Here is a 57,061-nt window from a genome sequence, read left to right as displayed (position 1 = left end):
ATCGGGTCCAGTTCGTCACATTGACGATCGAGCCCTTGGTTGATCGCGGCAGCGGCGAGCCGCTGTTTCTCGTCCTGTTCGAACCGGTGGGCCAGCCGCAGCCGCGGCTGGAGGCTCTAAAGGTTCGTCAGCCATCCGGGATTGCTGATTTCGAGCGCGAACTCCGCGATACGCGCGAGCGCCTGCAATCGACGATCGAAGAATATGAGACCGCATTGGAGGAGTTGAAATCTTCCAATGAGGAACTCGTCTCGGTCAACGAAGAAGCCCAGTCCTCCAATGAGGAGCTTGAGGCCTCCAAGGAAGAAATGCAGTCCCTCAATGAGGAATTGAACACCATCAATGCCGAACTGGTTTCCAAGATCGAGGATCTCGATCGTGCCAACAGCGATCTGAAGAACCTGTTCGAGAGCACACAGATCGCGACTGTTTTTCTCGATACCAAGCTGGTTATCCGCAGCTTCACGCCGGCGGCGTCTTCGTTCTTCAATTTGCTGCCGACCGACATCGGAAGACCGCTTACCGATCTTGCCAGCCGGCTCGATTATCCGCACCTGCGCGACCATATCGCGCAGGTTTTCAGGGCCGGCGAGATGATCGAGCACCAGCTACCGCGCGATAGCGACGGCATCCACTATCTCGTGCGGCTGATCCCCTACCGCGACAGCGTGCGGAAAATCCAAGGTGTGGTGGTGACCTTTGTCGATGTGACGACCATGGCTGAAGCCGAAGCCCACCAGCGGGTATTGATCTCGGAACTCAATCATCGGGTCAAGAACATGCTGGCCGTTACGGTCAGCATTGCCAGTCAGACCCTGAAAAATGCTCCCTCTTCGGAGGCTTTCGCCGAAGCGCTCATCGGTCGCCTGCGCGCCATGGCGCGGGCCTACGGAGTGCTCTCGCGCGAAAGCTGGAAAGAGGTCTCGGTAGAGGAAATCGTGCGGCAGGAAGTCGAGCCGTTCGGGCTGGAACGCATCAACACCACAGGCGAGGACATTCGGCTCAAGCCTCAGCAGGGCCTGTCGCTTGGCATGGTGATCCATGAACTTGCCACGAATGCTGGAAAATATGGCGCCTTGTCCGTGCCAAACGGCGTGGTGTCCGTGACTTGGTCGGCGTCGGATCACGGTTTTCAGCTCGAATGGTTAGAAAGCGGCGGTCCCGCTGTCACTCCACCTGAGAAGACGGGATTTGGTCTTTCGCTGGTAAAAGGCGAAATTGAGTATCGGCTTGGCGGAAATTTTGAAACATCTTTCGGTTCCGATGGTTTGAGCTTGCGGATTGAGTTTCCGTTTGATCATCGGGAGAGCGAAACGTGACTGCATCTCGTATCCTTATCGTCGAAGATGAATGGCTGGTCGCGGAGGAGCACCGCGCAATTCTGGAAGAGGCCGGCTTCGCCATCGCCGGGCCAGTGCCGTCCGTTGCTCGCGCGAAAAAGCTGATCGAGAGTGAAGTCATATCTGCCGCGGTCCTGGACATTGGTCTCGGCGGCGAGACCAGCGCTGCCCTTGTCCCTCTTCTAGCGCAACGCGGAATTCCGTTTGTTTTCGTCAGTGGGTACACGGCATCCGACATCCCGCAAGATTTGCGTCATCACAAGATGCTGTCAAAACCCGTGTGGGCTGCTGCGCTGGTCGAGGCCGTGCGAAATATGCTCGGTGTTCAACCGACGTCTTTGGCAAGACACCAGGACAGCGGAACGGTGCCAACCCAACGAGAAGCCCGGTAACGCACTTCTCGTGGGACAAAGACACTGGTTTTTCACCAGATATGCGACGACATTCGGGTCCAGGCCCGAGACGGCGTCGCCGGCAGGTGCCTGCGATCCGGCCGGCACGATTGACATGCTCGCGGTCTGGCGTATTCCAGCGCTGGGCGAAAGTTCGCCACCGCGCGACGATTGGTCAGCCGTGTGAGCCTATCAAACAACGGGCAGTTCGCCCTCGGTTTTCCTCGCGTCGAATAGGACGCCAAGGCCGTAAGTGACGGCGCCAGCGGCAATCATCTCTGCCAACGCTGCGCTCGACACCGGGCAATGCGGCATGACCGCCTTGATCGCGAGTTCGGCATTCGCGATCGACACGAAATCGTGCCGTCGCTTACGGGTCTCCAGATATTGTTCGATCAACATCTGCAGTCGCCTTCTTTCTATTTCATCGCCAGCCATTGGTTCCTCCTGTAGACAGTCTGAAAGCCCACCACGCCTAAGGAGCGGTGGCCTTGGCGGCCCTTTTTGAGGACCGTGGACTCGAGTGAGGCGGGCAGCGTTGCTGACCAGGATGTCGAGACCGCCGAGGGGCGTTGCTGCTTCATCGACCAGCTTTCTGCAAAAGGCCTCATTGCGGATATGCCGGCAAGCCTTTTGACCTGCCGCTTTTATTAGGTCCACCAGTTCGTCGGCGTCTTCCTGTTCTTCGGGGAGGTAGCCGAAAGCAACGTCCGCACGCTCGCGCGCGAATGCAATCGCCGCCGCACGACCAATACCGGAATCGCCGCCGGTTATCAGCGCTTTGCGGCCGGCAAGCCTGCCTGATCCTTTGTAGGTTGTTTCGCCGTGATCCGGGCGCGGCACCATCTTGCTGGCCAAACCCGGCCACTTCTGTTCCTGTGGCTTGAAAGGCGGCTGGTGATATTGCGTTACCAGATTCTGTTTGAGCATCGGGCTCGCAGGGCCTGCTTTAGCAGGCACTGTTCCCGTATCGGCTGACGCCGTGGAAGCATAAGCGGCGAGAATTCCTCCCGCCATGCTTCCGACGACAAGTCTACGCGCTGCGTCTGGTACATTGTCATGCTGGTCATGGTTCATCATGGGCTCGCTTTGACGGCAGGTGACCGTTACGGAAGTGGCACCTAACCGGCCGTCGACGCGAATGTTCCCTTGTGATTGCAGTGAGGTGTCGCTCGCCTTGCCCGTCTCGGCCGTGAGGCCGCATCACCACTTTGACACAACCTCCTGATTGTAGCGGAACGTCTTGTACAGACCGGCCCTGCTTCCAGATCGGCCGGTGGGTAATCAGAAAGAGGGATCGATTTCGCCGTTCTGGACCATCGCCAATAAAGGTTCCAGGTAGCGTTGCGTATGCGTCTGGCCCATCCGGAAAGCCGGTCCCCCATTCATCGCCGCCAAACGGGATGTGATCGACCAGGCCAACACAGACGCCGGGAACCGAGATGGTGCCGCCTTGCGGCAGCGATAGATTGCCTCCCGCAGCACATGCGGTCTCTGCGAATGCCAGCCCGTTTGATGACGCGAAATATCAGCTCAGTCGCTGGACGCCGACCCCGGCTCGGCCATCCTACGGTGCTGTTCGGCCAAGGTGCCTGCCGGCGTGACATGCGCGGCGGCGACCTGCAGCTTGTTTTTCCAACCGCTGACGACCTGTTCATCACCGGCCATCATCGCCTCGTAACCCGTTTTGGCGACATCGGCCGGATTGTCCTTTTCATCGGAGCCGACCTTGGTATCCATCATTTCAGCGCGCTCGAAGAATCGCGTCTGCGTGGGGCCGGGCATCAGCACGGTGACCGTCACGCCGCTATCTTTCAGCTCATGGCGGAGCGCGATCGAGAAGGAATCGATGAACGCCTTCGTGCCGTTGTAGACGGCCTGGAATGTGCCGGGCATGAAGCCGGCGATCGACCCGGTGAACAGGATGCGCCCGCGGCCTCGCCGGGCCATCTTGGCGCCGAGCTCATGCGCCAGATAGACCGTTCCGGTGACATTGGTGTCGATGATCCGGCGGACTTTTCGCCAGTCCTGGTCGACGAAGCCGTTGCCGAGCCCGCGTCCCGCATTGAGAAACAACAGGTCGATATCGCGATCGCCGATTTGGGAGATCAACCGATCGGCGCCCTCGACGGTCGCCAGATCGGCCTCAATGGCTTCGACCGTTACATTGTGGGTCTCAAGTGCCTCTGCCGCCTGCCGGATAGCCGGCTCGTCGGCGGCGATGATCAGGTCGTAGCCGTCTTTAGCGCACAGCTTTGCGAGTTCCCTTCCGATGCCACTCGAGGCGCCGGTCACCACAGCGAGTTTGGCGTCCGTCATCATATCCTCCATTTTCGTGCCATCGGAACCACGAGTGGGCACAATTGTTCCCCGGCGTTTGGGCTGGATTGATCGTGCGCTGTCATGACGGTCAGGCGACGGTCGTCATCGCGGTCGTCGCGCGCATTCATGGATGGCCGTTGCGACAAAAACCGTTCTACGCCATGAGAACTCGCCATGGCCTACCTTCAAAAAGGCCCCCCGAACGCATGGATTGAGTACTCAGAACGGATCAGTTGAAGTTGGAACAAGTGGCCCGGTTGGAAGTTCGAACCGTGCAGCGTTGTTGCCCTCCCATGTTGATGCTGCGCGATCGGGTCATCCCCTCAGCCCGATCTGCCCGCGCTTCTCCGCGCCAAAGAGAAGCGCGGGCCCCCCTCTTTTAACGGCTGTCCGGGATGGAGCGTTTTGTTACGTTGGACTAGCCGACCTCACAGGCTCGTCGTCGGTTTCGTTTGACGAGCTCTCCGAGCGCTCTAGATCATTGATGCCGGACGCAGTTGGTTCGGGCCGGGGAGGAAATCCGCGTGGCGCATCCAACGCGCGCTGTACCCCATAACGACCGTCATTTTCCGGTTGGCTGGCTGTGCTTGCTTCTGATGCTAGCCGGGTTGGCCGGATGCTCGTCTTCCAATCAGGTGGCGCAGCAATCACGAACAGCGGCCTCCGCGGCACAGACCGTATCGATGGTACTGGATGCCTGGGTGGAGGGAGCGGCACCGTCCGCCTATGCCACGGCCGCACTGCACTCGGTCGGAAAAACGCTGGCCGATGTCGAGGCGCAAATTCGATCGGCCGAGACCGCTGAACCAGCCGGGCGAGCAGGACTGACGGCAGCAGTCAACAGTTTGTCGGTGGCGGTGGCGCATGCCGAGGCGGGATTGCGGGTGAACAATCGCACTGAGGTGAAAAGCGCACAACAGGATCTTCGGGCGGCCATGCGCTCGCTCGCCGCCGCTTACACCAACGCTTTCGGACCAAAGCCGTGAAGAAGCTTCTGGAAATATCGCTTGGCGTCGTCACCAGTGTCGGAGGTTTCCTCGAAGTCGGGTCGATGGCTACGGCGACGCAGGCGGGTGCCGCCTTCGGATTCCAGCTAATCTGGGCCATAGTTCTCGGCACCATATGCATCATCTTTTTGGTTGAAATGGCCGGTCGGTTCGCCGCGATGAGCCATCACACGATCTCAGAGGGCATTCGTGAAAGATTTGGGTTCAACGTCTTCCTATGGCCGTTGCTCGTCGTCCTTCTCGTCAATTTCATGGTGCTGTCCGCTGAGATCGGCGGTGTGGCCATCGCACTCGAACTTGCCACCGGCATAGGCTTCCAGTGGTGGGCACTGCCGGTGGCGTTGCTGGCATGGCTGCTGCTGTGGAAAGGCACGTTTGGCTTTATCGAGAAAGGCGTTTCGGTCCTCGGCCTCGTGACGCTGTGCTTCGTGGTTGGTGCGGTGATGTTAAAGCCCGACTGGACAGCGGTCGCTGGCAGCGCCGTGCCTTCGCTGCCGGTTCACGATGGCATCAATTACTGGTTCATGGCGGCCAGCATTCTCGGCGCGTCGATATCGCCTTATCTTTTCATGTTCTATTCCTCGGGAGCTATCGAGGACAAATGGGATGAAAGCCACCTGGGGGCCAATCGTGCCATCGCCGGGCTGGGCATGACCTTCGGTGGGACCATTTCGATCGGCGTGTTGATCGTCGCTGCTCTCGTTCTCGCGACGCGCGGCATCGACCAGGTGGACGACTATCACCAACTGCCGTTGATGCTGATCCCTATATTCGGCTTCTGGGGGTTCGTTCTATTCGTTGCCTCGCTCGCCATTGCCTGTTTCGGCGCCGCACTCGAAGTCGGGTTGCAACAGGCATATCTGGTGGCACAGGGCTTTGGCTGGACCTGGGGCGAGGATCGCAAGCCGCGCGATGATCCGGGCTTCAGTGCCGTCTATACGGCATCATTGTTTTTGGCCGCCATTCCGATCATGCTTGGCCTCGACCCACTGAGGCTGACCATCTTTTCCATGGCGGTAACGGCGGCGAGCCTTCCGCTGACGGTAGTTCCATTTCTCTTCCTGCTGAATGACGAACGCTATGTCGGCGAACATCGCAACGGCATCATTTCGAATGCCGCCGTTGTCTTCATTATCGCGCTTGCCTTCGTGCTCGCCGTGGTGACGATTCCGCTGCAGATATTCGGAGGCACATGATGGAATTGATGCGTGATCTCCTGGACAAGCAGGTGTTCGACCGCCGGCGGGTCAAGATCGGCAAGGTCGACGGAGTGGTGGCCGAGTTGCGGCGGGGCAAACCACCAAGGATTGTCGCGATAGAACTCGGCTCCATCACTTTGGCGCGCCGCCTTGGCGCGCGGCCCGGGGAATGGATGGCGCAACTGGCGACGAGGGTGGGTGGCAAACGCCACGCCGAGCCACACAGGATTGCGTGGAAAAAGGTGCAGGACAACGGGCTCGACATCGAATGTGACATCGAGGTGGGCGAGACGTCGATTTTCGCCTGGCAGGACTGGTTGCGCGATCATGTCATCGGGCGCATCCCAGGAGCGTGATGATGAGGACAGTCAACCTCGAACATCTTGCCGGGCGACGCGTGCTCTCGCAGCGTGGAAAGAGCATCGGTCACATCGAAGAGATTCTCGCCGAACAGCGTGGCGACGAGCTCGTCGTTACTGAATTCCACGTTGGCATCTACGCCGCGTTCGAGCGTCTGTCGGCTTCGACCATCGGCATCGCGATGCTCGACCTGTTTCGGCTGCGCCGTCGCGACGGCCTGTACCGCATTCCCTGGGATAAACTCGATATCTCCGATCCGGCGCGACCGCGGCTGCTATGCCCGATGACCGAGCTTCCCGGATGGAAAGGGCAAAAGGACCTTCGGGAGTAGATGGCTACGGCTGGGAGGGCTAAGGCGCCGGCGTTTTGCCGGCGAACAGCCGTTCGTGCAGATGGCGCCTCCGCAAAGATTACTGCAGGTTCTTGCGAAGGAAGATGCGGGCGTGTCCTGGAATAACGAATTCGACCTTGCCGAATTCCTCAAACCCATGAAGCCGGTAAAATTGAGGCGCCTGGAAACTGCTCGTCTCGACGACGGCTCTCTTGCATCCACGCCTAACGGCTTCCTCCTCAATCGCCATAAGAAGCTGTGATCCATAGGATCGGCCACGCAATTTTTCAGGCAAGAAGAACATGTCGAGAAACAGGAGGCCCAGTTCCGTTCTGCCCCAAATTCCACCCCAGATCTTTCCCGAGGGGTCGGTAAGCTCCGCGCCGATCACTGCCCGGTCATCGATTCCGGTTTGTTCGATGTTGTGTCGATAGAGCGCAGCGGCCGCCTGCGTTCGTGCATCCCCGTTGTGAGCCAGAGCGATTGTAAATCCTTCGGATCGAGCCGGCATGCGTTCTGCTCCTGCGTCGGAATGGTCTTGAGATTCAACCGTCAGATTAACATCAAGGCGGCCGGTTCGCTCGCAGCTCTGATCGCCGCTTCTGTTGTAACCCGTCTTGCCCACATTCCGCATCGCGATCCGCGTCGGATGCATGCAGCCGCGCCCAACATATCGCTTTGGTGTTGAACAAAGCCCATCCTGCCCTTGTCAGGTCTCATCACAATTCGTGCGCCGTCAAGAGTGTCCACCTCGACGAAGGCTGCTGCGGATCACAATCCATTACGCCGGGAACAATGAGAAAAACCTGTCGTTGGGAAAGCGATCGCAATTCGGCGATTCAAACACGGAGACTCCAATGTTGAAGAAAATTCTAGCCGCGTCGGTGCTAACTATTGCCTTGGCCGGTTCCGCCTTGGCGCAGACAAATGGAACGGGTGCTGGCGGCACGGCTGGCACGGGTAATGGAACTGGTACTGGAACTGTTGGCAGCGGCGGCGCCGCTGGCAATGCCACTGGCAGCGGGAATGCGGCCGTGCCAACCGATCCGAATTCCACAAACTCGACTACAAAATCGAACGGCATGACCGACCGTTGCAAGGACGCCGCAGGCAATGACATCGATAACAACACTGCAAGTGGCGCAACGACCTCGACCGTGCAAAATTGCAACAAGTAGCCGATGGACCTAGCGGCTTCGGCCGTCCGAAGGCCCGCCATCAAGACAATGGCGGGCCTCCGAGTACGTGCCTCGCATGGCTGGATACATAGGAGCACATGTGTCCAAAGAGACCCGGCGGGCCAAACTCGATCGCTTAGCAGCCTCGATTCCGAAGCACGAATTCGAATTCCTAATGAAGATTGCAAAGCTAAGCCGTCATGACCTACTTGGCCTGATCGCTAAACACGATGGCGGCAGGGACAAGGTCTATAGGGACCTTGCGGCCCACTTGGCAGCAACTGAGGCCGCCCCGGAGCCCGTACATGAGGCGGCAGCTGACGACGGCCAAACAGCTGGAGCATCTCCAGCCACGAACTCGCCCGCCGGCAAGTAGCGGCGAAGATCATTTCGGTGCCAGCCCTGACGCTCAACGGAAGCGACGACCGTGTCGTCCTTCCAAAGTCTTCGAATGGGTTGGACGAGCATTTCACCGCGCCTTACCAACGAGAACTGCTGGATACGGCAAGCGGTAGGCGCTTTAAGTCCGGCCCGCCATTCAGCTTCATCGGACATGCCGGAACCTGAAGCGCCGCCGCGCATTTCGTCTCCAGGCATCTTGCGGTAATCGCCAGGGAGAAATTCAGATGCAAACTTCAGGCGCAACTTCACAACACCACCTTGGCCGATTGGCCATAGAACCGTTTTCCGGCACGGTGACGGTGCGGTTTTCCGACGCCATCGTCGCAGCTACGGAGCGGGCGAAGGTCCTGCGTGAAGACGGGCACGAGCCCGTTTTCTATATCCCCTTCGAGGACATCTATTTCGATCTTTTCGAAAAGACCGACACCACCAGCTGGTGCCCGCTTAAAGGCACCGCAAGCTACTGGCGTGTCCACGCCGTCGGCAGTTCTTCCGACGATTTCATGTGGGCCTACGAAACGCCCGATGCGGCTGCTCTGGCTATTGCAGGTCACGGCGCTTTCGATCCGGAAAAGGCCCGTATCGATGTCGACCCTGCCGAGGACAAGCGACACACGCCACATATCGTCGAATAGGTTTCATCAGGCAGAGACAATCACGGTAACGACAGGCGCGATGAGCATTTTCTACCAGGCGGCAAAGATTGCGGAGGAGGTTCACGCGTCGCAGCGCGATAAGACCGGGCGGCCCTACATCGAGCATTGCCGCCGTGTCGTCGACGCCGTCGAGACAATCGATCAGAAGACTGTTGCCTACCTTCATGACGTTCTTGAGAAAGGCGAAGGCTGGACCCGCGCCAAGCTCGAAGAAGCAGGCTTCGGACCGACAATTACCGCGGCGGTCGATGCCATGTCGCGCAGGCCGGATGAGGAGTATTTCGCCTTTGTCCGGCGGGCTGCGTCGAACCCAGTGGCGCTCCCCGTAAAACGCGCCGATCTGGAGGACAACATCTGGCAGTCGAGGCAGGTCGGAGCGTCGGCGGCCAAATATGAAGAGGGCCTTCGCATACTTGACCAAGAGTTCTCCCGACAATAGTGCGCGCCCGACGCTGGCATTGCATCTGCCGAAGCAGCCATCGCCTGCGAGAGCTTGCGGCGCACAGCACGTTTCGGCTCTCCTGGCCGTCAGTTTTTCCGCGCCGGCGTGCGCCTGAGGGTCCTCGCTGGACCATGGAACGTGTGATCGGGTCAAAGCTCCTCCGGAGATGGACCGCAGCGTCTCGAAAAGGAGTAACGGCCGGCTCGGAATCAGGAACTCCTCCAGCACCGGTGCGTTGACCAGCAAGCCGGGACGAGTTCCCGGCCTCCGCGGGTGGCGGGCAAGCCGCCGCCGAACCCGAACTTCTGCACAATGAAAGGTAAGGCCATGGGCTTCTTTTCGAAGGACATCAAGACACTCGACGATCTCTTCGTGCACACGCTGCGCGACATCTATTACGCCGAAAAGCAGATCGAGAAAGCGCTGCCGAAGATGATCGGCAAGGCAACCGATCCGCAATTGAAGGCCGGATTCGAAAAACACCTCGAGCAGACCAAAGGCCATATCGAGCGCGTCGAACAGGTGTTCGAATTGCATGGCGTCAAGGCCAAGGAGGTCAACTGCCCGGCGATAGACGGCATTCTGGAGGAAGCCGACGATGTGAGCGGCGACGTCGACGACAAGGAGGTTCTAGACGCGGCGCTGATAGCGTCGGCGCAGGCGGTCGAACACTATGAGATGACCAGATATGGCACGCTCATCGCCTGGGCCAAGCAGCTTGGCCGCAGTGACTGCGCCAACGTATTGGCCAAGAATCTGAAAGAAGAGCAGGCGACCGATCGCAAGCTCACCGAAATGGCGGAAAGCAAGATCAACATGCAGGCTGCCGAGTAGACCGTCCCAGGTCATGATGAGATTGGTTGAAATCTCATCATGACCTAACCCTGTTGGAGCATGATTTTTTCCAAAGCCGGCACCAGTGCTGCGTTGAGTCGATTTCCATCGTTGTCCACGGAACTTTCATGACGGGTGAATCTGCCATCTCTCGCGATCTGCCGACGAGTGTAAAATCGTCTTTCGGCGTGGCGTTGAGCACGGCGCCGATGGAAGCAAAGGCTGCCGACACGTTGCCGGCCGATGCTGGCCGATGGCAATACGAACCCAAATGGGACGGGTTCCGCTGCCTGGCCTTTAAATCCGGCGCGGCCGTGGAGTTGCGTGCAAAATCCGGCAAGCCGTTAGGGCGGTATTTCCCGGAAGTCGTCGCGATGTTGCATGAACTGAAAACAAAAGAGTTCGTGGTCGATGGTGAGATCGTCATCGAAATTGCAGGCTCTCTTTCTTTCGACGCCTTGCAGATGCGGCTGCATCCGGCGGAAAGCAGGATCCGGAAACTGTCGGTCGCGACGCCGGCAAAGCTGATCCTCTTTGACATGTTGGCGACCTCCGAGGGCGCCTTGATGCAGCAGCCGCTCTCGGTTCGGCGCGCTGCACTCGAACTGTTCGTAAAGTCGGCCGGGCGAAAGGATCTCGAACTGTCTCGGGCAACGCTTGATTTGGCGGCGGCAGGCAGATGGCTAGGCCAATCCGGACAAGGTTCGACCGACGGGGTTGTTGCCAAGCTTCTCGATGACGAATATCGACCCGGCGAGCGCGCCATGATCAAAGTCAAGCGCCTGCGCACGGCCGATTGTGTCGTCGGAGGGTTCCGCTACCTGGCGAATTCGCGTGAAGTCGGCTCCCTGTTGCTCGGCCTGTACAATGACCAGGGGCAACTCGACCACGTCGGGTTCACTTCTACGATCGCCCGGGAGGACAGGGCCAAGCTTACGCGACAACTTGAAGCTTTGCGATCGGCTCCTGGCTTCACGGGAAAAGCGCCGGGCGGTCCCAGTCGGTGGAGCACGGAAAGAAGCGGACAATGGGAGCCATTGCGGCCCGAACTGGTGGCGGAGGTGCGGTTCGATCATGTCACCGGCGATCGTTTCCGTCATGGCACCAAATTTCTGCGATGGCGTCCTGACAAAAGCCCGAAGCAATGCACGTTCGAACAGATACTTGGAAAATGAGGCTTGGCGAAGCGTCGATAGTTCCACACCATCGAGACCAAATCCGTCAAGCATTCGGCGCAGCCAAATCCAGTCGCTTTTCACTGGCGATCTTGAACCCGGCGGCGAGATAAACGCCTTTGCAGGAGGATGCCGGACCAAACCGTTGTTCAGTCTGTCACCACGCCTCGCTTTGGCGGCTCACGGTTCTCGTCCGGATTAGGAACTGGCACTTCGTCGGGAAGAAGATCCGGCTCAGGCTCGCGTATGTCCGGGGTCCACGTCGGCGCATCCACTGGCGGCTCTTCGGTTGGCTCTGGTTTGGGGGGCACATCTATTCTCCGGGTTTCGCTTGGGCGTGGGGTTCGGCCCGCCACCGGTCGCGCGTCGCCGCGTCTGGAGGCGAAAGGGTCTTTTCACACCCCATGTATTTTTACCGATGGCCAGCGGTCCTGGGGCTTGTCGGCGCCCGATCAAAGTCCTGCGTTCCGGCTCCTTGAGCGCAATGTTGGTATCCGCTGCCTCTGGCTCTTTGAGGACTGCCCCGTCGACGTTCTTGATCTCGGCCATAAGGCATCGTCCTTGGTGGCCAACGGGCAACCGCGAGAATTGTTCCGAGCGATTAAGGGCGGCTGGAGCTGCTGTGCGGACCTTCTGGCTGGGCAGTTATCAACTATGCTGTCTTGCGTTTCGGTGAGGCTCTCTTTGTGGATCTCGCCAGCCCTTCCTGTTTGAGGCTCTTCTTCAGCACCTCAGCGAGGTTGATGACATTCTCCTGTGGCCTTGGTGCGGGCTTCGGCAGCTTCTTGCCTTTGCGCTTTGCATCGATCATGGCGATCAGTGCGTCTTCATAGGTGTCTTCAAATTTCGAGGGATCGAAGGTCGTCACTTTTTTATCAATAAGCATGCCGGCGATTTCGAGCAGATCGGGGTCGTATTTCTGCTTGGCCAATCCATCGAACACAGTGCTTTCCGAAACCATTTCGTTGTGGTTGCGAAGCTCGGTCATCACCATCCCCTTGCCATAGGGCTGAATCAGCACTTCGCGGCCGCGCTGGTAGAGCACCACGCAGGATCGAGCGGCCACGCCCTTGTTCTTCATGGCATCGCGGATCACTCCGTATGCTTCGATTGCGGCGCCGTCGGCCGGGATCAGATAGTAGGGCTTCTCGAGATAGCGCGTATCGATATCGTCAATCGATACGAATTCGCCGACTTCGAGCGTGTGCTTCGACGTCAGCTTCAACGCCTTTATGTCGTCAGGTTCGATCTGGAGAAATTCGTCCTTTTCGATCTCGAAACCCTTCACCTGATCCGCTGCATCCACCAGCTTTCCGGTCTCCTCGTCGGCGTAGACGCTCCTGACCGGCAGACCGTCCTTGCGGTTCAAAATCTTGAAATGGATCTTGGATGCTTCGCTGGTTGCGCCGACAATCTTCACGCCGCAAGTAACCGAACCAACCTTCAAGAAGCCCTTCCAGGCAGCACGTGGCGCGGCCATTTTGCGCTTATCCCGTTTCCAGCTAGGGCAACGCGTTTCCGTTCGAATTGTTCCTGCGGCGGGGGCTCGGTGCACCGTGAATGTCCGGTGGGCGAAATCCTGTCGGTCTCGACAGCCGGGCCGGCGCCTGCATCCGCAGGAACCGAAAGCGCACCATGAACATTGTCAGACACAAGCAGGAGAGTGTCATGCAAGTCGTTCGGACCGAAGTGGTGAATGCCAGGGCGCCAGACGGGCAGTCGGTTCGCCGGGTGATATTTTGCGGCGAGGGCGGCGACTGCGTTACGGTGGACATGGCAAACGTCGGGATACAAGCTGAAGATGACGTGCTTGCCCGCGCAAAGGCAATCCTGGTCCAGACAGCGACCTTTGATCTCGCAGCCAATGAATATGACGCGACCAGCAACGGCAATTTCGACCAGGTCGAGATAACCTCTGCAAGCGACGGCGCCGGCGACGTATATGTCTTTGAGTATCGCGATGGCGAAACCAGCCGACGCATACCGCCGTCGAGGATGGCGAGCCTTGAGGCGGCCCGGTCCGAAGCTATCCGCTGCGCAATTGATCTTCTCGCCGACCTGCAGCCTGGCACGGACGCTCTGTCCGGCTGGCTTGTGAGGGTATCCAACGAAAACGGTGAATTGCTTTACACTGTTGATGTGGCTGAGGCCGATGCAGCGCGGCAGGCAGGCCAGTAACCCAAACCCGACGGAATCCACCAGTGGCCGCCCAAGGATTGATTCACGGACCAATAGGCGACGATGGCCTGCATCTGTGCGTCGACATGCAGCGCCTGTTTGCGCCGGGTGGACCTTGGCCCGTGCCGTGGGCTGAAAAGGTGGTCCCGGCGATCGAAGAACTGGTCGCCAGACATGCCAGCCGTACCCTGTTCACGCGCTTCATTCCTGCCGCCCGCCCGGGCGAGGCGCCGGGAATGTGGGCAAACTACTATCGTCGGTGGGCGGAGGTAACCCTTTCCAACATCGATCCGCGCCTGATCGAGCTGATGCCTCAACTTGCACGATTTGTACCGCCGGCGACGGTGGTCGACAAACACGTCTATTCGCCCTGGACCGAGGGGCGGCTCGACGCGCTGCTGAGTGGCTCCGGCGTGCGTGCGCTCGTGATCACCGGTGGCGAAACCGACGTTTGCGTTCTCGCGACCGTGCTTGGCGCCATCGATCGTGGCTTTCGCGTCATTCTCGTCACCGATGCCATCTGCAGCTCTGCCGACCAGACCCATGACGCACTGATGGAAGTCTACCATTCCCGCTTCAGTGAGCAGATTGAGGCGGCCAGCATGGCGGAGGTGTTGGAGTGTTGGCCACAACTCACTCGCTGATCTGGGGGGCTTCAAGTGAAAGGGCCGACAATCGTCATTCTGGTCGGGCGGACTGTTTCAGTTGGCGGACGGCACTACAGTGAACCGGAAAACGTATATGAACGGCACGATTGCCTGATCTGGTCGCTCGCGTGAATCAGTGTCTGGAAGCGTACAAAGCCTTGCAGAGCTATCGACAGCGCGGCCAACCGTCATAGAATGAACAGGATACAGCGCCGAAGACTCGATGCCGGCATCTAGCAATCTTTGCGAGACATCCGGCGCCTCTGCCGTCGGCCTTCCGCAGGGAGGATGATGTGCTGAAAACCGAAGTCATTGACCTTGAAACCTATAGCGCAGTCTACGCGGTGATCTCTGGCTATCGCGCTGACGACATTATCTCGACGGCGTTTGCGGTCGATGAAATCCGCGCAAGGTTTCCTGAGTGTCGCTGCGACGACGAGGAATTGGTCGGGCTTATGGTCCATGCCATGTCCGGCAAGAAAATTGCCGTGAGCTTCGACCACCGGGTGGAACCGGTCAGGCGGCGTGCTGCGCTGCCGATCGCTTCGGAGAGCAAAGGACTGCGATAATTGGACCACCATAGGTCCGTTGCGATTTTGGAAGACGAGGCGTTTATCGCGCTCGAACTTGAAGACATGTTGCGCGAGGCGGGGTTCGACATCGCTGGGGTCTTTTCGTCCTGCGTCGACGCGCTGGAATGGTTCAGGGGCAGTTCTCCCGACATTGTTGTCATGGATATCGGCCTGACGGACGGGGATTGCGTACGAATAGCTACATTGCTTGACGCCCGAAAGATCCCCTTTGTCGTCCATTCGGCAAGCTACGCCAATTCGGGTTTTCACGATCCGATTTTCCTTCAAGGGACATGGGTCGCAAAGCCTGCCTCGCCTTCCGAGTTGCGCAACGCAATTGATGCCTCTCTGGCAATGGCAAACGGCGATTACGTGTCGTGGTCGGCTGAAGCCCGATAAATCGCAACCGCATCATGAAATCCGGCGTTCAAACCAAGGCGCAATCGTCGGCCTGGAATTCACGGCACGATGGAACAAAATTGAAAATGCCGCGTTTGGGGTCTTGCGGCGTGATCCACCATTAGCCGCGGGGGCAACTTTATCCGTATAAATCCATAGGCTGGGAGTGGCGCTGTGACCGTGCAGGCATCCAAGAAGCAATTGGACCGTCGAAGCATCCTGAATTCTCTGAAAGCCTTCCGGCGCGGCGATTTCTCCGTCCGCATCGACAATGTTTATGAAGGCCTCGATTCCGAGATAGCTGAGACTTTCAATGAGATCGCTGATCTCAACGACCAAGTGACGCGCGAGTTCGAGCGCTTGAGCCGGGTCGTCGGCAAGGAAGGGCGGATAGGCGAGCGCGGCCGGGTTCGCAATGCCACCGGCAGTTGGGAATCCAGTGTCCGTTCAGTCAATGATCTCATCGAAGACATGGTTCAGCCGACGGCTGAGGTTGCGCGCGTTATCGGCGCCGTCGCCAAGGGTGACCTGTCGCAGACCATGATGGTCGAAATTGACGGCCGACCGCTGCGCGGCGAATTCCTGCGCATCGGCAAGATCGTCAACACCATGGTCGGCCAGTTGGCCTCCTTCGCCTCCGAGGTGACGCGCGTCGCGCGCGAGGTCGGTACGGAAGGCAAGCTCGGCGGCCAAGCCCGGGTCAAGGGCGTCGCCGGCACGTGGAAAGATCTGACCGACAACGTCAACGCGATGGCCACGAACCTGACCGGGCAAGTGCGCAACATCGCGGAGGTTACGACCGCAGTCGCGTCGGGCGACCTGTCGAAGAAGATCACAGTCGATGTCAAGGGCGAAATCCTAGAACTGAAGAACACCATCAACACGATGGTGGACCAGCTCAATTCCTTCGCTTCGGAAGTGACGCGCGTGGCGCGCGAGGTCGGCACTGAAGGCAAGCTTGGCGGCCAGGCGCGCGTTGAGGGTGTTGGCGGTACGTGGAAGGATCTGACCGACAATGTGAATTCCATGGCCGAGAACCTGACTGGCCAGGTGCGCAACATTGCCGAAGTGACGACCGCGGTGGCTTTGGGCGACCTGTCGAAGAAGATTACGGTCGACGTGAAGGGCGAGATTCTCGAGCTGAAATCCACGATAAACACAATGGTGGACCAGCTGAATTCATTCGCGGGCGAGGTCACGCGCGTGGCACGCGAGGTTGGCACCGAAGGCAAGCTTGGCGGCCAGGCGCAGGTGCGCGGCGTCGCCGGCACCTGGAAGGACCTCACCGACAACGTCAACTCGATGGCCGAGAACCTGACCGGTCAGGTGCGCAATATCGCCGAGGTGACGACGGCGGTCGCGTCGGGCGATCTGTCCAAGAAGATCACGGTCGCCGTGCAAGGCGAAATCCTGGAACTCAAGGACACCATCAACACGATGGTCGACCAACTGAACTCCTTTGCCTCGGAAGTGACGCGCGTGGCACGCGAGGTCGGCACCGAAGGCAAGCTGGGCGGCCAGGCAGAGGTGAGGGGCGTCGGCGGCACATGGAAGGATTTGACCGACAACGTCAATCTCATGGCCGCCAACCTGACTGGCCAGGTTCGAAACATCGCAGAAGTCACCACCGCCGTGGCGCGCGGCGACCTGTCGAAGAAGATCACCGTCGACGTCAAAGGCGAGATCCTGGAGCTCAAGGACACCGTCAACACGATGGTCGACCAACTGAACTCCTTCGCCTCTGAGGTCACGCGTGTGGCCCGCGAAGTGGGATCGGAAGGCAAGCTTGGTGGCCAGGCGCATGTCGAAGGCGTCGGTGGCACCTGGAAGGATCTGACCGACAACGTCAACGCCATGGCCGGCAATTTGACGGTGCAATTGCGCGACGTGTCCAAGGTGGCAACGGCCATTGCGACCGGCGACTTGACCCAGAAGATCACCGTCGACGCGCTGGGCGAGATCTTGCAGATCAAGGACGTCATCAACACGATGGTCGACCAGCTCAATTCCTTCGCTTCGGAAGTGACACGTGTGGCGCGCGAGGTCGGCTCCGATGGCAAGCTCGGCGGCCAGGCCCAGGTGCGCGGCATCGGCGGCACGTGGAAGGATCTGACCGAAAACGTCAACGCCATGGCGGCCAACCTGACCGGCCAGGTGCGCAACATCGCCGAGGTGACCACCGCCGTGGCGCTCGGGGACCTTTCGAAGAAGATCACCGTCGATGTCCGCGGCGAGATCCTGGAGCTGAAGGACACCATCAACACAATGGTGGACCAGCTTAATTCCTTCGCTTCGGAAGTCACGCGCGTGGCACGCGAGGTCGGCACGGAAGGCAAGTTGGGAGGCCAGGCGCAGGTGCGCGGCGTTGCGGGCACGTGGAAGGATCTCACAGACAATGTGAACTCGATGGCCGAGAATCTGACCGGCCAGGTGCGCAACATCGCCGAAGTCACGACCGCCGTGGCGCGCGGCGACCTGTCGAAGAAGATCACCGTCGATGTGAAGGGCGAAATCCTGGAGCTCAAGTCGACCATCAACACCATGGTGGACCAGTTGAACTCCTTCGCCGGCGAGGTCACCCGAGTCGCGCGTGAGGTTGGCACCGAGGGCAAGCTTGGTGGCCAGGCGCGCGTCGAAGGTGTTGCCGGGACCTGGAAGGACCTGACCGACAACGTCAACCTGATGGCGACGAACTTGACCAATCAGGTGCGCGGCATCGCCGATGTCGTGACGGCGGTCGCGCAAGGCAATCTCAGGCGCAAACTGACGGTCGACGCGAAGGGAGAGATCGCCCTGCTGGCCGACACCATCAACGGCATGATCGAGACGCTTGCCACCTTTGCCGACCAGGTGACCAACGTCGCCCGTGAGGTGGGCATCGAGGGCAAGCTCGGTGGTCAGGCGCGTGTGCCAGGTGCCGCCGGCCTCTGGCGCGACCTCACCGACAATGTCAATCAACTCGCTGCCAATCTGACCACCCAGGTGCGTGCCATCGCCGAGGTTTCGACGGCGGTGACCAAGGGCGATCTTACCCGTTCGATCAGCGTCGAAGCCTCCGGCGAGGTCGCCGCGCTGAAAGACAACATCAACGAAATGATCCGCAATCTGAAGGATCAGACGCTGAAGAATGCCGAGCAGGACTGGTTGAAGACCAATCTCGCCCGGTTTTCGCGCATGCTGCAAGGCGAGCGCGACCTTGCCACCGTCTCGCGGCTCATCATGTCCGAACTCGCTCCTCTGGTGAACGCCCAGTATGGGGTGTTCTACGTCACCAATCGCGACGAGGAGGAATCCTATCTTGAGCTGGCGGCTTCCTATGGCGCCGAGAGCAAAGCTGCCATCAAGCAGCGGCTTGATCTGCGAGAGGGCCTGGTTGGGCAAAGTGCCGCCGACAAGCGCGCCATCATGCTGGACAATGTGCCGCCAGAATTCCTTCGGGTCACATCGGGTCTTGGCAGCGCCTCGCCAGCCAATGTCATCATCCTGCCTGCCCTGTTCGAGGATGAAGTCAAAGCCGTCATCGAGCTCGCCTCGTTCGGCGAGTTTCGTGACACACACCAGTCGTTCCTCAACCAGCTCATGGAATCCGTCGGCATCGTTCTCAACACCATCGCTGCGACGATGCGCACGGAGGGCCTGCTCAAGCAGTCGCAACTGCTGACGTCGGAATTGCAAGCGCGTCAAACCGAGCTGACAAAAAAGCAGGAAGAGCTGCATGCGACGAACGAGGAGCTGCAGGAAAAGGCGCAGCTGCTCGAGAACGAAAAGAAGCAGGTCGAAAACAAGAATCTCGAAATCGAGATGGCGCGACGCGCGCTGGAGGAAAAAGCCGAGCAACTGGCGCTCACGTCGAAATACAAATCCGAATTCCTGGCCAATATGAGCCACGAACTGCGCACGCCGCTCAATTCGCTGCTCATTTTGTCAAACCTGCTGGCGACCAATCAGCACGGCAACCTCAACGAAAAACAGGTAGAGTTCGCCCGCACCATCAATTCGGCAGGAACCGATCTTCTCAGCCTCATCAACGATATCCTCGATCTGTCGAAGATCGAGTCGGGCACTGTTTCCATCGACATCAACGATATGCCGGTGACGCATCTTCGCCAGCATATGGAACGAACTTTTCGTCAGCTGGCAGCCGACAAGGGACTTGGCTTCACCATCAAGGTCGATCCGGCGCTTCCCGACACGGTCCGCACAGATGAGAAACGCTTGCAGCAGATTGTCCTCAACCTGCTTTCCAACGCATTCAAATTCACCTCGGAAGGCGAGGTCAGCCTGAACTTCCGGGTTGAAAAGGCCGGCCGCCGCAATGGCGCGACGCAGCCGGTGAAGGCTCTCGCGATCGCCGTCACCGACACCGGCATTGGCATTCCAGAAGACAAACAGAAGCTGATTTTCGAGGCCTTCCAGCAGGCCGACGGCACCACCAGCCGCAAGTATGGCGGCACCGGCCTTGGGCTCTCGATCAGCCGCGAGATCGCTCGCTTGCTTGGCGGCGAATTGCGGGTCGAAAGCACGCCGGGTAAGGGGTCGACATTTACCCTCATCATCCCGTTCGACGGCCCCCGCGTGACGACAGTACAGTCGACCTTGGCTCCGGCGGCGGAGGCAGTTGCTGCGACAGCTCTGCTCAGCAGTCCGCCCTCGGCAGAGCTGATCGACGACCGCGATTCAATCCTACCCACCGATCGGATCGTGTTGATCGTCGAAGACGATCCGACCTTTGGCGGGTTGCTGCTTGGCCTCGCCCGGTCGGCCGGGCTGAAAGGCGTTCTGTCGACTGCAGGTTCCGGCACGCTGGCATTGGCCCGCAAGCTCGTTCCCGACGCAATCACACTTGATCTCGGACTTTCGGATATCGATGGCTGGGTGCTTTTCGATCTGCTGCGGCATGACCAGAAGACGAGGGGAATTCCCATCCATGTCATCTCGGGTGCCGAAGACATCGACAGTCTCGCACGCAAGGGGGCGTCCAGCATTTCCACCAAGCCCGTTTCCTCGGACGAGCTGATGAAGGTGTTTCAGGATATCCACTCGAAGAAGCTCCGCGTTCAGCGCCGCGTTCTGGTCGTGGACCCTGACCCGGAGCGGCGTCTGGCGCTGGTCGAGGCAATCCGCGACGGCGTAACGTCGGTCACCGCGATCGGTCGTGTTGCGGCAAATGCAGAAGACGTTGGCCTCGCCTCCTATGATGCCGTCGTGCTCGGCTTTGGACGCTCCGCCAAGGACAACGCAAAGGCGCTGGACGAGATCACCGGCCAATTCGGCGAAGCCTTGCCGCAGCTGCTGTTCTTTACGCCTCACCCGGACGCGCTTGAACAGGTACTGGCATTGAACCCGGCCTTGGCGGAAGCACCGCGGGCGGAGAACTTCGCTCAATTGGCGCTGCATATTTCGGCAACGCTGCCGGGAGAAGGTCGTCAAGAGGCCTGGGCAGGAACTGAACATAACGGCAAGTCCGATCTCGCCGGGGCGAAAGTTCTCATCGTCGACGACGACATTCGCAACATCTATTCGCTCACCAGTGTTCTGGAGACCTATGACATACAGGTTCTGCATGCCGAGCGGGGCCGTGATGGCATCGCGCTTCTTGAACAGGCGCCCGATGTCGACGTGGCATTGATCGATATCATGATGCCGGAGATGGACGGCTACGAGACGATGCGGCGGATTCGCGGCACACCGGCGATTGCTCATATCCCGCTGATTTCCGTCACCGCAAAGGCGATGAAGGGGGATCGGCAAAAGTGTCTGGATGCCGGGGCTTCCGACTACATCGCCAAACCCGTCGACCTGGATCTCCTGCTGGCGCTGCTTCGTGTCTGGATCGGGCGTGCCCGATCCCGTGTCGAGAGCCCGGAAAAAATTCTCCTGGCAGCGAACTGACGGCCGTTCGATGCAAAAGCTGGCAAGAAACAGGGTAAGGAAACTTGAGGTGGCAGCTCTTGCCGAAGGGCCGGCAAGAGCCCGCATCCTGGCGGTGGACGACGATGAGCGCAATCTGCTGGCGATCAGCGAAGTGCTCGCGACTATCGGAGAGGTCATCTGCGCCCAATCGGGCGAAGAGGCTCTGCGCTTTCTGCTGAAAGAGGAGTTCGCCGTCATTCTCCTGGATGTCCTCATGCCAGGGTTGGACGGGTATGAAACGGCCGCACTTATCCGCCAGCGCGAGCAATCCAAGCGCACCCCAATCATCTTCTTGACCGCCATCAACAAGGAGGATGCGCATATGCTGCGCGGCTATGATGCCGGCGCGGTCGACTATGTGTTCAAGCCATTCGATCCGATCATGCTGCGTTCGAAAGTCGCGGTTTTCGTCGAACTCCACGAGAAGACGCTCGAGATCCAGCGCAAGGCGGAGGTCGAGCAGGGACTATTGGCGCAGGCGTTGCAGGCGCACAAGGACAAGCTTCAGGCCGAACGCGCGCTGCGCAGCGCCGAGCAACGGCAGGACGCCATCCTGAATTCGTTGCCGGTCTGCTTTCATGCTCGGGCAGCCGAGCCGCCCTTTGCGGCGCGCTTTGTTACGGAGGGCGTCGAGCGCTTGACCGGCTTTGCGCCTGAATACCTGACATCGGATCCGGAGTTCGGTCTCAGCCGCGTTCATCCGGACGACCTGCCGCGATTGAGGGAAGCGCTGCTGGCGGCAAAAACCACCGGCTCCTATACGTGCGAGTTCCGCTGGCAATGCGCCAATGGCGAGTATCGCATTTTTCTCGACCAGGGGGTGATGTCGGACGGCTTAGATGGCCGTGAACCGGAAATCATCGGCACATTGCTTGACATCACCGAGCGGCGCGGTCTTGAGGATCAGCTGCTTCAATCCCAGCGCATCGACGCTATCGGCAAGCTAACCGGCGGCCTGGCGCATGATTTCAACAACCTGCTCGCCGCAATTCTCAGTGGGTTAGGGCTGCTTGAACGCCGAGCCACGTTGGATGATCAGGCGCAACAGGTACTCGACCTGACGCGGCGTTCTGCAAAACAAGGCGCTGACCTTGTGGCGCGAATGCTGGCATTCTCGCGGCGCCAGACCCTGAAGCCGGAAGCGGTGCGCCTTGCTGCGCTGAACGACACGATGAACGGATTGGTGGCGCCCGTGCTGGGGGGGTTGATCCGTTTCGACTGGCAGATCGATGACACGATCTGGCCGGTGCATGTCGATGCAGGCCAACTTGAATTGGCCTTGATGAATCTGGTTTTCAACGCGCGTGACGCCATGCCCTCTGGCGGGACAATAACCGTGCATGCGCAGAATCGATCGATCGGGACGCCAACAGAGGATATTCCGCCGGGCGACTATGTCATGATCGCCGTCAAGGACACCGGATCCGGCATACCCCCCGATCTTGTCGCCAAGGTCGTCGAACCGTTCTTCACCACCAAGCCGGTCGGTAAGGGAACGGGCCTCGGCCTCAGCACGGTCTACGGCTTCATGAAGCAGTCAGGTGGGACACTTCGCATAGAAAGCGTCGTCAACCGCGGAACTACCATGCAACTCTGGCTGCCACGATCGACCGAACAGCCGGTCGATCCTGTGGTGGAACCCGACATTGAACGAGCGTTCGCCGATGCCGGGATGGAGCACCCATCAATCCTCCTGATCGACGACAGCCATGTTTTGCGGCAATTGACCGCCGAGTCCCTTCGCCAACGTGGTTTCGAGGTGACCTGCGCGGGAGGAGGGGCGGAGGCGCTGGCCATGATGGAGCGCACTCCCGACGAGTTCGACGTCATTATCACCGATTTCGCCATGCCACTCGTATCCGGCGTCGACGTGATCCGCTTCGCGCGCAATTTGCGCTCGGACTGGCCAGCGGTCATGATCACGGGCTATGCCGATGCCCGGGAGATTGCCGATCGGCCAGCCGACGTGCCCTTGCTCGGCAAGCCCTTCCGGGACGAGGATCTGTTCGAAGCGATTTTCCTCGCGATAGAGAATGCGGCCCCCCAAAGGATCAAAACCGGCTAGCGCTTAGGGGTTGTCAACGGTCTGGCCACGTCGCAAAGGGCCGCATTCCTGATCGGCAATCTTGGTCATTCGCAACAGGCGGCGCTACCAGCGTTCCTCGGTGTCGCGGTCCGGTAGGTCTATTCCGCAGCACACCCAACCAAGGCGCTGCGCTGAACCATAGTTGTACCGAGGCTCCAGATGAGCCGGATCATCGAAGGTACCGACGTGCAGCGCGATCTCGGTTGGCGACGCGTCATAGCAAAGGCTGAGCGGCGACCCGCATTCTGGGCAGAAGCCTCTTTGCGCGATCGGCGAAGACCTTCGATATGTTGGCGTTCCGGAATTCCAGGTCAGGCTTTGGCAGGGCATCCAGGCAAGAACTGCAAACGCGCTGCCGGTCGCTCGTCTGCACATATCGCAGTGGCAGTAGTGAACCCTCGGTTCGATCCCGGCGCTGAATCGGATCCTGCCACAGAGACATCCGCCCTTGATGGCCAAGGAGCCGGGTAGGCGCTTGCCAACCTCACGCATTAAGATCGATCAAGGCGGCGCCGAACGCTCCGATCGCAGTCAAAGAGGCACTGCCGAGGTTTTGGTCGGTTGCGAAGGCTGTCAGCGCACCGAAGCCTTCGTCGCCGAGGTCGAGCACGACGACGAAAGTCCTTTGCCCGCTGACCTGATTGACGAGCTTGGGTTTCATGGCGTTCCGAACCTGTTGCGGGGCAGTTAATGGGCATGGTGCTCGGCATTCCGCTTGCGGGTTGCCGCTGCCTTCTTTGCCGATTCCGATCGGCTTTCGGCTGACCGTGAAGCCGATGCCTTGCCGCCGCTTTTCCCACCCTTGTGGGCCGCGGGGTGTCCGGTGTGTTTACCACGACCCGAGCCGCCTTCTTTCTTGCCGCCGCCATCGTCCTTGTTGACGGTCGCCCATGCCCGGCGCTCGGATTCCTTCTCGGAAACACCGCGCTTCTCATAGCCTGCGGCAATGTGGTCGGCTTTGCGTTCCTGTTTGTCGCTGTATTTCGATTTGTCGCCTCGTGGCATGGTCGTTCTCCTGGCTCAATGATGTTTGAACGGTATGCCGGCGGGAGAGTTCCAAGCGGAAATTCAGAAAATTGAAAACGCGAGCGAGGATTTCGACCAACACGGAGCGCTATTGCTCCGGAGCCGTGGCGGGTGCCGTGTAGCGGCGGCGCACGGCACCGATCACGCGTTTCTTGAAGCGATCGAGCGCGGCAAGCGTCTCCCTGGAGACGACGTCGTCGCGTGCCGTCTACTCGGTAGCCCAATGCAACGAAATACGTTCCGCGACCTCAGTAGCCACCGACCACCGGCAGGATCTCTCCCGTGATGTAACTCGAGCAATGCGACGAGGCGAGGAACACGTAAGCCGGGGCAAGTTCTTCTGGTTGCGCTGGCCGTTTCATCGGCGTATCCGCGCCGAATTTCGAGACGTCGTCGGCTTCCTTGTCCGAAGGGTTGAGCGGCGTCCACACCGGACCTGGCGCGACCGCGTTTACCCGGATGCCCTTGCCGATCAGATTGCCCGAAAGCGCTCGCGTGAAGGCATGAATGCCGCCCTTGGTCATCGAATAGTCAACCAGTTGCTTGGAACCGTCGATGCCGGTCACCGAACCGGTATTGATGATCGCGGAGCCCGGCTCCATGTGCGGCACGCTCTCCTGCGCCATATGAAAATAGCCGTAAAGATTGGTCTTCAGCGTCGTGTCGAAATGTTCCTCGGTCAGGTCGTTGAAGTCACTGGAATGGATTTGGAAAGCGGCGTTGTTGACCAGCACGTCGATCCTGCCGAATTTTTCGACCGTCAGCGCCACGGCGTTGCGGCAATGCTCGCGTTCACTGACATCGGCTTTTATCAGTATGCAACGCCGGCCTTCCTTTTCGACGGCGTTTTTGGTCGCTTCGGCGTCCCTGTCTTCACTCAAGTATACGATCGCAATGTCGGCGCCCTCGCGGGCGAACAAGACTGCCACCGAACGGCCGATGCCGGAATCACCACCCGTGATAAGCGCTACCTTGTCGTCGAGTTTTTTCGATCCGAGGTAGTAAGGCGCATCGTAGAGCGGAGCGGGCTCGATCGCCCATTCATGCCCCGGTTTGGGTTGATGCTGCTCGGGAAAAGGCGGCTCGGGATATTTGCGGGCGCCGGCTTGCATCGCTTGTTGCATTTTGCCATTGCTCTTCGTCTCGTCTTTGGCGTCGATACCACGCTGGATATGGCGTTGCTTGGCGGCTTCAGCTGAAGTCTGCGACTTAGTCTGCATGGCTTTCTCCTGTGCTCGGAGAACGAACAACGCATGCCGGGCAAAAAAGTTTGCGCAAATATCTCGATCCCGAAAGGGCTCGCCATTGCGAACAGCCTGCGAGGAGCGTGGAGCATTGGTCGTCAATGAGACCGGAATTGCCATGCCGGTGGCGTTCAGACAAACACCACATTCGTTACCCGCTCAAAGCACGCTCTTTTCAGAACCATAGGGTTTGGCAATGCGGACCATGCCTTTCGTCCGAAGGCGCTGGTATAAATAGAAAATCGTCATCAAGCCGATTGCTGTTCCGGCACCAAGACACAGCGCGAGCAATAGTTCTGCACCGACACGAAACGCAAGCAGAGTAACGCCGGCCGCAGCGACGAGGGCATTTATGAATGCGATCATAGTCGCTGCAGTGGTCAGGTACGCCAGGAGAGGCCCAGTACGAAGAGAAGGTTCGGCGTCATTTTCGGGCCAGCGACCGAATTCCTTGGAAAACTGGAAGGCAGCCTCGTCGCCCAAAGTTCGATAGTAGGCTCTGATCCGGGCAATGCCGATATGGGCCTGCATGTTCTCAGCGGCGATGTCGACCAACCTCAAGACGGTAAAGGCACCCAGTAAAAAGACCGATGGCAGCACAACCGCGACAAACGGCAGGAAGAACTCGGAGGACTGCGTAACAAAGCCCGTTGCCACCAGAGCGCTCGACAGAGCCATAATGTAGATGGTCGTCCGCGACGCCATTTCACTTATGGACGTGCTGATCGCTGTCTGCTGCACGAAATGCTCTGTCGTCAGGGCCGCGAGAAACGAAGCATCGGGTGTCGGCGTGTCAGCCATGGAGTATGCTCCTGTCGGGTCGACCTGAGTTTTTCTTCGATATAGCGCTTGCGAGGCTGGCCGCCACTGGATGCTCCCGACGTCTGACCCATGCCGGTTTTATTGTGCCATATCCAGCGAGCCCGCATCACCGATCAGAAAGGGCCGATCATGTGGTCAGCAGACGCTGGCCATATCGCAGGCGAAATGTCTGCCGTGGTCAATCTGTATGGCCTCCTGTTGGGGATCCGGGTCGAAGCGCATTCGCGGCGCGGTTGCAGTTGGGAGCGGTTCCGCGGCGGCGCTGATGCGAGTTCGCGCATTCGTGGCAGCGGCCTCGAAACGAATTCGGTCCCTAGGCCGGCAACGCAAATTCACCGGCAAGTTCAATGGTGCGGGCTTGCGGGCCGACTTTTCGGTGGCGAAGCCCATGACCACGGTCCACCAGACTCATAAATCAGCAGCCCGGATCCTGCCTACTGCGGTATCTCCAGGCCCTGCCGCAATCCTGTCGCGACGACTGAGACCCTGAATTTTCCGGCGAGTGCCCGGTCGAATATGGCGCCGACGATGATGTCGGCGTCGGCGTCGACCTCCTCGCGGATGCGGGTGGCGGCCTCATCGACTTCGAACAGCGTCATGTCCATGCCGCCCGAGATCGAGACCAGGACGCCCTTGGCGCCGATCATCGAGGCTTCGTCGAGAAGCGGGTTGGCTATCGCCGCTTCGGCGGCCTTCCTGGCGCGGTCCTCGCCCGTGGCTTCCCCGGTACCCATCATTGCGCGGCCCATGTCGCGCATCACCGACTTCACGTCAGCGAAGTCGAGATTGATCAGCCCCTCCTTGACGATGAGATCGGTTATGCAGCCGACGCCGGAATAAAGGACGCGATCAGCCATGGCGAAGGCGTCCGCGAAAGTCGTCTTTGCGTCAGCGATCCTGAAGAGGTTCTGGTTCGGAATAACGATTACGGTATCGGCGCATTCGCGAAGCTGCTCGATGCCCTCTTCGGCGGCTTGCATACGGCGCTTCCCTTCGAAGGTGAACGGCTTGGTGACGACCGCCACCGTCAGGATGCCGGCTGCCCGTGCAGCGTTCGCTATGACGGGCGCGGCACCGGTTCCAGTTCCGCCTCCCATGCCGGCGGTCACGAAGCACATATGGGTTCCCGCAAGGTGGTCCCTGATCTCGTCGATCGATTCCTCGGCTGCCGCGCGGCCGATCGCCGGCAGGGACCCGGCGCCCAGGCCTTCCGTGACATGGGCACCCAGTTGGATCAGCCGCGATGCTTTCGACATGGTCAGTGCCTGGGCATCGGTGTTGGCGACGATGAACTCCGCACCCTGCAGATTTTCGGCAATCATGTTGTTGACCGCGTTGCCGCCGCCACCGCCGACACCGATGACGGTTATCTTCGGCCGCATTTCCGAGATGACGGGCCTTGCCGCGGTGCTCATCGTCTTGTCTCCTTGGAATTGATCGATAAAAAAGTTCTCGGAACGCGCCGCTTGAACACGCCAGGTGCAAGAATCAGGTTCTATCGCCTTGGCACAGGGAATCAGAGGGTGAACTTTGCGGCAAGACAAGATGTGGGACTTGTATCATATACGCCTGAATGAGCCGACCTTTTGAATGGGTCTAGTCCAATGTTCCGGAATTCGCTCGGCTTCTGGCCAGCGAAAATCCACAATCCGGGATCCAACCCCTTCAAGCTTCACGCGCCCGCCTCACGCGCGAGAACCTTGAGAATCTGGCGGCCGATCGACGCCTGACGCTTAGCGGATCGGCATCTTGCCGCGAAACAACGGCTGATGGGCCCGCATCAGAGCGGCAATCCGGTCGGCAATCTTTCGTACTGGCGGGGAGTGGCGTTCCTCATGATGGGTGACGATCCACTGGTCGGTTTCGAGTTCGGGGATAGGCTGAGCGACGCGAACCAGCCGCGGATCGCTGTCGCCGACGAAACACGGAAACACGGAAAGGCCGGCGCCCGCGGCCACAAGTTCTCGCACCGAATGGGTGTTGTTGCCTCGCACGGCGATGCGGTCGCCGTGATGGGCTTGCAGCCAGCGCGCCGAGGCGACGTTTGCTCCTTCGCCGGTGACGCCGACGAACAAGCCGGCAGCGATGCCGTTGATCAGGTGGCATCCGGAATAAATGGCATACGCGACCTTGCCGCTCTGGCGGCCGGCCAGCCACTGTTCGGTTGGACGCTCGCTGCGGATGCCGATATCGGCGGCGCGGCGACCGATGTCGACCCGGTCGGTGGTGGTGACGAGTTCCACCCTGATGCCGTCATCGACCGTCCAGATTTCGCCGATATGGGCCGAAACGAAGGCCGAGGTCCAAGGCCCGGCCGAGACGCGGACAATGCGGTCGGGCAGGTTTCCCTCGCGCCAGCGGGTCAGCGACTGCATTGCTGCTTCGACGTCTTCGGCGCGCCGCAGCAGTTCTTCACCGACCGGGGTTAGCCGGTAGCCGGTCTGCTGCCGTACGAACAGCGCTTCGCCGATCTGCTTTTCGAGCGCGGTGACGCGTCGTCCGAGTGTGGCTGCGCTGAGGCGCGTGGTTGCCGTAGCCGCGCTCAGGCCACCCAGCCGCGCAACGTCGAGAAACAACCTCAGATCGTCCCAGCCAATATCCATTTTGCAGAAATGAAAAACTCCTTGCGACCGTGGCTGTAGCGCGAAGCGGCCATCACGCGCAAGTATATAGGCATTGGAAGCGCTTGATAATTCTGCCCTGGCGGGAAAATGACAGGCACCTCGGTTGGCCAGGCAGTCAGCGCAATCCGTTCGATCGTGCATACGCTTTGCGCGATTGCTTTGCGTTTTCGACCAATCCAAGAGCGTGGGTATCCCGCTCGCCAAGGAGACGATCATGTTGCATGAACTTCGACACCGTTTCGCCCGCTGGCTTGCCTATCGCCAGACGCTTGCGAGCTTGAGGCGGCTTCCAGACAGCATATTGGCGGATGCGGGCCTTTCTCGCGAAGAGCTCCGCGAGCGAGCCCGCGACGCCAGCCTGCGTCGCTGAGATTGGAGGCGGGCATGCAGAAAATGGAGCCGGCGGCGAGAAGCAATCAGGCGTCGTCTCCTCACTGCTGAGCTGCGGCTGAATGCGCCAATACGGTTGCCACGCTTGATGCCGCCGCAGTTTCGCTCCACATCGTGAGGGATGAAGACCGAGACATCCGAGCGGCGGCGGACTTTGCTGTGGGCCTTGCCCGCATCGCTGGTCCTGCATGCGCTCATCACCGCGTTCCTGGTCTATGGCCTGCCCGTTCCTGCCCAGCAGCCGCAGGAGGAGCAAGCGGTGAACGTCGCGCTCGTGCCGCCGCCCGAACAGCCAAAACCGAAACCCGCTCCCGCGCCGCCGCCACCGCCACCCGGAAATCCTTCGGAGCAGAAGGTTGAAAAGCAGGCACCGGAAAAGCTGCCGCCAATCGAGGTCCTGAGGCCTGTTTTTCAGTTCGGCGACAAAGACACTGGCCCCAAAAAATCCTTGGATGGAGGCAGCGCTCAAGACAATGCGCCATCGCCGCCCAAGGATAACGAGCCACAGTCGGCTGTCGCGCCAAAGAATGCGGAGAGTAAACCCGCCTCAGCGCCAGACGCCGGAGAGCCGGCAGAGTCAGCCAAGATTAATGAGAAGCCGGAAGCGGACAAACAGGAGGCTGCGACCCCACCCGCTGACAAAGAGGCATCCGCGGCCGCAATGCCTTTGGCTGCCCATGGGGACGACGGTGAGATCGAGCTTCCCGCGTCGGCTCAGGCGCCTCGGACCAGACCCGAAAACGTGCCGAAACGCCGCCCCGCAAAGGCTACGAAGTCAGGACGCGGAATCACCGAAGAGCCAAACTCCATCGACGTGGCCTCGGCTACACCGCGGCCATATTCGGGCCTTCCGGGCGTTCGCAAACTCTTTTCGCAAGGCGCTACCGGTGATGTGTTCGCAACGAACTCGATGGCCGACGTGCCTCGCGATCAACGGGCCGCCAGACTTTGCGCCAGCGTTCTTGAGCAAGAGTTGAACGACGCCTCTTATTCTCCCCAACTGATCCCAAGCATTCCGCTCAAGGCCGGCAATGTTCTTGACGCCCCAGACACCGCTTTCCGCACGGCAACGACATGGTACCATCTGAGCTTTCGGTGCGGTATCGACATCAATGCGACGCGGGTCACGTCGTTCGCCTTCCGTGTCGGAGCCGCCGCCTCGCCAGACGAAAGCGCCTTTCTTGATCGGGACGTTCGTCGGCGGCGCGGTCCCGGCTGAGACGGCCCCCCAGTAGTCTGCCGGGGGGCACATCGAATTTCACCGCACATATGGATCGTCTTGAATGCCTGCGTCAATCCGCCGGACGACTGGCCTTGCGCCACTCCTCATATTCGCCGCGGGCATCGTCATGCAGCGGATAGTAGCGCTGCAGCGGTGCGCCCTGCATCAGCTTCTCTCGCGAGAACTCTTCCCAATCGTGATGCTTCTGGGATTCCTCGATCACCTTTGCGGCCATTGCGACGGGAAGCACAACCGCCCCGTCGTCGTCCGCCACTATGATGTCGCCGGGGATCACCGTGACACCGCCGCAGGCGATCGGAACGTTGACGGCGTTCGGATAGATGCTGGTTTGCACATGGTAGTTGGGCGTCCAGCCGCGCAGCCATAGCGGCAGATCGAGCTTTTCGACATTCGGCCGGTCGCGCATGCATCCATCGATGACGATGCCCGCGCCGCCTCTGCCCTTGAAGTAGGTCGACATCATATCGCCGAAGACGCCCGAGCTCATGTCACCGCGCGCGTCGACGACGACCACATCGCCTTCCTGCGCGTGATAGAGCACGTGCCGGTGCAGTTGCGTTTCCGGGTCGGCGTATTCTCCCTCGCTGAAGAGGTCCGGCCGCTGCGGCAGGAACTGCAGCGTCAGCGCCGGCCCGACGATCGACTTTCCATGGTTCTGCGCCACCGGACCGACCATGTGCGGATTGCGGAAACCCATGTGGCCTAGCGTGCCGGCAACCGTCGCGGCGCCGATTTCCCTCAGGGCGTCAATGAGGTCTTTGGGCGGTCGCGTGATGTCAGGGATATGCGTCATTGTGGACTCCGGTTGAGATGGAACTACCAGTTCGTAACAGACCCGTCCCGGCGCCTGAGGTGAGGCGCTTCCCAGAAACGAAAAGCCTCCGCCTGGACCGCCGCTTCGTTGACCTCGACGCCGAGGCCCGGCAGGTCGCTGACCGGATAGTCGGGACCGTCGAGCCGTGGTTGCACGGGGAAGAAGTCGGAATTGTCGAAGCCCAGCTTCGTCTCGGGTTCCCTGGTCTCGAGCCACGCGAAGTTGGGTACGGCGGCGGCGAGATGCAGGGTCGCGGCCGTGCACACCGGACCAAGCGGATTGTGCGGCATCAGGTCGACATAGTGCGCCTCGCTCCAGCCAGCGACCTTCATCGCCTCGGTAAGCCCGCCGACATTGCAGACATCGAGCCGGTTGAACTGATGGATGCCGCGCTCGATGTAGGGCAGGAACTGCCACTTGCTGGCAAATTCCTCGCCGATGGCAAACGGGATGTCGGTCATCCTGCGCAGGGATTCGTAGGCTTCAGGTGTCTCGTCTCGTATCGGCTCCTCGAGGAAATCCAGCACGCCGCGGCCGAGTTTGTTGCAGAAGCTCGCCGCCTCTGCCACCGACAGCCGATGATGATAGTCGATGCCGAGAACGACGTCGTCGCCAAGCGCCTCGCGCGCCTTGTTCAGCATGCTCGCGGTAGCGCCGATCGACTCGCGGGGTTCGAAGATGTCCCTGCTGCTTTGCCCTGCGGGGAAGAAGCGGATCGCCTGCCACCCCCGTGCGCGCAGCTCCCGGGCTCGTTCGATGGCGAGGTCGCCCTCGGCCTCGTCTCCGGTCGAGGCGAAGGTGGGGATGCGGTCGCGCTGCTTGCCGCCCAGCAGTTCGTAGACCGGCACCCCCAGCGCCTTGCCCTTGATGTCGTGAAGGGCGATGTCGATGGCGGAGATAGCCGCCTGCAGAACGCGCCCGCCTTCGAAGTACTGGCTGCGATAGGCCTCCTGCCAGATTCGCCCGATCTGCATCGGGTCACGGCCGATGAGAAACTCGCGAAAATGCTCGACCGCGCCCGCAACGGCCTTTTCGCGCCCGCTCAAGCCGCTCTCGCCCCAGCCGAAGACGCCCTGGTCGGTCTCGATCTTGACGAGCATCTGATTGCGCGTTCCAACCCATACAGGATAGGGATTGATCGCGGTGATCTTAAGCTTTTCAGTCATCCCCAACGTTCCCAATGAACCCCGTCTTGTCTCAGCCGGCCTTGAGGGCCAGTTCAGTTTCGCCATCGAACAGATGCAGCCGCTCCTGGTCGAACTCGAGCCAGATCTGCTCGTCAGGTGCGACGGCGATGTTGGGGGACACGCTGATGTTGACGATGGCGCCTGACAGCAACGCCTGCACGAAGGTGACGTCTCCGGTCGGCTCCACTGTATAGGCCGTGGCCGGGACGCTGCCTGGCACCGCGCTCTTGTGGAGCCTGATGGTCGAGTGACGTGCGCCGAGCACGACTTTCCTTGACGTTGCCTTCGCAACCTTCCGGGCGTTGAGCGGCGAGAGCTCAAGGCTCCAGCCCTCCGCGCCGGTCAACGCAGTGTTGCCGTTTGCTGTCGATGCCTCCAGTGGAACAAGGCTCATCGCCGGGCTGCCGATGAAGCTGGCGACGAACATGTTCACCGGATGGGCAAAGACCTGCGCCGGAGAATCGTATTGCAACAGGTAGCCGCCGTTCATCACCGCCATCTTGTCGGCCATGGTCACGGCTTCGAGCTGGTCGTGCGTGACATAGATGATGGTCGCCTTGAGGTCCTGGTGGAAGCGCTTGATCTCCGAGCGCATCTGGACGCGCAGTTTGGCGTCGAGGTTGGAGAGCGGCTCGTCCATGAGGAAAACGGCAGGGTCGCGGACGAGGGCGCGCCCCAAGGCGACACGTTGCTGCTGCCCGCCTGAAAGTTCGCGCGGCTTGCGCTCGAGCAGGTGCGTCATGTCGAGCACGCGCGCCGCTTCCTTGACCTTCCTGTCGATCTCGTCCCTGGGCAGCTTGCGCATCTGCAGCGGGAACGCCAGGTTCTTGTAGACCGATTTCTGCGGGTAGAGCGCGTAGTTCTGGAACACCATCGCGATGTCCCGGTCCTTGGGGTCGAGGTCGTTGACCACGCGGTCGCCGATGACGATGTCGCCCGATGTGACCGGGATCAATCCCGCGACAAGATTGAGCGTGGTTGTCTTGCCGCAGCCCGAAGGGCCGACGAGCGCAACGAACTCGCCGTCATTGACCGTCAGCGAAACGTCGTTGACAGCTTTGAAGCCGCCATAGGTCTTGACGAGATCTCTCAGGACCACGTGGGCCATCGGCAACTCCCTACGGCATGATGCCGAAAAGTGTGAAGCGGTTTTCGGACGACATCATGCTCTATCTCTTTGATTTAGAGGCGGATTCAGATTTCAGGTCGAACAGACCTGAAATCATCCGGCTCTAGTGTTTGACCGCGCCTTCTGTAAGGGCGCGTACGAAGTATCGTTGCAGGAGGAGGAACAGCACCACGACGGGCACGCTCATCATGAAGCTGGCCGCCATCAGGCCCGGAAAGTCCGTCGTATTCTCCGAGAAGAAACGCTGTATGCCGACCGGCAGGGTCAACTGCTCGTTCTTGGAGAGAAAGGTGTAGGCATAGATGTACTCGTTCCAGGCGCCAATGAAGGAATAGATAGCTGTGGCGATGATTCCGGGCGTCGAGAGAGGCATCACGATCAGGATGAAGGCCTGGAACCGGGTCGCCCCATCGATCCGCGCCGCCTGCTCGAGCTGCACCGGAATGTTGTCGTAAAAGCCCTTGAGCAGCCAGATCGCCAGCGGCAGGCCGAAGGTGAGATAGGTGAGAATGAGCGAGCCATGCGTGTTCACCAGCCCGATCGCGCGCATCAGGATGAAGAGCGGCACGAGAAAGATCACCGCCGGGAACATGTTGCGCAAAAGCACGGTGAAGAACAGGAAGTTTCGACCGGGGAAACGAAAGCGCGAAAACGCGTAGGCCGCAGGAACGGCCACGATCACCGAAAGGATTGTGGTGACCGTGGACACGTAGAGGCTGTTCCAGAAAAAACGCAGGAAGTCCTGGCCGACGCTGTTTTGCGGATCGAGCAGCTTTTGGTAGCTGGCCAGGGTAGGCTCTTCCGGCCACCATTGCGGCGGGAACTGCATCGCCGCGAAGCCGGACTTGATCGAGGTGATCAGCATCCAGATCATCGGCAACGCGGTGTAAAGCAGCATGAACACGAGGAAGATGCGCCCGGCCCAACGCCATCCGTCGATGCGCATGCGGCGCCGGGCCGGACGTCGAGGGACTGTCTCGACGATCGTGCTCATGCGCTCCCCTCTTTGCGCTCGTTGCCGGCCAGCGCACGGACGTAGAAGTAGCCCAGCACCATCAGCATGAGGAACAGGAGTACCGAATAGGCCGATGCGACGCCCCATCGCTGCCGGCCGAAGGCGAGCTCATAAATGTGGGTGATCCAGATGTGCGAAGCGTTCGACGGCCCGCCACCGGTCATGATCCACGGGATGATGAAGGAATTGAAATTGGCCACTGCGAGCAGCAGGATCGTCACCGTCGAGACGTTGCGCAGATGCGGGAAGGTGACGTGCCAGAAACGCTGCCATGCATTGGCCCCGTCGACTTCCGCGGCGCGCAGCAACTGGTCGGGGACCGTCTGCAAACCGGCCATCATCATGATCATGGCAAACGGAAACTCGCGCCAGATGTTGACGACGATCAAGGAGGGCAGCACCGTGCTGACGTTGTCGATGAAGTTCGGCGGCCGGTCAGCCAATCCGAGGCCGACCAGCACCGCGCCGATGATGCCGAAGTCCGAATGGTAAATCCACTTCCAGATATAGGAGGCGGCAACCGCGCTGATGACCCAAGGAATGATCAGGATAGCGCGCAGGACACCCCGGCCGATAAACTCGCGGTGGAGGGCCAGCGCGGCGGCAAATCCCAAGGCAAAGGCAACGAAGGTAGATGCGATCGTCCAGATCAGGGTGTTCAAGGTGACTTTCCAGAACACCTGACTGGTGAGGATGGCCGTGTAGTTGTCCAATCCGATGAAGGTCTTGTCGCGGAGCTGCAGGCCAGGCGGTGTCTTAAAGAACGACAGCTCGACCGTGTAGTAGATCGGATAGGCGATGACGATGAGCATCACGGCGATCGCTGGAAGCACGTATGCGTAGTCGGCGCGGTGCTCCCAGATATTCCGCAGCACCCCGGAGCTACCGGGTTGCAATCTTTGGCGAGCCTCGGCCTTGCCGGTCACGATCGTCACGATGGCGTGCCCTTGTTCTTCGGACCAAACCGGCTGCACGCACTGTCGGCACAGCCGGTCGGATCGCAGGTCAGGCCCGGACTAGAGTCCGTCCATCAGGTTCTTCACCTTCTCGGCCGCGTCGTCCGCTGCCTGGTCGACGGTCATCGCTCCGGTCAGGGCGTTCTGCAGCATGTCCGGGACGATGATATTCATGATCTCGGGGGATTGCGGCAGCGCCGGGAACGGAATGCCGTATGGCAACATCGAGGTCGTGACATCGAGGAACTTGATGTTGTCCAGACGTTCCTTCATCCATTTGGTCTTGAAGCCGTTGAGGTTGCCCGGGTTCGAGCCGGCATACGCCATCTTCAGCGACCATTCAGGGCTCGTCCACATGCAGATGATGGCCTTTGCAGCCGGCTCGTCCACCTTGCCGCCCTCGACATATTCGGGCTTCAGGATGTGAATGTTCGAGCCGCCAAACACGACGGCGCGCTTGCCGTCGGGGCCGGTCGGAATCAGGCCATAGCGCATGTTGTCGATGACGGTCTGCGCCTTGTCCTTGTCGGCGCCCGTTGCCTTCTTCTGCAGGTCGAGCATGACGTTATAGTCGGACGGGTGCGAGACCATCATGCCGAGTTGGCCGGCGACGAACAGGGGCTGGTTATCGGCCTGCTGGTTGGTGAGGGCCGAGACCGGAACCGACTTGTCGCGAACATACATGTCGTAGGAGGCTTGCAACGCCGCCTTGCTCTGCGGGCTATTGAGCTCGACCTCCTTATAGGTCGGGTTCGCGGAGGCTTCGTCGAAGACACCGCCGCCATAGGCCCATAGTTGCGGCATGAAGCGGTACGGCGTGTTGCCGGCGTTCTTGCGCGCCACGAGGCCGTAGCCGGCTATGCCGAGCTTGTCATGGATCTGCTTGGAATATTTGACGACGTCGTCCCAGGTCGCCGGAGCCTTGTCCGGATCGAGGCCCGCACGCTTGAAGATGTCGGCGTTCCAGATGAACGCCATCGTCTCATTGTTGGTGGGAATGCCGTAGGTCACGCCATCCCAGGTTACCGCCTTCATGGCGCCGGGCCAGAAATCCTCCGTGGGATAGCCCACATCTTCCGGCTTGAGCGGCTGCAGATAACCCTTCGAGGCGAACTCGGTTCCGCCCAGGATTTGCAGGCGGACCGCCATCGGCGCGGCGTTGCCCAGCAGCGCCGTGCGGAATTTGTCGAGAAGGTCGTTGTAGGTGAGGGCCTGATCCTCGAGCTGGATGTTCGGATAGGTCTTGCGGAACGTCTCGAAGAAATCCTTGTAGTACTGACGCAGCAGGTCGGGGTCGCCCTCGAACACGCCCTGATACCAGAACGTCAGTCGCCCTTTGTAGTCGAGCGGGGTGACCTTGCCGCAATCGGCGGCCGTGTCGAAATCCTGTGTGCCGGCGATGGAGCGCACATACTCCGGCGACCACTTGCTCAAGTCGACCGGCGGCGCACCCAGCGCCGATCCCGACATGAGCGACGCCATCAAAGCAGTGGCGACAGTGCCGCGCAGGACGGCACCGCCGAGTGTAATCCTCGTCATAGTATCCTCCCAGATTCTCCCATGCCGCCGTGCGCCAAGGGGCTCGTCCGACCGTGCGGGATGCGTCCTTCTGCTCAATGTATCCCTTCGATCATCTGGTACGTTTTCAGATCGTGGATTGCCTGTCAACGCACCCGATCGTACATTGTTTGCAAAACGCGTGTATGATATCGAGCATGCGATGTACTAATCGGGGGAGCCGGCTTTGGCCGAAACAAGTGATTTCAAAGCAGAGCCACCCGTGGGGATTGATCCCATCGGGGCGTCCAGCGAGGGCGCCTCGCTTTATGAGCTGATCCGGGAAGACATCATCGAGGGACGGCTCGCCGCCAACGAACGGCTTGTGGTCACCGATCTCGCCCGGCGTCACGGCACCTCGACCAACCCCGTACGCGAGGCGCTGCAGCTGTTGCGAGGGGAGGGCTTCGTCACCTTTGTCGCCAACCGTGGCGCGCGCGTCCGGCCCATAGACCAGGATTTTGTCCGGGATATCTACGAGATCGGCGTCCTGATCGAGCCGGCCCTGACGCGATGGTTCGTGAACATGGCGACCAGCGAGGACATCGCCGAACTCGAACGCATCCAGGCTCTGATCGAAGAGAACAACTTCACCGACACATTGCGGCACAGTGAATTGGATACCGCCTTCCACACCGTAATGTACCAGCGCCACTACAACCGCCATGCCGCCGAGCTTTGGTGGAAGCATCGCGAAGTGCTGCGAGCCGTGAGCCGGCGTTTCAATTTCACGCTCGCGCGGCGGGCCGCCATCATGCGTGAACACCGCGAGCTCATCGCGCATATCAAAGCGGGAAATGCCGACGAGGCGGCCGAGCTCATTGCCCGCCATGTCGAGGGTTCCGGCCGGCACGTTCTCGAACAGATGCGTGCGCGCAACGCCGCTCGGGCCGGATAGAATTTCCAGCCCAGAAAATCATTGGTCCGGCCATCAGACAGAGGTAGTTGAGAGATGAAAATCACGAGCGTTCGGCCGTGGCTGATCAAGTCCGATGCTTCCTATTGGGGAGAGTTCCTGTTTGTCGAGGTGACGACCGACGAAGGGGTGAGCGGCTGGGGGGAAATCACCACCACCACAAGGCTCGCCAACCGCGCGCTCTGCACGATCCTGCGGCAGATCGGTGTTGCCGTCACAGGCGAGGATCCGGCGCGCATCGAGCATCTCTGGCACAAGATTTTCCGCAGCTTCACCTATATGGGCAGCCGCGGCGCCGCGGTCGAATGCGTGAGCGCTATCGACATAGCGCTCTGGGACATTCGCGGCAAAGTTCTCGGCAAGCCGATCTACGAGCTGCTGGGCGGACCGGTACGCGATGAAATCGCGCTCTACACCCATCCCAACCAGGCCAGGTTTACCAGCAAGGAGGCTGTGGTTCGCGAAATTCGAGACATTGTCGAATCCGGACACACCGGACTGAAGTTCGATCCTTTCCCCCACCAGGGTCGCACCGCCGATAGCGTGGCGCGCGAACAGCGGGACGGCTACCTCGATGGCAGCATGACCCGGAAGGACGAGCGCGAGGCCGCCGAACTGACGGCTCTGATCCGCGAAACGGCGGGGCCCGATGTCGACATTCTGATCGACGCGCATGGCCGCTTCGACGTCCCCACCGCCATTCGCCTCTGCCGAAGCCTCGAGGAAGCCGGCCAGATCGACTGGTTCGAGGAGCCTTGCCCGCCCGAGAGCCTCAATGCCCTCAAGCAGGTGCGTGAGAAGGTCAGCGCCGCCATCTCGTGGGGCGAGCGCGGCCACACCAAGTGGGATTTCGTGCCGGTGCTCGAGAACAGGCTTGCGGACTACATCATGCCGGACGTTACCTGGACCGGCGGCATTACCGAACTGAAGAAGATTTCCGCGCTGTGCGAAGCCTACTACATCCCGGTCTCGCCCCATGACGCCGCGGGACCGATCAACGTGGTTGCGGGAGCGCAGGTGATGATGACGGTTCCCAACTTCTACAAGCTCGAAACGTCGGAGTGGAACCTGGACAAATATAATCACCTCATCGACGAGCCACTCGATGTCTCGAACGGCAGCCTCAAGCTGGCGTCGAAGCCGGGTCTCGGTGTCGAGATGAACCGAGACTATCTGCAGGCCCACGAGATAGAGCTTGGCTAGCAACGCTTATGCAGGCCGGGGGTGCGGGGCGCCACCAATCAGAACGAGGATAAGCCATGGCAAAGACGGGTAGCGCCGGCGAGGCGCTCAATCGGGTAAATACGAACTCCAGGCCGAGCGACCTTCGCATCACCGATCTGCGCGTCGCCGAGATCGTCGGCGCGCCGTTCACCTCGGCGCTGATCAAGATCTATACCAATCAAGGCATTATCGGCCTGGGCGAAGTGCGCGACGGCGCCAGCGCGACCTATGCGCTGATGCTGAAGAGCCGGTTGCTGGGCGAAAATCCCTGTGACGTCGACCGGCTGTTCCGCCGCATCAAGCAATTTGGCGGCCACGGGCGGCAAGGTGGCGGTGTCTCGGCAATCGAGATCGCGCTTTGGGACCTCGCCGGCAAGGCGTATGGCGTGCCGATCTACCAGATGCTGGGCGGGCGGTTTCGCGACAAGGTGCGTGTCTATTGCGACACCGACGCGGACAAGCCCAGCGGCACCGAGACCGGAAAGCGGCTCAAGGCGCGGATGGATCTCGGTTTCACCTTCCTCAAGATGGACCTCGGCCTGGCGCAGATCTCCCATATCCCGGGCGCAGTGGTGGCGCCGGCCGGCGTGCTCGACGGTTTCCGCAGCCATGCCGCTCGCGGCCCGGCACGCACGCTGGACGAGCGCCGGGCGCGCAACGCCGCCTATGATGCGCAGAACGTGCCGCATCCCTTCACCGGCCTCCATTTCACCGAAAAGGGCCTCGACCTGCTCGATCAATATATCCACGAGGTCCGCGAGGTGATCGGCTACGAGGTCCCGCTCGCCATCGACCATGTCGGCCACATCTCGCTGCAGGACGGCATCCGTCTCGCCCGGCGGATCGAGAAATACGCACCGGCCTGGCTCGAGGACGTGATCCCCTGGCAGTACACCGAGCAGTATCGGCAGTTGCAGCAGGCGACCTCGGTGCCGATCTGCACGGGTGAGGACATCTACCTCAAGGAAGGCTTCGAGCCGCTGCTCAACGCCGGCATCTCGGTCATCCATCCGGATCTGCTGACCACCGGCGGCATTCTCGAGACCAAGAAGATCGGCGACGCGGCGCAGGAGCATGGCGTCGCCATGGCCATTCACATGGCGGAAAGCCCGATCGCGGCAATGGCCGCCGCGCATGTCGCGGTGGCGACGGAAAACTTCATGGCGCTCGAATATCACAGCGTCGAAGTCGACTGGTGGGACGATATCGTCACCGGCCTGCCCAAGCCGCTGGTCAAGGACGGCTTCATCACCGTGCCCGACAAGCCTGGTCTGGGCATCGACGACATCGTCGACGAAGTGATCAGCCAGCACCTGCAGCCCGGCGTCACCGGCATCTGGCAACCGACCGATCACTGGGACGACGAATACTCCTGGGACCGCACCTGGAGCTGACTCTACACTTCTCTCCTCGGAGGGAGAGGTGAACAGAAGGATGGACCATGATCTACGAACTTCGCATTTACGACTGCGTGCCGGGCCAGCTGCCGGCGCTGCTCAGGCGTTTCAACGACCATACCTTGGCGCTGTGGGATAGACATGGCATTCGCCAGGCCGGGTTCTTCACCACGGTGGTCGGCGAAAGCAGCAATCGACTGACCTATTTCATCGCCTGGGAATCCCTTGCCGAGCGCGAAGTGAAATGGAAGGCCTTCATCACCGATCCGGCATGGCTCGAGGCCCGCGACGAGTCCGAGCGCGATGGCCCGATCCTGGCCAATATTTCCAGCCAGTTTCTCGCGCCAACCGCCTTCTCGTCGGTGAAATAGAGGACATCATGAAGATCACCGATCTCAGGTGCGCCGTCATCGGCAAGCATCCCATCGTGCGCATCGTCACCGACGAAGGCCTCCATGGCCTCGGCGAGGTTGAGTACACCAAGTCTTATCTCAAGCCCTGGGTGCTGCATTTCCGCGACGCGCTGATCGGCGAGGACCCGACCGATGTCGAACGCGTGATGTTGAAAATCCGCCAGCGCGGCTCGTTCAAGCCCTACGGCGCCGCCGTCAGCGCTATCGAGCATGCTCTGTGGGACATCGCCGGCAAGGCGGCAGGCGTTCCGGTCTACAAGCTGCTCGGCGGCAAGGTGCGCGACAAGGTGCGGGTCTATAACGGTTCCATCCGCAAGAAGCGCACCGGCGACAGGCCGGAGGATTACGCGGCCGACGTCAAATGGATGATGGAGCGGCCGGAAAACTTCTTCATGGTCAAGCAAGGCATCAGCTTTCATTCCAACATGAAGACCAGCGTCCCCGACTTCCACTACGGCGTGCGTCAGCCGCCGACCTATCACGGCGCGATGGACCAGGGGCAGATCAGCGAGCGCGGCATGGCGCATATGATCGAATGCGTCATCGCCATGAAGGAGGTGCTCGGCGACAAGGTCTCGCTGGCGCTGGATTGCGGCCCCGGCTGGTTCCTGCCGGACGCCATCCGCTTCGCTCAGGCGGTGGAAAAACACAATCTGATGTGGCTGGAGGACATGCTGACCGGCGACTACGTGCCATGGGTCAACCCGCAAGCCTACCGCGAACTCACCACATCGACGTCCACCCCGATCCATACGGGCGAACAGATTTATCTGCGCCATAATTTCAAGGAACTGATCGAAACACAGGCGGTGCGCGTCATCGGTCCGGACCCCGCCGATATCGGCGGCATCGCCGAGCTCAAATGGGTGGCCGAGCATGCCTATATGCACTCGATCATGATGGCGCCGCACGGCACGGCGAACGGTCTGCTGGGCCTCGGCGCGCTGATCAATGTCTGCGCCACGCTGCCGGCCAACTACATCGCCTTCGAATATCCCAGCGCCTCCGACCCCTGGTGGGAGGACATCGTCATCGGCCTGCCCAAGGGGCAGATCGTGAAGGACTCCATGATCGACCTGCTCGAAGCGCCGGGACTCGGCCTCGACATCGATGCCAAGGCGGCGAAGAAATACCTGGCGGAAGAGGACGCCGGTTTCTTCGGCCGATAACGAACCGAGGCGACCTGAGCGTCAAGGGCTATCGAACGGCTCGCACACATGGGTGAGCGTCCACGCCGTGCCGCCTATTTCGTTTCGGGCAGCATCTCGTCCATCAACTGCTTGACGGCCTCGGCGGATCTTTTCATCCCGGCTTCGTCCATGGCCCAACCGGCGAAGCGTTCCAGCAAGGTGGCGAACCTTACTAGGTCCTGCTCATCCCACTGTGCCAGCGATCCGGCGAAAATCCGCCATTTGGTCTGGCGCACCGCCGCCACGAGGCGCTCACCCTTGGCGGTGAGTTTGAGGCAGATGCGGCGGGCATCGCGTTGCGATGCGACACGGCAGGCATAGCCGCGTTCGACGAGGTCGGCCGCGATGCGGCTGGCGCGCGACGGATCGATCTCGAGGCGCTCGGCGATGACGCCAACCCTCACCTCATCCTGCTGGGTAGCGCTGAAAACCGGATTGTTCGCGATGGCGCTGATCGCATCGAGATGGCTCACTTCCAGCGAAGGGTCTACGCGCGCCAGGATCATGCGGCCGAAGTCGCGGCGCTGGATCGAGCGGCGCACCTTGCTCATTACCGCATCGATGGCGGCCACGGCCTCGGCCGCCGGTTCGGACAGGCCGCTGCCGCGCGCCAGACCGGCGAGGTCCCGATCGCCGCGCGTCTGGAACAGGGATGGAAATCGGTCCGGACTGCTGGATGCGTTGCTGCTCATCCATAGCGCGTTAGCAAGAATATATGCTGATGTCAATTATATGCTGAGCGCACATATCTGGTTGACACCTCTCGGCTGTGGGCACATAAATCGCGCCCCAAGTTACGGAGACACCGATGACTGTCGAGCAGACGCTGCCGGACGCGCGGCCCGTTGAGGCCCAAGTCAGGCCCGATCTGACGACATTGATCGTCTATTTCGGCGCGCTGATCGCCATGTTCATGGCCACCATCGACATGCAGATCGTCGTCACCGCCTTGCCTACCATTGCGGGCGAACTCGGCAATCTGCATCTGTTCGGCTGGGTCGGTGCCGCCTACCTGCTCTCGACCGCCGCGGTCTCGCCATTCTACGGCAAGCTTGGCGACATGTATGGCCGCAAGAATGTCGTGCTGACGGCGATCGGCCTGTTCCTGCTGGGCTCGCTGGTCTGCGGCATGGCATGGTCGATGGAGAGCCTGATCGCCGCGCGCGTGCTGCAAGGCATCGGCGGTGGCGGCCTGATGGTCTCCGCCTTCGCCATGATCGGCGAACTGTTTTCGCCGCGCGACCGCGCGAAATACCAGGGCTACAGTTCGGCGGTGTTCGCGCTGTCGTCGGTGCTCGGCCCGCTGGCCGGCGGCTACATCACCAGCCTGTTCGGCTGGCGTTGGGTGTTCCTGGTCAATTTGCCGATAGGGATCATCGTGCTGGCGGTGCTGGCCTTCGCCATGCGCAGCCGGTTCAACGAAAAGCGGCACCGCATCGACTATCTCGGCGGCGTGCTGCTCGCCACCGGCACGACGGCGATCGTTTATTGGGGCTACCACGTGCTCGACCCCAGCGGACCGGACCTCATCACCTTCGCGCTGCCGCTGCTGGCACTAGTCGCCATCACCTTGTTCGTCATGGTCGAGCGGCGGGCCGAAGAGCCGATCGTACCTCTGCGGCTGTTCGGCAATTCGACGGTCAGCATCGTCTCGGGCGTGTCGCTGGTCGCCGGAACGGTGACGCTGGGCATGTTCTTCTATTTTGCCCTCTACATGCAGACGCTGACGGGCCTGAGCCCGGCCGAGGTAGGCTTCCTGTTCCTGCCGGCGTCGCTCACGTCCATGGTCATTTCGATCGTCGCCGGGCGGGTGATCGCGGCAACCGGACGCTACAAATGGATGCCGGTGGTCGCCATGGCTATTGGCGGGTTTCTGATGCTGGGCTTCGTCCTCACCAACCAGCATACGCCGATCTGGGTATTGGCGACGATGATGGCAGTGTTCGGCATCAGCATGGGCCTGCAGTTCCAGGTGCTGATTGTGGCGATCCAGGCGGCGGCACCCCTGCAGGATATCGGCGCGGTGACGTCGCTGATCACGCAGGCGCGGACGCTCGGAGCATCGCTCGGACTGGCGCTGAACGGCGCGGTGATGATCTGGGCGCTGAACCGGCAGACAGCCGAGCTTCCTGCAGACGCCGCCGCCCTGCTGCCGGGTGGCCTGAACGGGTTGACGCCGCACCTCGCATCGAGCCTGCCGGGCGCGATCCGCGAAGTGGTGCTCGACCATTACTCCAGTGGCTTCAACGTGATGTTCATCTGGGTGGCGGCGCTCTATTTCGTCGCCATGGGGCTGACGCTGCTGCTCGAGGACAAAGAGATCCCGAAGCGGGCCTGAGCCAAAGCTTGTGTCATGCGCTGGGTTTAGGCATTTGGCGATGATCTGAAATCACCGAGGAGGACAGCCATGATCATCGACACTCATCTGCACCTGATCGACCTGTCGGCGCTGCGCTATCCCTGGCTCAGCCGCGAGCCGGCGCTCAACCGCGATTTCCCGCACGCAGAATATGCGATCCAGGCCCGCCGGGCCGGCATCGAGGCCGCGCTGCATATGGAGGTCGACGTCGATGAAGCCGACATCCAGGCCGAGACCAGCCATGTGAAGGCGCAGTCGCTGGAGAAGGGCAGTCTGTTGCGCGGGGCGATCGCCTCCTGCCGCCCGGAGGAGGCCGGTTTCGCCGCCTATCTCGAGCGCCAGCAGGCCGATCCCTTCGTCAAGGGGTTCCGTCGCGTGCTGCACGTCATGCCGGACGAGCTTTCGGACAGCGCGCTGTTTCGCGAAAACATCAAGCGGCTTGCCGGCACAGGCCTGACCTTCGACCTCGTCGTCCTGCCGCATCAGATTCCAAGGGCGGTTGCGCTCGCCGATCTGGCGCCGGATGTGCAGTTCGTGCTCGACCATTGCGGCGTGCCCGACATCAAGGCCAGTGCGGAACATCCGTGGCGCGAGCATATGACCGAGATCGCGCGGCGTCCCAATGTCATCGGCAAGATCTCCGGCATCGTCGCCTATGCCGATGCCGGCTCATGGATTGTCGAGACCTTGCGCCCCTATGTCGAGCACACGATCGGCTGCTTCGGCTGGGACCGCGTCGTGTGGGGCAGCGACTGGCCGGTGTGCACGCTTGGCGGTGGCCTTGCGACCTGGGTGGCGGCGACGCATGCGCTGATTGCGGGAGCCAGCCCTGAGGAGAGGACGAAACTGCTGTCGGGCAATGCCAAGCGGATGTGGAAGCTGTAGCGCGGTCGGACACCGATTGCCTGCAAGCGCGCAGAACGCCATCATAGCGCTACTTCACGCCGATACCTGCCGTCAGGCCGCCATCGATCCTGTAGTCCGCGCCGGTGCAGAAACCGGCCTTCGACGAGCACAGGAAGGCGATGAGTTCCGCCACTTCCTCCGGTTCGCCGATACGGCCGAGCGGATGCGCCGCGCCGAAGCGCTTGTAGGCCTCTTCGACATCGGCATCGCTGCCATTGCCGCCACGCGCGGCCTTCTCCAGGATTGGCGTGCGGATCGAGCCCGGGCTGACCGAATTCACCCGAACGCCTGATGCCGCATAGTCGAGCGCCAGCGAGCGCGTCAGCGTGTGGATGGCCCCTTTGGTCGTGGCATAGGCGGCAACGTTCTGCTGGCAGGCAAAGCCCTGCACCGAGGCGACATTGACGATGGCGCCGCCTCCGCGCTTGATCATTTCCGGGATGCCGAAATGCGCGGTCAGGTAGATCGAGCCGACATTGACCGTCATCGTTCGGTTCCAGGTTTCCCAGTCGGTCGTCGTCGCGGTGCCATAGGGATGGACGGCGGCTGAATTGACGATGACATCAAGGCCGCCGAACCTTGCGACGCCAGCCGCCACCGCGTCGCGCACCTGGTCGGAGATGGACACATCGGTTTCGATGACCAGCACCGCAGCTCCAGCGCTTTCCAGTTGCGCTTTCATCGCCGCATTGGCGCTGCGGTCGATGCCGCAGGCGATGATTGCGGCGCCACCGGCCGCAAGGCGTCTGGCGGTTGCCAGGCCAATGCCGGTCGTCCCCGTCACCAGGGCGACCTTGCCGTCGAAATCCATCATTTCTAAAAACTCTTCCATTTTCTATCGACTCCCATCGAGGTCCAACAATAAGTTGCCAACCTCTCGCAGAAGGAAAGCCGAAAATGGAACAATGCTGGCGCTGGTATGGGCCCGATGATCCGGTGACGCTCGATCATGTCAAGCAGGCGGGCGCCACCGGCGTGGTCTCGGCGCTCCACCATATCTATGACGGCCGGGCGTGGCCTGAGGCCGAAGTGCTGGAGCGCAGGCGCATTATCCAGGAAGCAGGACTGACCTGGTCGGTCGTCGAGAGCATTCCGGTCCACAATTCCTTCAAGATCGGCGCGCAGGAACGCGAGCGCTATGCCGGCTATTACCGCGATTCGATCCGCGCGCTGGCCAAGGCCGGCATCGCCACGATCTGCTACAATTTCATGCCGGTGGTGGACTGGACCCGCACCGATCTAGCCTACCGTCTGCCGACGACAGGCTACGCCCTGCGTTTTGATGCCGTTGATTTCGCCGCCTACGATCTGTTCGTGCTGAAGCGCAAGAACGGTGCTGACAGCTACACGCCGGCGCGTATTGCGCAGGCGGAAGCGCGGCTGAAGGAATTGCCGCCCGAGAAGATCGACCAGATCGAGCGCAATCTGATCGCCGGCCTGCCGGCTACAGAGCGCAAGTATGACCGCGACAGTTTTCGCGAGGCGCTTGCGGACTATGACGGGATCGGGCCGAAGGAGTTGCGCGGCAACCTCGCGTGGTTCCTGCGCGAGATCATTCCGGTGGCGGAAGAGGAGGGGGTGCGCATGTGTATCCACCCCGACGATCCGCCGTTTTCGCTCTACGGCCTGCCGCGCGTCGTTTCGACCGCCGAGGATGCGCGTTTCATTCTCAATGCCGTCGACAGCCAGGCCAATGGGCTGACGTTCTGCACCGGGTCCTACGGCACGCGCGCCGACAACGACATCGTCGCCATGGTCAAGGAATTCGCCGACCGCATCCACTTCGCCCATCTGCGCAACATCACCATCGAGGATGACGGCTCGTTCTACGAGGCCGAGCATCTCGAAGGCGGCACCGACATGGCGCATGTCATCCTGGCGCTGATCCAGGAGGAGGCGCGCCGCCGCAAGGAGGGCCGCGCCGACTGGCAAATCCCGATGCGGCCGGACCATGGCCACCTGCTCGCCGACGATATCGGCAAGACAAGGATCAATCCCGGCTACTCGCTGATCGGCCGCCTGAAGGGCTTGGCCGAATTGCGCGGCATCATGCGGGCCGTGGAAACGTTTGGGCTGGCTTGAAGGGGCAACGAACTGCGTTCAATGCCGACGCCGGCTCAGCGTGCGTCGCTGTAGATAATGCGGCCGGCGCGGACGCAAGACACCTCCGATTGCCAGGTTGACAGAAAGCTGACAATGTATCATATCCGAAAAGCTGAGTATGTATCATATTATCTAGCGCTAGGAGAAAGACCGGCAAAGCCGGCGTCCCGGGGAGGCGATCGTGGGAGAGGCTATCAGCCAGTGGAGCAATTGGTCGGGCTATGTCACGGCCACGCCGCAGGCTTTTGCCGAACCGCAGAGTCTCGATGAGCTGAGTGGTGCCATTCGCAACGCGCCGGGACCAGTTCGATTTGCTGGCACGGGCCATTCCTTTACGCCGCTGGTCAAGAATGACGGCACCATCCTGTCGCTCGACCGCTTCGAGGGCCTGAGGTCGCACGATCCCGAAAAACTGACGGCGCGGGTCGGCGCCGGCACCAAGATCGGCGCGCTGGCAAAGCTGTTGCACGGCGTCGGCCAGGCGCTGCCGAACATGGGCGACATCGACAAGCAGGCGTTCGGCGGGGCGCTCGGCACCGCCACGCACGGCTCGGGCATCAGACTTGGCGCGTACCACACCCAGCTCGAGGCGATGCAGATCGTCGACGGGCGTGGCGCGCTGAAAGAGTTCGACCGTGCCAAGAGCCCCGACATGATCGAAGCCATGGGCGCTTCGCTCGGCGCTTTCGGCGCCGTCACCGAAGTGACGATCCGCAACGTGGCGAGCTACCGGATGCGGCACCGCCGCTGGACGGCGCCGATCGCCGATGTGCTTGCGCAATTCGAAAGCACCATGACGGCGCATCGTTCGGCCGAGTTCTACTACGTGCCGTTTTCGGGCCAGGCGCTGCTGATTGCCAGCGACATCACCGAGGCGCCGGCGACGGTGCGTCCGCCGACGGAAGACGACGATGCGGTGACGACGCTGAGAAAACTGCGCGACTATCTCAGCTGGCTCCCTTGGCTGCGCCGCCGTCTCATCGGCTCGGCCTTCGCCAAGGTGCCGGCCGAGGATTATATCGAGGAGTGGCTGAAGGTCTTCACCTCCGAGCGCAACGTCAAGTTCAACGAGATGGAATACCACCTGCCGTTCGAGGAAGGGGCGGCCGCACTCAGCGAAATCATTGCGCTGCTCGAGACGCGGTTTCCAGAGGTCTATTTTCCGATGGAGGTGCGCGTCGTCGCGCCCGACAATGTCTGGCTCAGCCCCTTCTACAAGCGCCCAACCTGTTCCATCGCCATCCATCACGGCGTCGAGCGCGATCCGATGGCGTTCTTCAACGCCGCCGAGCCGATCTTCAGGAAGCGCGGCGGCCGCCCGCATTGGGGCAAGATGCACAGCCTGACATCAAGGGAATTGAGCGCGCTCTATCCGCGCTGGAACGATGCGATGGCGGTCCGCCGCGAGATGGACCCGGACAACCGCTTCGTGTCGCCCTATATTGCCAGGCTGCTCGGCGTCGCGGCATGAGCCTGACCGACACCTATTTCGCGGAAATGTCGGGCGCGCTCAGGGCAGCCGGGATCTTTCAGCCTTGCCTGGTGCTCGATCTCGACCGGCTCGATCACAACATCGCTGCGATCAAGGCGAAGTTCGCCACGGGCCTCGATCTGCGCCTCGTCGACAAGTCGCTGCCATGCCTGCCGCTGATCGACTATATCCGCGCGGCGTTTGCGACCGACAGGCTGATGACCTTTCATCTGCCGATCAGCGCCGAGATGCTGAAAGTGTTTCCCCAAGTCGATCTCCTGTTGGGCAAGCCGATGCCGGTTGCCGGCGCCAGGCACGCGCTGACGAAGGGCGTTCTCGCCGGGCTCGGCGAAGCTACGTCGCGCATCGTCTGGCTGATCGATACCGAGGAGCGGCTGGCCGCCTATGGCTCGCTTGCCGCCGAGCTCGACCGCGAGCTGCGCGTTTGCTTCGAGGTCGATGTCGGCCTTCATCGCGGCGGTATCAGCGATCCCGACTCACTGGCCCGGGCAGTTTCCGCGTTGGCGAATTACCCGCGGCTGAAATGCGAAGGCGTCATGGCCTACGAGGCGCATATCGGCCATATCCCCAAACTGCTGGGAGGACCGGCCAAGGCGCGCGTCAAGGCGATCAGCCTGTTTCGCCAGTATGTCGCTTGCCTTGCCGCCGACCAGCGCAAGATCCTCAATCTTGGCGGCAGCAGCACCGCATTGCTCTATGACAGCTGGGTCGGCGCCAATGAATTGTCCATCGGATCGGCTTTTATGCTGCCGACCGATTTCGATGTGCCGAGCCTCAGCCAATTGCGGCCTGCCGCATTCATCGCGACGCCGATCCTGAAAGTGGTCGATGTCCAGGCGCCGGGCCTCGACCAGCGCTCCTGGCTGCTGCAGAAGCTCGGGCTGTTGCCGCGGCGCGGCTGTTTTCTCTATGGCGGAAAATGGATGGCGAAGCCCGTCCATCCCGTGGGGATGAAGACCGACAAGACGTTCGGCTTTTCGACCAATCAGCAATTCATGGCGCTGCCCGACAACGTGAATGTCGGGCCTGACGACTACGCCTTCCTGCGTCCGACGCAGAGCGAATTCGTGCTACAGCAGTTCGGTTCGATCCAGGTCTATTCCGGCGGGAAATTCGTCGAGCAATGGGCCGCACTGCCGTTTTCGTAGAGCAATTCCAGGAAAAGTGTGAAGCGGTTTTCCCACAGGAATTGCGTCAAACAAAGAGATCGAAGTGGAGGAGGATAGGATGGTTGCCAAGGCAGTCAAAACCCAGCCCGTGCAGCCTGAATGGGCAGCCGAACTCGACCTCGCGCTCACCGATCTCGACGCCAGGAAGGACGACTGGGCGCAGACCTCGAATGGCGAGCGGATCGCCTTGCTGCGGCAGGTCAAGGATCACATCCGCGAGGTCGCCGAGGCGTGGGTCAAAACCGCGACGCGCAAGAAGGGCATCCCGACCGGCTCGCCGCTGGAAGGTGAGGAATGGCTGGCTGGCCCGGCGGCGCTGATGGATGGCTGCAACCAGTTCATCCACACGCTGAGCCTGATGGAGGGCAAGAAGTTCCTTGACAATCTGCCGGTTCGCACCTTGCCCAACGGACAGGTGGCTGTGACGGTGGTTCCGAATTCGCTCTGGGACAAGGTGCTGTTCACCGGGCTGAAGGCCGAGATCTGGATGCAGCCCGGCGTGACCAAGGCGAACCTCGCCGCAAACACCGCCTCGGCCTATGACGCGCCGCGCACCAGCCGCAAGGGCAAGATCGGCCTCGTGCTCGGCGCCGGCAACGTCGCCTCGATCGCGCCGCTCGACTGCCTGCACAAGCTGCTCGTCGAACATCAGGTCGTCCTGCTCAAGATGAACCCGGTCAATGATTACCTCGTTGATTTCCTGCGGCCGGCGCTGCGGCCGCTGATCGAATTCGGCGCGCTGCGCATCGTGCGCGGCGGCACCGATGTCGGTGCGTATCTGTGCAACCACGATCTCGTTGACGACATCCACATCACCGGTGCCGCCGCCTCGCATGACGCGATCGTCTGGGGTCCCGGCGAGGAGGGCCGCAAGAACAAGGCGGCGGGCACGCCGCGCAACAGCCGGCGTATCACCTCTGAGCTTGGCGGCGTGGCGCCGACCATCGTGGTGCCCGGCCCATGGTCGAATGCCGACATCGCCTACCATGCCGAACTGATCGCCACACAGAAGCTCAACAATTCCGGTTTCAACTGTATCGCCTGCCAAATGCTCGTGTTGCCCGAACGCTGGGACAAATCCGACGCGCTTCTGGCGGCCCTCGAAAAGGTGATGCAGAAAGCCCCGTCGCGCCCGGCCTATTATCCCGGCGCGACCGAGCGCCTCGCCGCCTTCGAGGCGCATGCCGACAGCGTACAGAAATTCGAGCGGCCCGGCGGGCCGGCCTGCGTGGTGGTGCCGTTCCGGCCGGGCACGGATACCTATCTCGAAAATGCCGAGGTGTTCGCGCCGGCGCTCAGCGTCATGCGGCTGCCGGCGGGCAATGCGGAATCCTATCTGCGCGCCGCTGTCGCCTACGCCAATGAAAAGCTGCACGGCACGCTTGCCGCCAACATCCTCATCCATCCCAGGACGATCGCCGAGATCGGCCGGCAGCGCTTCGAGGAAATCATTGCCGAACTGCGCTATGGCGGCATCGGCATCAATTCCTGGAGCGGCGTTCTGTTCGCGCTGCTGCGCCCGACCTGGGGTGCTTTCCCTGGCCACACGCTCGACGACGTGCAGAGCGGCATCGGCGTCGTCCACAACACCTATTTGTTCGACAGACCGGAACGCAGCGTGCTCGAAGCGCCGTTCCGCATCATGCCGAAGCCGGCCTGGTTCCTGACCCACAAAAGGGCACACATGGTCGGCCGCCTGATCACCGAGTTCAACTACCAGCCGAGCCTCCTGAAGCTGCCGCGCATCATCTGGAACGCGCTGCGCGGCTAGCAACGAGCATCCGATCTCGAAAACAAAAGCCGGCACAGGAGCTACGACAATGGCTGACGCGGACGCAATCATCGTTGGCGGCGGGCTGGCCGGCCTGGCCGCAGCCGCGGAACTCGGCGATGCCGGAAAGCGCGTGATCATCGTCGAGCAAGAGGGTGGCGGTTTTCTCGGCGGCCAGGCATTCTGGTCGCTCGGCGGCCTGTTTTTGGTCAACACGCCCGAGCAGCGCCGCCTGCGCATCAAGGACAGCCGCGACCTCGCCTGGCAGGATTGGCTGGGTTCTGCCCAGTTCGACCGGCCTGAGGACCATTGGCCAAGGAAAGTGGCGGAAGCCTATGTCGATTTCGCCGCCGGCGAGATGCGGCCGTGGCTCTACGCCATGGGCATGCGCTGGTGGCCGGTGGTCGGCTGGGCCGAGCGCGGCGGCGCGCTGGCCAATGGCCACGGCAATTCAGTGCCGCGCTTCCACCTGACATGGGGCACTGGGCCGGGCGTGGTCGCGCCGTTCGAAAGGCGCGTGCGCGAGCACGTCGCCAAAGGGCTGATCACTTTGAAATTCCGTCATCAGGTCAGCCGGCTGATCAAGACCAACGGCGCGGTCACCGGCGTCGCGGGCGAAATCCTGGAGGCATCCGATGTCGAGCGCGGCAAGCAGTCGAGCCGCACGGCCGTCGGCGATTTCGACCTTTCGGCCGGTGTCGTGATCGTCACCTCCGGCGGCATCGGCGGCAATCATGAGTTGGTTCGCAAGGTCTGGCCGGTCCGGCGGCTGGGGCCAGCGCCGAAGAGTATGGTTGCCGGCGTGCCGCACCATGTCGACGGCCGCATGGTGGCGATCACCCAGGACGCCGGCGGGGCCGTCATCAACGCCGACCGCATGTGGCACTATGTCGAGGGGATCAAGAACTGGAATCCGATCTGGCCGAACCACGGCATCCGCATCCTGTCGGCGCCGTCGCCGCTATGGTTCGATGCTCTGGGACAACGCATGGAGGCGCCGTTCTTCCCGAGCTTCGATTCGCTCGGCACCTTGAAGCGTATCCTGTCGACGGGACACGATTATTCCTGGTTCGTGCTGAGCAAGACGATCGCTTCGAAGGAGTTCGTGCTGTCGGGTTCGGAGCAAAACCTAGACTTTACGGCCAAGGATTGGCGGGCCGTGCTGAAGAACCGGCGCGGCGGCAAGGCGCCACCATCGGTGGCAGCGTTCCTGGAAAAGGGCGAGGACTTCGTCGTCCGCGACAACCTGGCCGACTTGGTCGCCGGCATGAACGCGCTGTCAGGCGACAATCTGCTCGACTACGACCGGCTCAAGGCGCAGATCGTGGCGCGCGATCGCGAGGTCGACCATGCCTATACCAAGGATGCGCAGGTCACAGCCGTCCGCGGCGCCCGCAACTACATTGGCGACAAGATCTTCCGGGTGACCAAGCCGCACAAGATACTCGATCCCAGGCACGGGCCGCTGATCGCGGTGCGCCTCAACATCCTGACGCGCAAAACGCTTGGCGGCCTGCACACCAATCTCAATTCGCAGGTTCTCGACGGCAATGGCGAACCCATTGCCGGGCTCTATGCGGCAGGCGAGGTGGCCGGCGGCGGTGGCGGCGGCTATCACGGCTACAATGCGCTGGAAGGGACATTTCTCGGCAGCTGCATCTTCTCCGGCAGGAACGCAGGCCGGCACGCCGCGGGCAGGTGACGCGGCTGGCGGGCCAAGAAAAGGTCGATGAGAACAGGACATCCGCCATGTTCCATGGATAGCGACTGCTTTCGATCGCTTGCCGCAACCCAGGCGGTCAGCCAGTTGCGGCTTGCCGGCGCCGACGGTTCCCATGCGCTGGTGCTCGGCGCTGCGGCACATCAGAGGCCTGCGTTACGCTGGCGCCACCGCGAAATTGAGCTCGAGGTCCTGAAGGCCTGGCCGCAAGGTCGGCCGGGCTACCACTCGGCGAAGGAGCCGTCCTTGTGACGCCAGACCGGGTTGCGCCAACGGTGGCCTTCCTTGGCCCTTTCCTTGACGTAGTCCTCGTCGATCTCGACGCCGAGGCCGGGACCATCGGGGATTGCGACATAGCCATCCTCGTAGCGAAAGACGTCCTTGTTGGCGGCATAATCGAGCAAATCGTTTGCGGCGTTGTAGTGGATGCCGAGGCTCTGTTCCTGGATGAAGCAGTTGTAGCTGACGGCATCGAGCTGCAGGCAGGCGGCAAGCGCGATCGGCCCGAGCGGGCAGTGGGGCGCCACCGCAATGTCATAGGCCTCGGCCATCGCCGCGATCTTGCGGCATTCGGTGATGCCCCCGGCATGCGACAGGTCCGGCTGGATGATGTCGACGGCGCCTTGTTCGAACACCGACTTGAAATCCCAGCGGCTGTAAAGCCGCTCGCCGAGCGCGATCGGCGTCGAGCCCAGGGCTGCGATCTCCTTCAGCGCCTCGCGATTTTCGCTGAGCACCGGCTCCTCGATGAACATCAGCCGGTAGGGTTCCAACTCCTTGACCAGCATGCGCGCCATCGGCCGGTGGACGCGGCCGTGGAAATCGACGGCGATGCCAATGTTGGACCCAACGGCCTCGCGCACCATGGCGACTCGTTCGACAGCCGCATCTATTCTGTCATGGCTGTCGACGATCTGCAGTTCCTCGGTGCCATTCATCTTCAGCGCCTGGAAACCGCGCGAAACGACCTCCCTGGCGCCAGCAGCCACTTCCGCCGGCCGGTCGCCGCCGATCCAGGAATAGACCTTGATGCTGTCGCGCAACTTGCCGCCGAGCAGTTCATGCACAGGCACGCCGAGCGCCTTGCCCTTGATGTCCCACAGCGCCTGGTCGATTCCGGCAATGGCGCTCATCAGGATCGGCCCGCCGCGGTAGAAGCCGCCGCGATGCATCACCGTCCAATGGTCCTCAATGAGGCGCGGGTCCTTGCCGATCAGATAATCGCCAAGTTCCTTGACCGCTGCCTCGACCGTCAGCGCACGGCCTTCGACGACAGGCTCGCCCCAGCCGGTGACGCCGGCATCGGTCTCGATCTTCAGGAACAGCCAGCGCGGCGGGACGATGTAGGTGGTGAGCGAGATGATTTTCATGCTGGTCTCAGTTGTTCTTGAGTTTCTTGGCGCTGACCAGGTCGCGCGCCGCAAGGTCGAGGATCCGGCCTGCCGCCGCACGCGCCGCCGCGGCATCGCGCATGCGCAGTGCCTCCACCACCTCGCGGTGCGCCGCCACTGCTTCCATGCGCCGGGCGAGCGAAATGGTCGCCGTTGCTTCAAGCGAGAATTTCAGCCCGGTGTCGATCAGATTGCCGATCTGGCGGAAGATCGGGTTGTGGCTCGCGGCATAGACGATCTGGTGGAAGGTGATGTCCGAGCGCGAGAAGGCGGCGAGATCCTCGCCGGCATTGGCCATGCCGCGCCAGGCGGCTTCGAGATCGGCGATCTCCTGCAGCGTCGCACGAGTCGCCGCCAGTTCAGCTACCAGAGGTTCGATGGCGCGGCGCGTTTCGAGGATGGCGTCGAACAATTTGTCGTCCAGCGCATGCGGCGCGTGCCAGGCCAGCACCTGCGGGTCGATGATGTTCCAGTTGTCCTGTTCACATACAACCGTGCCGATGCGCGGTCGCGACAGCACCAGCCCCTTGGCGGCCAGCACCTTCAGCGCCTCGCGGATGACGGTGCGGCTGACGCCATATTCGACGCCGAGTTCGTTTTCGGTCGGCAGGGACGAGCCGGCGGGATAGCGTCCGGAAAAGATGTCTGAGGCAAGCGCCTTGGTCACATCGGGCATGACGCGCGGGCGGCGGGTGTCGCCTGATGCCTTCTTCGAAGTTTCGGTCACCTCAGCCCTCCTCCAAGGCGGCGAAACCACTGATCTCACGTCCCCGGCCTTACCGGATGCGCATGATTTGCGCCAACGATCCCTGGTCAGAGCATGTAGCTCAATTATCATACCAGATCAATTGACGAGTATGATAAAAAGAATTAGAGACTCTGCATCCGGGCTGAGCGCCCGGCCATCGCTGGGAGGTAATCATGCGACTTCTGAAGACCGCGCTCGTCGCGGGCGCCCTTGCCGTGCTGTCCGTCACGACCATCGCTGCATATGCTCAGGACACCAAGATAGGTTTTATCGTCAAACAGCCCGAGGAGCCGTGGTTCCAGGACGAATGGAAGTTCGCCGACCAGGCCGCCAAGGAGAAGGGTTTTACCCTGGTCAAGATCGGCGCCGAGGACGGTGAGAAGCTGATGTCGGCGATCGACAATCTCGGCGCGCAGGGCGCGCAAGGCTTCATCGTCTGCACGCCTGATGTGAAGCTCGGCCCCGGCATCGTCGCCAAGGCCGCCGCCAACAATCTCAAGCTGATGACGGTTGATGACCGTCTGGTCGGCGCAGACGGGAAGGCGCTGGAAGACGTGCCGCATATGGGCATTTCGGCGACCAAGATCGGCGAGGCCGTCGGCCAGGCGATCGTCGACGAAATGAAGGCGCGCGGCTGGAAGGCCGACGAGGTCGGCGCCATCCGCGTCTCCTATGATCAGTTGCCGACCGCCGTCGACCGGGTCGAAGGCGCCATTTCGGTGCTGAAGGCCAACGGCTTCAAGGCCGAAAACATCTTTGACGCGCCGCAGGCCAAGACCGATACCGAGGCTGCGCTCAATGCGGCGACGGTGGTACTCAACG

At 61.1% G+C, this 57,061-nt stretch carries 53 protein-coding genes (2 of these 53 cut by a window edge); 32 read left to right on the top strand and 21 right to left on the bottom strand.

Going from position 1 to position 57,061, the window contains the following annotated elements:
* Positions 1-1,319, top strand: the 3' portion of a protein-coding gene (locus tag NKH38_RS07180) for a CheR family methyltransferase (protein WP_023687842.1). The gene continues 1,789 nt to the left of window position 1, outside the view; the window shows 1,319 of its 3,108 coding nt (coding positions 1,790-3,108); its start codon lies beyond the left edge, outside the window; the stop codon is at positions 1,317-1,319.
* Positions 1,316-1,732, top strand: coding sequence for a response regulator (locus NKH38_RS07175; protein ID WP_023696326.1), 417 nt, complete (start codon positions 1,316-1,318; stop codon positions 1,730-1,732). Before NKH38_RS07180 ends, NKH38_RS07175 begins: the two co-directional genes overlap by 4 nt.
* A 192-nt stretch (positions 1,733-1,924) precedes the next feature.
* Here the strand turns inward: NKH38_RS07175 and NKH38_RS07170 are convergent, their stop codons facing one another.
* Complete coding sequence (locus NKH38_RS07170) at positions 1,925-2,812, bottom strand: SDR family NAD(P)-dependent oxidoreductase (RefSeq protein WP_502896599.1); 888 nt, start codon at positions 2,810-2,812, stop codon at positions 1,925-1,927.
* Between the two features lie 453 nt (positions 2,813-3,265).
* Positions 3,266-4,063 carry an SDR family NAD(P)-dependent oxidoreductase gene (locus NKH38_RS07165; protein WP_023696321.1) on the bottom strand — a complete coding sequence of 266 codons (798 nt, stop codon included), beginning with the start codon at positions 4,061-4,063 and terminating at the stop codon, positions 3,266-3,268.
* Between the two features lie 515 nt (positions 4,064-4,578).
* On the opposite strand from NKH38_RS07165, the gene NKH38_RS07160 reads away from it, so the two are divergent.
* Genes NKH38_RS07160 through NKH38_RS07145 form a run of 4 tightly spaced genes read left to right on the top strand, consistent with a single transcriptional unit; the run spans position 4,579 to position 6,951 of the window.
* Entirely contained in the window at positions 4,579-5,040 is a 462-nt protein-coding gene (locus NKH38_RS07160; protein WP_352761808.1) for a hypothetical protein, read from the top strand.
* Positions 5,037-6,257, top strand: a complete 1,221-nt coding sequence (locus NKH38_RS07155; RefSeq protein ID WP_352761810.1) for an NRAMP family divalent metal transporter — start codon at positions 5,037-5,039, stop codon at positions 6,255-6,257. The genes NKH38_RS07160 and NKH38_RS07155 overlap by 4 nt, the downstream gene beginning before the upstream one ends.
* On the top strand, positions 6,254-6,616 hold the full coding sequence (locus NKH38_RS07150; RefSeq protein WP_245260251.1) for a hypothetical protein: 363 nt from the start codon (positions 6,254-6,256) through the stop codon (positions 6,614-6,616). The genes NKH38_RS07155 and NKH38_RS07150 overlap by 4 nt, the downstream gene beginning before the upstream one ends.
* A 2-nt stretch (positions 6,617-6,618) precedes the next feature.
* The gene (locus NKH38_RS07145; RefSeq protein WP_023681169.1) at positions 6,619-6,951 is read left to right on the top strand and encodes a hypothetical protein; all 333 of its coding nucleotides are present in this window, start codon (positions 6,619-6,621) and stop codon (positions 6,949-6,951) included.
* Between the two features lie 79 nt (positions 6,952-7,030).
* Here the strand turns inward: NKH38_RS07145 and NKH38_RS07140 are convergent, their stop codons facing one another.
* Positions 7,031-7,606: a GNAT family N-acetyltransferase gene (locus NKH38_RS07140; protein ID WP_245266074.1), complete on the bottom strand. Its 576-nt coding sequence runs from the start codon at positions 7,604-7,606 to the stop codon at positions 7,031-7,033.
* A 202-nt stretch (positions 7,607-7,808) separates the two neighbouring features.
* Here NKH38_RS07140 and NKH38_RS07135 point away from each other — a divergent pair, with 202 nt between their 5' ends.
* From NKH38_RS07135 to NKH38_RS07115, 5 genes are all read left to right on the top strand, one after another.
* Complete coding sequence (locus tag NKH38_RS07135; protein WP_352761813.1) at positions 7,809-8,129, top strand: hypothetical protein; 321 nt, start codon at positions 7,809-7,811, stop codon at positions 8,127-8,129.
* Positions 8,130-8,755: 626 nt separating this feature from the next.
* Complete coding sequence (locus NKH38_RS07130) at positions 8,756-9,166, top strand: DUF427 domain-containing protein (RefSeq protein WP_023681172.1); 411 nt, start codon at positions 8,756-8,758, stop codon at positions 9,164-9,166.
* A 40-nt stretch (positions 9,167-9,206) separates the two neighbouring features.
* The gene (locus tag NKH38_RS07125) at positions 9,207-9,626 is read left to right on the top strand and encodes an HD domain-containing protein (RefSeq protein ID WP_023681173.1); all 420 of its coding nucleotides are present in this window, start codon (positions 9,207-9,209) and stop codon (positions 9,624-9,626) included.
* A 330-nt stretch (positions 9,627-9,956) separates the two neighbouring features.
* Entirely contained in the window at positions 9,957-10,463 is a 507-nt protein-coding gene (locus tag NKH38_RS07120; RefSeq protein ID WP_023668075.1) for a YciE/YciF ferroxidase family protein, read from the top strand.
* Between the two features lie 128 nt (positions 10,464-10,591).
* Positions 10,592-11,638, top strand: a complete 1,047-nt coding sequence (locus NKH38_RS07115) for an ATP-dependent DNA ligase (RefSeq protein ID WP_352761816.1) — start codon at positions 10,592-10,594, stop codon at positions 11,636-11,638.
* 652 nt (positions 11,639-12,290) lie between these two features.
* On the opposite strand, the gene ku is transcribed toward NKH38_RS07115, so the two are convergent.
* On the bottom strand, positions 12,291-13,118 hold the full coding sequence (gene ku, locus NKH38_RS07110) for a non-homologous end joining protein Ku (RefSeq protein WP_023681176.1): 828 nt from the start codon (positions 13,116-13,118) through the stop codon (positions 12,291-12,293).
* 155 nt (positions 13,119-13,273) lie between these two features.
* Here ku and NKH38_RS07105 point away from each other — a divergent pair, with 155 nt between their 5' ends.
* The 6 genes from NKH38_RS07105 (at position 13,274) to NKH38_RS07080 (ending at position 23,412) form a co-directional block, all read left to right on the top strand.
* Positions 13,274-13,816, top strand: a complete 543-nt coding sequence (locus NKH38_RS07105; protein WP_352761818.1) for a DUF6894 family protein — start codon at positions 13,274-13,276, stop codon at positions 13,814-13,816.
* Between the two features lie 23 nt (positions 13,817-13,839).
* Entirely contained in the window at positions 13,840-14,460 is a 621-nt protein-coding gene (locus tag NKH38_RS07100) for a cysteine hydrolase family protein (protein WP_023687850.1), read from the top strand.
* 296 nt (positions 14,461-14,756) lie between these two features.
* Positions 14,757-15,032 carry a hypothetical protein gene (locus NKH38_RS07095; RefSeq protein WP_023725485.1) on the top strand — a complete coding sequence of 92 codons (276 nt, stop codon included), beginning with the start codon at positions 14,757-14,759 and terminating at the stop codon, positions 15,030-15,032.
* Positions 15,033-15,434, top strand: a complete 402-nt coding sequence (locus NKH38_RS07090) for a response regulator (protein ID WP_352761821.1) — start codon at positions 15,033-15,035, stop codon at positions 15,432-15,434.
* A 180-nt stretch (positions 15,435-15,614) separates the two neighbouring features.
* Positions 15,615-21,326, top strand: coding sequence for a HAMP domain-containing protein (locus tag NKH38_RS07085; RefSeq protein ID WP_031198412.1), 5,712 nt, complete (start codon positions 15,615-15,617; stop codon positions 21,324-21,326).
* Positions 21,274-23,412 carry a PAS domain-containing hybrid sensor histidine kinase/response regulator gene (locus tag NKH38_RS07080; RefSeq protein WP_352904334.1) on the top strand — a complete coding sequence of 713 codons (2,139 nt, stop codon included), beginning with the start codon at positions 21,274-21,276 and terminating at the stop codon, positions 23,410-23,412. Before NKH38_RS07085 ends, NKH38_RS07080 begins: the two co-directional genes overlap by 53 nt.
* Before the next feature lie 84 nt (positions 23,413-23,496).
* Here NKH38_RS07080 and NKH38_RS07075 read toward each other — a convergent pair whose 3' ends face one another.
* The 7 genes from NKH38_RS07075 to NKH38_RS07045 all read right to left on the bottom strand — a co-directional run bounded on the left by NKH38_RS07075 (position 23,497) and on the right by NKH38_RS07045 (position 29,128).
* Positions 23,497-23,925 (bottom strand): GFA family protein, encoded by a 429-nt coding sequence (locus tag NKH38_RS07075; protein ID WP_081839719.1) that lies wholly within the window; start codon positions 23,923-23,925, stop codon positions 23,497-23,499.
* Positions 23,918-24,094, bottom strand: coding sequence for a PCC domain-containing protein (locus tag NKH38_RS07070; protein ID WP_023704643.1), 177 nt, complete (start codon positions 24,092-24,094; stop codon positions 23,918-23,920). The genes NKH38_RS07075 and NKH38_RS07070 overlap by 8 nt, the downstream gene beginning before the upstream one ends.
* Before the next feature lie 26 nt (positions 24,095-24,120).
* Positions 24,121-24,438 carry a hypothetical protein gene (locus NKH38_RS07065; RefSeq protein WP_023714619.1) on the bottom strand — a complete coding sequence of 106 codons (318 nt, stop codon included), beginning with the start codon at positions 24,436-24,438 and terminating at the stop codon, positions 24,121-24,123.
* Between the two features lie 269 nt (positions 24,439-24,707).
* Positions 24,708-25,679, bottom strand: a complete 972-nt coding sequence (locus tag NKH38_RS07060) for an SDR family oxidoreductase (protein WP_023687856.1) — start codon at positions 25,677-25,679, stop codon at positions 24,708-24,710.
* A 183-nt stretch (positions 25,680-25,862) separates the two neighbouring features.
* Positions 25,863-26,504, bottom strand: a complete 642-nt coding sequence (locus NKH38_RS07055; RefSeq protein WP_352761824.1) for a hypothetical protein — start codon at positions 26,502-26,504, stop codon at positions 25,863-25,865.
* Positions 26,505-26,959: 455 nt separating this feature from the next.
* Complete coding sequence (ftsZ, locus tag NKH38_RS07050) at positions 26,960-27,940, bottom strand: cell division protein FtsZ (protein ID WP_023696303.1); 981 nt, start codon at positions 27,938-27,940, stop codon at positions 26,960-26,962.
* A gap of 318 nt (positions 27,941-28,258) precedes the next feature.
* Positions 28,259-29,128 (bottom strand): LysR family transcriptional regulator, encoded by an 870-nt coding sequence (locus tag NKH38_RS07045; protein ID WP_023714617.1) that lies wholly within the window; start codon positions 29,126-29,128, stop codon positions 28,259-28,261.
* A 235-nt stretch (positions 29,129-29,363) separates the two neighbouring features.
* On the opposite strand from NKH38_RS07045, the gene NKH38_RS07040 reads away from it, so the two are divergent.
* On the top strand, positions 29,364-29,519 hold the full coding sequence (locus NKH38_RS07040; RefSeq protein ID WP_023681184.1) for a YjiS-like domain-containing protein: 156 nt from the start codon (positions 29,364-29,366) through the stop codon (positions 29,517-29,519).
* Positions 29,520-29,660: 141 nt separating this feature from the next.
* Entirely contained in the window at positions 29,661-30,758 is a 1,098-nt protein-coding gene (locus NKH38_RS07035) for a DUF930 domain-containing protein (RefSeq protein ID WP_023696300.1), read from the top strand.
* A 73-nt stretch (positions 30,759-30,831) separates the two neighbouring features.
* Here NKH38_RS07035 and NKH38_RS07030 read toward each other — a convergent pair whose 3' ends face one another.
* The 6 genes from NKH38_RS07030 to NKH38_RS07005 form a co-directional block, all read right to left on the bottom strand.
* Positions 30,832-31,575 carry a ribonuclease activity regulator RraA gene (locus NKH38_RS07030; protein WP_023696299.1) on the bottom strand — a complete coding sequence of 248 codons (744 nt, stop codon included), beginning with the start codon at positions 31,573-31,575 and terminating at the stop codon, positions 30,832-30,834.
* 23 nt (positions 31,576-31,598) lie between these two features.
* Positions 31,599-32,762: a mandelate racemase/muconate lactonizing enzyme family protein gene (locus tag NKH38_RS07025; protein WP_352761828.1), complete on the bottom strand. Its 1,164-nt coding sequence runs from the start codon at positions 32,760-32,762 to the stop codon at positions 31,599-31,601.
* A 31-nt stretch (positions 32,763-32,793) separates the two neighbouring features.
* A complete protein-coding gene (locus NKH38_RS07020) occupies positions 32,794-33,891 on the bottom strand; it encodes an ABC transporter ATP-binding protein (RefSeq protein ID WP_352534461.1) in 1,098 nt (365 codons plus the stop codon).
* 124 nt (positions 33,892-34,015) lie between these two features.
* A complete protein-coding gene (locus tag NKH38_RS07015; RefSeq protein ID WP_023714612.1) occupies positions 34,016-34,906 on the bottom strand; it encodes a carbohydrate ABC transporter permease in 891 nt (296 codons plus the stop codon).
* A complete protein-coding gene (locus NKH38_RS07010; protein WP_023702110.1) occupies positions 34,903-35,862 on the bottom strand; it encodes a carbohydrate ABC transporter permease in 960 nt (319 codons plus the stop codon). The genes NKH38_RS07015 and NKH38_RS07010 overlap by 4 nt, the downstream gene beginning before the upstream one ends.
* A gap of 81 nt (positions 35,863-35,943) precedes the next feature.
* Positions 35,944-37,422 (bottom strand): ABC transporter substrate-binding protein, encoded by a 1,479-nt coding sequence (locus tag NKH38_RS07005; protein WP_023696294.1) that lies wholly within the window; start codon positions 37,420-37,422, stop codon positions 35,944-35,946.
* Between the two features lie 205 nt (positions 37,423-37,627).
* Between NKH38_RS07005 and NKH38_RS07000 the strand changes: the two genes are divergently transcribed.
* The 5 genes from NKH38_RS07000 to NKH38_RS06980 are packed head-to-tail and all read left to right on the top strand — an operon-like array spanning position 37,628 to position 42,559.
* Positions 37,628-38,338: a GntR family transcriptional regulator gene (locus NKH38_RS07000; RefSeq protein ID WP_027048643.1), complete on the top strand. Its 711-nt coding sequence runs from the start codon at positions 37,628-37,630 to the stop codon at positions 38,336-38,338.
* Between the two features lie 54 nt (positions 38,339-38,392).
* The gene (locus NKH38_RS06995) at positions 38,393-39,559 is read left to right on the top strand and encodes a mandelate racemase/muconate lactonizing enzyme family protein (RefSeq protein WP_352761831.1); all 1,167 of its coding nucleotides are present in this window, start codon (positions 38,393-38,395) and stop codon (positions 39,557-39,559) included.
* Between the two features lie 56 nt (positions 39,560-39,615).
* The gene (locus NKH38_RS06990) at positions 39,616-40,974 is read left to right on the top strand and encodes a mandelate racemase/muconate lactonizing enzyme family protein (RefSeq protein ID WP_352761832.1); all 1,359 of its coding nucleotides are present in this window, start codon (positions 39,616-39,618) and stop codon (positions 40,972-40,974) included.
* A gap of 47 nt (positions 40,975-41,021) precedes the next feature.
* A complete protein-coding gene (locus NKH38_RS06985; protein WP_352761833.1) occupies positions 41,022-41,348 on the top strand; it encodes an NIPSNAP family protein in 327 nt (108 codons plus the stop codon).
* A gap of 8 nt (positions 41,349-41,356) precedes the next feature.
* Positions 41,357-42,559, top strand: coding sequence for a mandelate racemase/muconate lactonizing enzyme family protein (locus NKH38_RS06980; RefSeq protein ID WP_352761834.1), 1,203 nt, complete (start codon positions 41,357-41,359; stop codon positions 42,557-42,559).
* A 74-nt stretch (positions 42,560-42,633) separates the two neighbouring features.
* On the opposite strand, the gene NKH38_RS06975 is transcribed toward NKH38_RS06980, so the two are convergent.
* On the bottom strand, positions 42,634-43,272 hold the full coding sequence (locus NKH38_RS06975) for a MarR family winged helix-turn-helix transcriptional regulator (protein ID WP_352761835.1): 639 nt from the start codon (positions 43,270-43,272) through the stop codon (positions 42,634-42,636).
* Positions 43,273-43,388: 116 nt separating this feature from the next.
* Here NKH38_RS06975 and NKH38_RS06970 point away from each other — a divergent pair, with 116 nt between their 5' ends.
* Both NKH38_RS06970 and NKH38_RS06965 read left to right on the top strand, forming a co-directional pair.
* Positions 43,389-44,918, top strand: coding sequence for an MDR family MFS transporter (locus tag NKH38_RS06970; protein WP_031238080.1), 1,530 nt, complete (start codon positions 43,389-43,391; stop codon positions 44,916-44,918).
* A gap of 69 nt (positions 44,919-44,987) precedes the next feature.
* Positions 44,988-45,824 carry an amidohydrolase family protein gene (locus tag NKH38_RS06965; protein WP_352761836.1) on the top strand — a complete coding sequence of 279 codons (837 nt, stop codon included), beginning with the start codon at positions 44,988-44,990 and terminating at the stop codon, positions 45,822-45,824.
* Between the two features lie 49 nt (positions 45,825-45,873).
* Here NKH38_RS06965 and NKH38_RS06960 read toward each other — a convergent pair whose 3' ends face one another.
* A complete protein-coding gene (locus tag NKH38_RS06960) occupies positions 45,874-46,659 on the bottom strand; it encodes an SDR family NAD(P)-dependent oxidoreductase (protein ID WP_023729471.1) in 786 nt (261 codons plus the stop codon).
* An 83-nt stretch (positions 46,660-46,742) separates the two neighbouring features.
* Here NKH38_RS06960 and uxuA point away from each other — a divergent pair, with 83 nt between their 5' ends.
* From uxuA to NKH38_RS06935, 5 genes are all read left to right on the top strand, one after another.
* Positions 46,743-47,927: a mannonate dehydratase gene (gene uxuA / locus NKH38_RS06955; protein ID WP_352761837.1), complete on the top strand. Its 1,185-nt coding sequence runs from the start codon at positions 46,743-46,745 to the stop codon at positions 47,925-47,927.
* Between the two features lie 202 nt (positions 47,928-48,129).
* A complete protein-coding gene (locus NKH38_RS06950; RefSeq protein WP_352761838.1) occupies positions 48,130-49,419 on the top strand; it encodes a D-arabinono-1,4-lactone oxidase in 1,290 nt (429 codons plus the stop codon).
* Positions 49,416-50,588 (top strand): alanine racemase, encoded by a 1,173-nt coding sequence (locus tag NKH38_RS06945; protein WP_031193055.1) that lies wholly within the window; start codon positions 49,416-49,418, stop codon positions 50,586-50,588. Before NKH38_RS06950 ends, NKH38_RS06945 begins: the two co-directional genes overlap by 4 nt.
* Positions 50,589-50,667: 79 nt before the next feature.
* Positions 50,668-52,380, top strand: a complete 1,713-nt coding sequence (locus NKH38_RS06940; RefSeq protein WP_352761839.1) for an aldehyde dehydrogenase family protein — start codon at positions 50,668-50,670, stop codon at positions 52,378-52,380.
* A gap of 49 nt (positions 52,381-52,429) precedes the next feature.
* Positions 52,430-54,082 (top strand): FAD-binding dehydrogenase, encoded by a 1,653-nt coding sequence (locus tag NKH38_RS06935; protein ID WP_352761840.1) that lies wholly within the window; start codon positions 52,430-52,432, stop codon positions 54,080-54,082.
* Positions 54,083-54,321: 239 nt separating this feature from the next.
* Here the strand turns inward: NKH38_RS06935 and dgoD are convergent, their stop codons facing one another.
* Positions 54,322-55,470 carry a galactonate dehydratase gene (dgoD, locus tag NKH38_RS06930; RefSeq protein ID WP_023668116.1) on the bottom strand — a complete coding sequence of 383 codons (1,149 nt, stop codon included), beginning with the start codon at positions 55,468-55,470 and terminating at the stop codon, positions 54,322-54,324.
* Positions 55,471-55,477: 7 nt separating this feature from the next.
* Complete coding sequence (locus NKH38_RS06925; RefSeq protein WP_245259915.1) at positions 55,478-56,167, bottom strand: FadR/GntR family transcriptional regulator; 690 nt, start codon at positions 56,165-56,167, stop codon at positions 55,478-55,480.
* Positions 56,168-56,412: 245 nt separating this feature from the next.
* Here NKH38_RS06925 and NKH38_RS06920 point away from each other — a divergent pair, with 245 nt between their 5' ends.
* Positions 56,413-57,061 carry the 5' portion of an arabinose ABC transporter substrate-binding protein gene (locus NKH38_RS06920; RefSeq protein ID WP_023668118.1) on the top strand. It continues 341 nt past the right edge of the window, so 649 of the gene's 990 nt are visible here — the first part of the coding sequence; it begins with the start codon at positions 56,413-56,415; its stop codon lies beyond the right edge, outside the window.

The sequence above is a fragment of the Mesorhizobium sp. M1078 genome (genome assembly GCF_040318615.1).
Classification (GTDB): domain Bacteria; phylum Pseudomonadota; class Alphaproteobacteria; order Rhizobiales; family Rhizobiaceae; genus Mesorhizobium.
The sequence above is the reverse complement of the archived record's forward strand: the minus strand, read 5'-3'. Positions and strand labels throughout refer to the sequence as shown.

Bases quoted from the DNA above. Each gene is read 5' to 3' on its own strand.
- NKH38_RS06980 (WP_352761834.1), top strand. From the start codon at position 41,357: ATGAAGATCACCGATCTCAGGTGCGCCGTCATCGGCAAGCATCCCATC.
- NKH38_RS07045 (WP_023714617.1), bottom strand. From the start codon at position 29,128: ATGGATATTGGCTGGGACGATCTGAGGTTGTTTCTCGACGTTGCGCGG.
- uxuA (WP_352761837.1), top strand. From the start codon at position 46,743: ATGGAACAATGCTGGCGCTGGTATGGGCCCGATGATCCGGTGACGCTC.
- NKH38_RS07140 (WP_245266074.1), bottom strand. From the start codon at position 7,606: ATGCATCCGACGCGGATCGCGATGCGGAATGTGGGCAAGACGGGTTAC.
- NKH38_RS07165 (WP_023696321.1), bottom strand. From the start codon at position 4,063: ATGGAGGATATGATGACGGACGCCAAACTCGCTGTGGTGACCGGCGCC.
- NKH38_RS07125 (WP_023681173.1), top strand. From the start codon at position 9,207: ATGAGCATTTTCTACCAGGCGGCAAAGATTGCGGAGGAGGTTCACGCG.
- NKH38_RS07025 (WP_352761828.1), bottom strand. From the start codon at position 32,762: ATGACTGAAAAGCTTAAGATCACCGCGATCAATCCCTATCCTGTATGG.
- NKH38_RS07020 (WP_352534461.1), bottom strand. From the start codon at position 33,891: ATGGCCCACGTGGTCCTGAGAGATCTCGTCAAGACCTATGGCGGCTTC.
- NKH38_RS07075 (WP_081839719.1), bottom strand. From the start codon at position 23,925: ATGCGTGAGGTTGGCAAGCGCCTACCCGGCTCCTTGGCCATCAAGGGC.
- dgoD (WP_023668116.1), bottom strand. From the start codon at position 55,470: ATGAAAATCATCTCGCTCACCACCTACATCGTCCCGCCGCGCTGGCTG.
- NKH38_RS06935 (WP_352761840.1), top strand. From the start codon at position 52,430: ATGGCTGACGCGGACGCAATCATCGTTGGCGGCGGGCTGGCCGGCCTG.
- NKH38_RS06960 (WP_023729471.1), bottom strand. From the start codon at position 46,659: ATGATGGATTTCGACGGCAAGGTCGCCCTGGTGACGGGGACGACCGGC.
- NKH38_RS07070 (WP_023704643.1), bottom strand. From the start codon at position 24,094: ATGAAACCCAAGCTCGTCAATCAGGTCAGCGGGCAAAGGACTTTCGTC.
- NKH38_RS07145 (WP_023681169.1), top strand. From the start codon at position 6,619: ATGAGGACAGTCAACCTCGAACATCTTGCCGGGCGACGCGTGCTCTCG.
- NKH38_RS06995 (WP_352761831.1), top strand. From the start codon at position 38,393: ATGAAAATCACGAGCGTTCGGCCGTGGCTGATCAAGTCCGATGCTTCC.
- NKH38_RS07170 (WP_502896599.1), bottom strand. From the start codon at position 2,812: ATGATGAACCATGACCAGCATGACAATGTACCAGACGCAGCGCGTAGA.
- NKH38_RS06945 (WP_031193055.1), top strand. From the start codon at position 49,416: ATGAGCCTGACCGACACCTATTTCGCGGAAATGTCGGGCGCGCTCAGG.
- NKH38_RS07040 (WP_023681184.1), top strand. From the start codon at position 29,364: ATGTTGCATGAACTTCGACACCGTTTCGCCCGCTGGCTTGCCTATCGC.
- ftsZ (WP_023696303.1), bottom strand. From the start codon at position 27,940: ATGAGCACCGCGGCAAGGCCCGTCATCTCGGAAATGCGGCCGAAGATA.
- NKH38_RS07135 (WP_352761813.1), top strand. From the start codon at position 7,809: ATGTTGAAGAAAATTCTAGCCGCGTCGGTGCTAACTATTGCCTTGGCC.
- NKH38_RS07035 (WP_023696300.1), top strand. From the start codon at position 29,661: ATGAAGACCGAGACATCCGAGCGGCGGCGGACTTTGCTGTGGGCCTTG.
- NKH38_RS07130 (WP_023681172.1), top strand. From the start codon at position 8,756: ATGCAAACTTCAGGCGCAACTTCACAACACCACCTTGGCCGATTGGCC.
- NKH38_RS06965 (WP_352761836.1), top strand. From the start codon at position 44,988: ATGATCATCGACACTCATCTGCACCTGATCGACCTGTCGGCGCTGCGC.
- NKH38_RS06925 (WP_245259915.1), bottom strand. From the start codon at position 56,167: ATGCCCGATGTGACCAAGGCGCTTGCCTCAGACATCTTTTCCGGACGC.
- NKH38_RS07015 (WP_023714612.1), bottom strand. From the start codon at position 34,906: ATGAGCACGATCGTCGAGACAGTCCCTCGACGTCCGGCCCGGCGCCGC.
- NKH38_RS07060 (WP_023687856.1), bottom strand. From the start codon at position 25,679: ATGCAGACTAAGTCGCAGACTTCAGCTGAAGCCGCCAAGCAACGCCAT.
- NKH38_RS06975 (WP_352761835.1), bottom strand. From the start codon at position 43,272: ATGAGCAGCAACGCATCCAGCAGTCCGGACCGATTTCCATCCCTGTTC.
- NKH38_RS07065 (WP_023714619.1), bottom strand. From the start codon at position 24,438: ATGCCACGAGGCGACAAATCGAAATACAGCGACAAACAGGAACGCAAA.
- NKH38_RS07105 (WP_352761818.1), top strand. From the start codon at position 13,274: ATGAACATTGTCAGACACAAGCAGGAGAGTGTCATGCAAGTCGTTCGG.
- NKH38_RS07115 (WP_352761816.1), top strand. From the start codon at position 10,592: ATGACGGGTGAATCTGCCATCTCTCGCGATCTGCCGACGAGTGTAAAA.
- NKH38_RS07005 (WP_023696294.1), bottom strand. From the start codon at position 37,422: ATGACGAGGATTACACTCGGCGGTGCCGTCCTGCGCGGCACTGTCGCC.
- NKH38_RS06940 (WP_352761839.1), top strand. From the start codon at position 50,668: ATGGTTGCCAAGGCAGTCAAAACCCAGCCCGTGCAGCCTGAATGGGCA.
- NKH38_RS07150 (WP_245260251.1), top strand. From the start codon at position 6,254: ATGATGGAATTGATGCGTGATCTCCTGGACAAGCAGGTGTTCGACCGC.
- ku (WP_023681176.1), bottom strand. From the start codon at position 13,118: ATGGCCGCGCCACGTGCTGCCTGGAAGGGCTTCTTGAAGGTTGGTTCG.
- NKH38_RS06985 (WP_352761833.1), top strand. From the start codon at position 41,022: ATGATCTACGAACTTCGCATTTACGACTGCGTGCCGGGCCAGCTGCCG.
- NKH38_RS06970 (WP_031238080.1), top strand. From the start codon at position 43,389: ATGACTGTCGAGCAGACGCTGCCGGACGCGCGGCCCGTTGAGGCCCAA.
- NKH38_RS06990 (WP_352761832.1), top strand. From the start codon at position 39,616: ATGGCAAAGACGGGTAGCGCCGGCGAGGCGCTCAATCGGGTAAATACG.
- NKH38_RS07055 (WP_352761824.1), bottom strand. From the start codon at position 26,504: ATGGCTGACACGCCGACACCCGATGCTTCGTTTCTCGCGGCCCTGACG.
- NKH38_RS07120 (WP_023668075.1), top strand. From the start codon at position 9,957: ATGGGCTTCTTTTCGAAGGACATCAAGACACTCGACGATCTCTTCGTG.
- NKH38_RS07030 (WP_023696299.1), bottom strand. From the start codon at position 31,575: ATGACGCATATCCCTGACATCACGCGACCGCCCAAAGACCTCATTGAC.